The following is a 56,318-nucleotide window of genomic DNA, read 5'->3' on the forward strand; positions in this document are numbered from 1 at the left end:
TGGTCGTCTGCGCCGGCACCACGGGCTATAACGCGACGGTTGATCTGCGCTATCTGTGGATGCGGCAGAAGCGCCTGCAAGGCTCGCATTTTGCCAATACCGAGCAGGCCAACCAGATGAACGAGCTGGCGCTGCGCGGCCTGCTCGATCCCTGCATGTCGCGGGTCTTCACTTACGAGGAGTTACCGATTGCCCATCAGTTGATGCACGACAACAAACATCCACACGGCAACATGTCGGTGCTGATCGGCGCCACCGAGTTCGGTCAGGGCGCCAGTGGCAAGCCACCCGTTGCGATGGTGCACCCGACGCTACCCAAGGGCGACGTCCATACCACACCGGCGCCTTATCCGATGTCCGTACCGCTGCCGAGCATTGCCGAGGGCGAAGCGCTGACCATTGCAGACGATGGCACCAGGGTTCGCGATCTGATGCATCGGGGCATCATCTCCTGCACGCCGGACGATACCGTCGGCACCGTCGCCAAGATCATGGTGGACAAGGAAATTCATGCGGTGGTGGTGATGGATGAGCAGGGCATGGCCGTCGGCGTCGTATCGCAGACCGATATGGTGCTGGCGCGGCAGGGCCGGACACCGGATCAGGCGCGCGCGATGCTGGCCAGGGAAGTCATGACCCCAGGTTGCGCGACTTGCGATGCCGACATGCTGTTGAGTGATGCGGTCAGTCTGCTGACGGCCCGGCGCATGCATCGCCTGGTGGTGACCGAGAAGGATCAGCCGGTCGGCGTGCTTTCGATGACCGACGTGGTGCGCAAGATCATCGGCGAATAAGCAGCGCTCGGTCAAATCCTGGCGTTTCCCAACCCCCCTCCTTGTCCAATGAGGGGGAAATGCAAAACTCCCTTCTCATCCACATGGATTGAGAAGGGATTTTTTGACACGATGGAGATTATTCCGCCATGCAAGCCATCGTCTGCCATGAATTTACCGGTCCGGCCACGTTGCGGCTGGAGGAGGTTCCTGAACCACGCCCCGGACCCGGCCAGGTGCGAGTCCGTGTCCGTGCCTGTGGGGTCAACTTCGCTGATAGCCTGATCACCCGTGGCCAATATCAGAAGCAGCCAGCCCCCCCGTTTACTCCTGGCTTTGAAGTTTCCGGCGAGGTGATGGAATTGGGCGCCGGCGTTGGCGGATTCGCCATCGGGGATCGGGTGATCGCCATGACGCCGCATGGCGGCTATGCCGAGCAGGTCATTGCGGACTTCGAGCGCTGTGTGCCGATGCCGGCGGCGATGTCCTGGGAACACGGCGCGGCTTTTCCCGTCGTTTTCGGTACCTCGCATCTGGCCTTGTGGCATCGGGCACGCTTGCGTGCCGGGGAGACGCTGGTGGTGCATGGCGCATCCGGCGGTGTCGGATTGACCGCCGTTGCCATTGGAAAGCAATTGGGGGCGACGGTGATCGCCACGGCCAACGGCCCGGGAAAGCTGCAGGTGGCCAGCGCACACGGCGCGGATCATCTCATTGATTCCAGCCACGAGGACCTGCGGACGCGGATCAGGGAACTCACCGACGGCCGCGGTGCCGACGTGGTCTACGACCCGGTTGGCGGTGAGTTATTCAACGCTTCGCTACGCAGCATCGCCTTTGAAGGGCGCATCCTGATCATCGGTTTCGCGGGTGGCGCCGTACCGCAGATTCCCGCCAATCATCTGCTGGTCAAGAATGTGGACGTGATTGGCGTCAACTGGCCAGCTTATGCGGAATTGAATCCGCAGGTGATGACCGAGAGTTTCCAGACCCTGATGCAATGGTATCTGGACGGGGCGATCAAGCCGAATGTTTCGGCGACCTACCCACTGGCTCAAGCGGTTGAAGCGCTCAATCAAGTGGTGACGCGCAAATCTACGGGCAAAATCGTCATTATGATGGCTTAGGATATATACTTGTCGTCATCCGGAGGTAATGCCTGTCCGTGCGATGGACCAGCTTCAAGGCATCCGGAAACCCCAAGAATATCAACTGGCGCTGGCAAGGGCGAGCGCCGTATTTACTGGGCGCGGCCATACCCGCGCTGATAATCACGAGAAAGGACTTTGATGAATCCCCAGAACGGTTACGATATTGAAGATTTGTCCGTCGGCATGAGCGCAGAAATCGCCAAGACCATTACGGATGCCGACCTCGTTTTGTTTGCCGGGGTGTCGACGGACGTCAATGCGGTGCACATGGATGAAGATTTTGCGAAAACCACCATGTTTGGCGGCCGCATCGCACACGGGATGTTGTCCGCGAGCCTGATTTCAGCGGTGCTGGGCAATCGTTTACCTGGACCTGGCACGATTTACATGAGCCAGTCCCTGCGTTTCCGCGCGCCGGTTCGTCCGGGTGAAACGGTCCATGCCAAGGTGACGGTCAAGGAGGTCATCACCGAGAAGTCGCGGGTCGTCGTCGATACCGTATGCACCGTGGGTGACAAGGTGGTCATCGACGGCGAAGCGACGCTGATGGCGACCTCACGCCAGAAGCGCGAAGCCGCCGGCAAGTAATCCCTGTCCATAAGCGCCGCGCGCGCCTGCTCGTCCAGATGTCCTGGTTGGCGCCACCGACCGTAGATTCGAAGTGCACCGGTCAGGACATCTCCTGCCTTCATGACCAACCCGTGAGGAACCCGATGAAACCGACATTCTGTTACCGGCTACTCGCTGCCGCCATCGCCGCCGTGCTGGTCGGTTGTGTCGCACTGCCGCAGGGCGGTGCAGGCTATGCTCGTTCCCCGGCTTTGCCGACTCCCCCCGACCCGCCTGACAACCCGACGACGCCGGAAAAAGCGGCGCTCGGCAAGAAACTTTTCTTCGATCCGCGTCTCTCGGGTGACGGCAGCATGGCCTGCCAGGGCTGCCACTACCGCCATCTCGGCTGGACTGACGCGCTGCCGTTGTCACGCAAGGTCGGCGGCGGCATGAATACTCGCCATACGCCCAGTGTATACAACACCGGCTACTACACCAGCTGGTACTGGGATGGCCGTGCCAAGACCCTCGAAGGTCAGGTCACTGCCGCCTGGAAGGCACAAATCGGTGCCGAACCGGCCAAAGCCGCTGCGGTAATCGCTGCGATACCCGGCTATCAGGTCGAGTTCAGGAAAGTCTTCGGCAGTGCGCCGGACGCCGACAACATTGTCAAGGCGCTGGCCGCTTTCCTGCGTACGCTCAATAGCGGCGAGGCGCCCTGGGACCGTCATGCTGCCGGCGACCGGACGGCCGTCTCGGCCGATGCGCAGGCCGGTCATGACCTTTTCGTCGGCAAGGCGGGTTGTGCCATCTGCCACCAGCCGCCCCTCTACAGCGACAGCCGGTTCTACAACATCGGACTCGAGGCCGACAAGGCCAATCCCGACCCTGGCCGCTACGCGGTGACCAAGGACCTGCAAGACCGGTCGGCATTCAAGACGCCAACGCTGCGTTCGGTTGGAATTTCCGGCCCTTACTTCCACGACGGAAGCGTCGCCAGTCTGGAGCAGGCCGTGCGTTATATGGCCTCAGGCGGCAAGGCGGATGCCAACAAGAGTACGCTGCTGGTTGACCGCAAACTTTCCGACCAGGAGATCCGACAACTCGTCGCCTTCCTCCATACGCTGACCAGCGAGGAACACTTCGAACCACCGGCGCTGCCGTAAGGTGTCTGGTGCACTCCACCATCTGGCGATTGTCGACTGGCTGGCGCTTTTCGCTTTTTTCACCTGCTGGGCCGGTTACGGCTGGTTTTCCGAGCATAGCCGCTGGGCATCTGGGGGGCTGATCAACAGCACCCGCGAGTTCCGGCTGGAATGGGCTTACCGGATGCTGGCTCGCGAGGTGCGGGTCACCGACTCGACACTGATCGGCAATCTGGTGAACAGTGTCACTTTCTACGCCAATACCACCATCTATATCATCGCCGGCCTGGTCGCCGCACTTGGCGCTGCCGACAAGCTGCTGAACTTCACCAGCGACCTGGCCTTGTCCGGCGCGGGCAACCGGGAACTTCTGGAGATCAAGCTGATGCTGGTTCTGGCGAGTTTCGTCTACGCCTACTTCAAATTCACCTGGTCGCTGCGGCAGTTCAACCTGCTGTCGATCCTGGTTGGGGCGGCGCCGCTCGGTGAGCGCGGGGATGCCGGTATCGAAGGCTATGCGCGCCGCCTGGCTGGTGCCAACAATCTTGCCGGAGACGACTTCAATCGCGGTATCCGTGCCTATTATTTCGGCCTCGCGGCCTCGGGCTGGCTGCTCAGTCCACTGTTGCTCAGCATTCTCGCGGTGCTGATTTTGCTGGTGCTCTACCGGCGCGACTACCGCTCGGCAGCACTCGGCATTCTGCGTCGGCAACCCTGAACAGGTGTATCCCCAGCGCCACCTCCTGATCGGCATCGCCTGCGGCCTGCTCGCCTATGGCATCTGGGGATTCTTTCCGCTGTTCTTCCACCAGCTCGCGCATGTTCCTCCGATGGATGTGTTGAGCAACCGCGCCGTATGGGCCTGCGTATTTGTCGGCCTGCTGCTGACACTGCGCAGGCAATGGCACAAGGTCGCCGAGGTCTTCCGGAACTGGCGGCAGTTGTTGATGCTGATGGTCGCGGCGCTGCTGATCGGCAGCAACTGGCTGGTTTTCCTGTGGGCGGTCGCCAATCGGCAGGTTGTGGCTTCCAGCCTCGGGTACTTTCTGACGCCACTGGTCAATGTCCTGCTCGGCCTGGTCGTGCTCAAGGAACGGCTGAATCGGCTGGAGTGGCTGTCGGTACTCCTGGCTTTGGCGGCAATGACCAACGAGATCATCGCCATCGGTGGCCTGCCATGGGTATCGCTGTTCCTTGCCGGCACCTTCGGTACCTACGGACTGGTGCGCAAGCAACTCCCGGTCGATGCCGTCTCCGGCCTGTGGCTGGAGACTCTGGTGATGCTGCCGGTTTGTGCGCTCTACGCCTTCTGGCAGGCCGGCAACGGCCATGCGGTGTTCACCGGCCACGACCTTTCGACCTCCTGGCTGTTGATCGCTGCCGGTGCGCTGACCGCGCTGCCGCTGCTGGCCTTCGCCGCCGCTGCGCAACGACTCGACCTGGCGACCATCGGGATGCTGATGTACATCAATCCGACGCTGCAGTTCGTCACCGCGATCTGGCTTTTCGGCGAACCGATGCGGGCCGAACAGTTGCTCAGTTTCGGGTTGATCTGGCTGGGACTGTTGGTTTTCAGCTGGAGTGCCTGGGGCAAATACCGGAATCCGGACTGCATCGATTCCCGTTGACTTTCCACTCGCCTGAACTATGCTGGATATTGCGTTGCAGCATATTTTTCATTAAATGAGTGTCGACGAAAGGGGATGATGACCATGTCACGGCAACAGGGAAAGACGGTCAGAGCGTGGTTGGGGGAGGGGCTGGCAGTCTGCTCGCTGGCTTTTGCATGCTCCGCAAGCGGAGCACCAGCACTGGAAGAAGTTGCCGAAGGCGTCAAGATCGACCTTGGCCAGATCTCCGTGTCAGGGATCTCTTCAGGGGGTTTCATGGCTCACCAGTTCCATGTGGCACACTCAGAACACATCATGGGCGCGGGTATTGTCGCGGGTGGTCCGTACTACTGCGCGCGCGGGTCGATCATGGACGCCGTAACCAGGTGCAGCCAGTTTGTCATGCTCGAATGCACGGCCATCGGTCTGGATCCCAAGTGGTGTAAAAAAACCGACCTGGCGCCGAGAAACAAGACCGAGATCGAGCGGGTGGCGCATGCCTCTTTTGCTGAGGCAAAGAAACAGGAGGCAGCAGGGAGCATCAGCAAGCTTGCCAACCTGAAGAATGCCAAGGTTTATCTGTTCAGTGGCACCTATGACGCTATCGTTCCGCAAGGTGTGATGGACTCGCTTTTTCACTTCTATGCCGATGCCGACAAGGGGGGGATGGCAGAGGCCAACATGGCTTACAGCCGGACATTTCCTGCCCGCCATACGATGGTGAGGGACAGTTTCGACAAGCCAGCCGGCGATGTGGTGGGCAAGTGTACGTTGCCGCCCGCAGCCGCACCAGCGAACGACCAGAACGCTTTCATCGACGATTGCGAGGCGGTCGCCAGGCAGCGCGAGAAGCAGAATGGCTGCATTTGTCCGGTGACCGCAGGGGTCGGAATGAGCAGCGCCGCGACCTGTCCACCCAGCGACAAGCAGGCGCTTTGCAAGGATCTGAAGGACGTCGATCTGGCGGGAGCCATTCTGAAACGCATTTACGGCGAATCCGCGCTGAAAGCTGCCCGTGTGCCTGTAGCGGAGAGCGCAGTACAGGCATTCGACCAGCGGCGGGTGTTCAGCAAGTTCTCGGATACCCCTTACAACGCTCTGCAGAACGCCTCGATGGCCAGAGAAGGCTATGTGTTCATCCCGCAGGCCTGCAAGGATGGTCGGCAGTGCAAGCTGCATGTCGCGTTCCACGGATGCTTGCAGGGCGGTGAGACGGACCGGCGGCGTAGCCACTCTGGCAATCTGTTCGCCAAGTTTGCGGGTTACAACGAATGGGCGCAGGCCAATGACATCATCGTCCTTTATCCACAGATCCAGGCGCGAACCTTGCCACTCAATCCTCAGGGATGTTGGGACTGGTGGGGGCAGGATTACACCCACGAGGCTTATCACACGCAAGGAGGAAAACAGATCAGGGCGGTCGCACAAATGATCAACATTCTTGCTGGAGGACAGCAAGCGCTCAACGTACCAGCAGAGTAAAGTTGAGGACAAGGGTGTCGGCAAGAGGTGGATGACGAATCACCAACGGATATTGAATGCCGAACGAACATTGTTTGGGTAGATTGAATCGAATCTTAACGGAGGAATTGAAAAATGGCGGACCTTTCCAAGCTATTGAGTGATTGGACCAAGGCGATTACGAGCATGGACGTGACCAGGGGCAGCGAAGAGCTTCTGAACATCATGGCCGGGCTCAAGGTGCCGGGTGTCAACATGGACGCCGTGGTGGCCATTCAGCGTGAAAACCTCGAAGCCCTGAGTGCTTCCAACCGAGCAGCGCTTGCCGGGATGAAAGCCGTCGGGGAGTGGCAAGTGAAGATCCTGCAGGAGACGATGCAGGGATTGACGACTGCGATCAGCAACCTGACCAAGGGGGGCTCGCCGCAGGAGATCGCGGCAGCGGAAGCCGAGCTGGCCAGAAAAGCTTTTGAAACCGCAGTCGGCGAGATGCGAGAACTCGCGGAGATCGTGGGCAAGGCAAATCAGCAGGCCAGCGAAGCCATTGCCAAGCGAATTCCCGCGAGCCTGAACGAAATCAAGGATGTGCTGAAGCTTCCATAAACGATTGGAACGTCCAGGCCCCCCTGAACACTCTGCAGTGTCCGGGGCCGGGACGCCCTTCAAGAAGTCTTGGGGTATGCAGCCGGAAGCAGAGGCGGTCTTTTCCCTACGCCGCCACTTCTCCACCCAGTGCGGTGACCAGGTCATCGAGCAACCTCGCCACTTCTCCGGTCATCAGGGTGAAATCGATGTCGAAGCGTTCATCGGCATTCTCGCCCTGGCTTTCGGCCTGTTCCTTGAGGATGTCCAGGAAGGCGAGGCGTTTGATCTGTAACTGGTCGTTGAGCACAAAGGAAATACGGTCGTTCCAGGTCATCGCCAGGCGGGTGACGATCTTGCCGGTGGCGATATGCTGGCGGATCTCTTCGCCTTCGAGGGTGTGATTGACATAGCGCACGCTGGCCTTGTCGGTCGAGCGCAGCTCGAGGTCCTGGTCGAGGGTGAATCCGACGGGCGCTTCGCCATCGGCTACCCAGCCGGTCATCGCCGCCGACGGGGATTGCGTCACTTTGAGCACCTTAACCGGCAGGGCATCGAGCGATTTGTGAAGATGCTCGAGGAACTCTTCGGCTTTTGCCGGCGAGGCGGAGTCGATGACCAGCCAGCCGTTGATCGGATCGATCCAGCCAGAGGTGCTGCGGTTGCGGATGAAGGCGCGCGGCAGCAGTTCGAGAGTCATTTCTTGCTGGATCTCGCGCATCTCGCGACGGCCGATACGGCGGCCTTCGGCTTCCTCGATCTCCTTGGCCTTGTCGCTGGCAAAGCGTTTGACGATCGAAGCCGGCAGCAGTTTTTCCTCGACCCCGAGGGTGAGCAGCCACTGCTGGTTGACGGAATGGACGAGTGCGCCGCCGTCCCGTGGCGCGACCCAGCCGATGCTGCGCGGATCGGTGGCGTGGCATCCTTGCAGGGTCAGTTTGCCGAGTTGCGCCGCCAGTTGCTCGGCGTCAGCGGCCCAGTTTCTGGGCAGGCGGTAGAGGTGAAGATTTTTGAACCACATGAGCGGACCCGAAAAAATTGGCCATTATAGGCCTGAACGGCACATAATTTGCCACCGGGCGGCAGGGCAGGGGAGCCGGTGACACCGGCTTCTGTTAGCATTCGCGCTGCTTTTGACGATCCGTCCATGACCGCTTTGCTCTCCGATGTCTTTTCCGCTGCCGGGCCGCTGGCAAGCACGGTTCCCGGTTACCGCCTGCGTGTCCAACAACTCGAACTGGCCGAGCGCATCGCTGCCGCGATGGCCGGCAATCAGGTCCTGATTGCCGAAGCCGGGACCGGCACGGGCAAGACCTATGCCTATCTGGTACCCGCATTGCTTTCGGGGGGCAAGGTGATCGTTTCGACCGGTACCCGCAACCTGCAGGATCAGCTTTTTACGCGTGACATCCCGACCATCCGCAGCGCGCTCAAGTCACCGGTCAGGGTGGCGCTGCTCAAGGGGCGAGCCAATTACCTGTGTCACTACCACCTCGAACGTTCGCTTTCCGATGGTCGCTTTCTCTCGCGTGACGACGCCGTCTACGCGCAGCGTATCGCGCGCTTTGCCAGGAAGACCCGAAGTGGTGACAAGGCCGAGTGTACGGGTGTTCCCGAAAACGCGACGGTGTGGGCGATGGTCACCTCGACTCGTGACAACTGCCTCGGCCAGGATTGCCCGAAGCACAAGGAGTGTTTCGTCCTTGCTGCGCGCCGCGAGGCGATGGCGGCCGACCTGGTGGTGGTCAACCATCACCTGTTCTTCGCCGACGTGATGCTTCGTGACGAAGGAACCGCCGAACTGCTGCCCGCCTGCAATACGGTGATCTTTGACGAAGCACATCAATTGCCGGAAGTCGCCAGCCTGTTCTTTGGCGACAGCATCTCGACCGCGCAGCTCCTCGAACTGAGCCGCGATACACAGCTCGAAAGTCTGGCCTCGGCGCGTGACTGCCTGGATCTGCCGAAGTTCTGTACCCTGCTTGAAAAGGTCGCTCGCGACCTGCGGCTGGTCTTGCCGGTCGAACCGGCCCGCTACGCGCTACAGCAACTCGAAGCGCACGCCGGTTTCGCCGATCGATTGAACGATGTGCTCAAGGAACTGGCAGCGCTGGCCTCCTTGCTCGAGACGCAGGCGCAGCGTGCCGAAGGTCTGGAAAGCTGCTGGCGGCGCGCCACCGACTTGCAGGTGCGCCTGCAGGCCTGGCAGAGTGGGGCGAACCTGGATTTCGTTCGCTGGGCAGAGACCTATAGCCACTCGCTGCAGCTCAATGCGACGCCGCTGGCGATCGCCGAGATCATGCAGAAGCAGATGAGCGGCCATCCGCGCGCCTGGATCTTCACTTCGGCGACACTTGCCGTGCAGGACAGTTTTTCTCATTACTGTGCCGAGATGGGGCTTGGCGACGCCGATTCGGCGCGTTGGGAGAGTCCCTTCGACTACCCTCGACAGGCGCTGCTCTACGCGCCGCGCAACCTGCCCGATCCGAACCGCCCGGAGTATGCCGAAGCGGTCGTCGAGGCCGCGTTTCCGGTACTCCAGGCGAGCGCTGGCCGGGCATTCTTTCTGTGTACCTCGCTGCGCGCGATGCGCCGAACACACCAGTTGCTCAGCGAGTGGCTACAGCGCGACGGACTTGATCTGCCTTTGCTGTTGCAGGGCGAGCGCAGCAAGAACGAATTGCTCGAACGCTTTCGCAGCCTGGGCAATGCCATCCTGATCGGCAGCCAGAGTTTCTGGGAAGGGGTCGATGTGCGCGGCGAAGCGCTGTCGCTGGTGGTCATCGATAAGCTGCCGTTTGCGCCGCCGGACGACCCGGTGCTTTCGGCGCGTATCGAGAAGCTCCGGCGCGAAGGACGCAATCCTTTCATGGAGTACCAGTTGCCGCGCGCGGTGATCAACGTCAAACAGGGCGCGGGTCGCCTGATCCGCGATGAGAATGACCGCGGGGTGTTGATGATCTGCGACCCGCGCCTGCTCAGCAAACCCTACGGCAAGCGTATCTGGCGAAGTCTGCCGCCGATGAAGAGATCTCGCGAACTCGCCGACGCTCTGGCCTTCTTCGCCCCGGCAGCGGCCGCATGATCCGCATGCCTCCCCCTCTCCAGACTGCTGCCGATCTGCCACTGGACTGCGCGGCCGTGGCCGAGCTGCTCAATCGCGGCTGCGCCTGCATCTCGGTCGACCATCGATCCTTGCAGCGCGCGCTCGAAAACGGCAACGGAACGTTCTCGCACGCTGAACTGCTGGCGACGCGGCCGCATCTGTTCTCGGACAGCATGGTTTTCGTCAGCACCGCGCATCTCGCGCGCATGGCACGAATCATCGCCTTGCTCGAACGGGTGGTGGCCTTGCCGGCATATCGCGAACGGGTGCTCGCCTACGCGCCGCCACTGGCACGGCATTCGCCCGGCGCCGTGGGGGTCTATCTGGGTTATGACTTCCACCTCGGTGCAGATGGTCCGCAGCTCATCGAAATCAATTCGAACGCCGGTGGGGCGCTGCTCAACGCTCGCCTGTTGCGCGCGCAGCGCGCGTGCTGCGCTGCAGTGGCGAGGATGATGCCGACGCCGATACCGGTCGAGGAAACCTTTCTGGCGATGTTTCGCGAGGAGTGGCGACTGACCCGCGGCACTGGCGATGCTTCGCAGCGGCCGCTGGCGCGCATCGCGATTGTCGATACGCAGCCCGATGAGCAGTATCTGGCGCCTGAATTTGCACTCTTTCGGCAACTCTTCGAGGCGAATGGCATCGCTGCATTGGTGGCCGATGTTGCGGAACTGACCTTCGACGGCGAACGCTTGTACTGCCGCGGGCAGGTCGTTGACCTGGTCTACAACCGGCTGACCGACTTTGCACTGGCCGAACCGCAGAGTGCGGCGTTGCGTGCGGCGTATTTGAGCGATGCCGTGGTGGTCACGCCGCATCCGCAGGCGCATGCGCTGTTTGCCGACAAACGCAACCTGCAGGCTCTCGGCGACGACGACTGGCTGGCAGCGATCGGCTTGCGCGAAGACGAGCGCGAGTTGCTGGCCAGCAGCATTCCGCGTACCCTGCTGGTGCTCCCCGAACAGGCCGAGGCCTTCTGGGCCACTCGCAAGCAGTGGTTTTTCAAACCGACTGCCGGTTACGGCGGCAAGGCGGCCTATCGCGGCGACAAGCTGACCCGGCGCGTATTTGCCGAAATCGCCGGCGGTGGCTATGTCGCGCAGGCGGTGGTTGCTCCTTCCGAGCGACGCCTGCTGATCGATGGCGTACCGCACGATTTCAAGCTCGATCTTCGTAACTACGTTTATCGGGGTGCGGTTCAACTGGTATCGGCGCGACTGTACCGTGGCCAGACGACCAATTTCCGGACCCGTGGCGGCGGCTTTGCGGCGGTTTTCCCGGTACCCTGTGCAAGCGGAAGCAAAGCATGAGACTGTTTGGTATTGCCGGTTACTCCGGCGCCGGCAAGACGACCTTGCTGGAAAAACTGCTGCCGCGAATGACCCGGATCGGGCTGCGCGTCGCGGTGCTCAAGCACGCACACCACCATTTCGACATCGACCAGCCGGGGAAAGACTCGTTTCGCCACCGCGCGGCAGGGGCTGGCGAAGTGCTGCTGGCCAGCAGTGCGCGCTGGGTATTGATGAGCGAGTTACGCGGCGCTCCCGAGCCGACGCTCGAGGAATATGTCGCACACTTGTCGCCTTGCGATCTGGTCCTCGTCGAAGGTTTCAAGGACGAGGCGATTCCGAAGCTCGAAGTGTATCGGCCCGGCAACGGCAAGCCGCCGCTGTGGCCACAACTGCAGCACATCGTCGCTGTCGCCTCGGATGCCCCGCAATCACTGACCCTGCCGGCGCATCTGACGCGGCTGGACCTGAATGATCCGGACGCGATCGTCGGCTTCATCCTCGGCACTCTTCAACTGGGAGGGAAAACGCATGCTGTCCTTTGATGAAGCGCTGGCGCGCTTGCTGGCCAGTGCCCGGACCGTTTCAGAAATTCGCCGCCTGCCGACGCTGGCTGCCGCCGGGCGCGTGCTCGCACGGGCACAGCAGGCGACGGTCAATGCGCCGCTACTCGACAACTCGGCGATGGATGGTTATGCGCTGGCCGTCGCCGATGTGCCGCGCCTGGCGAGCCGACTGCCGGTCTCGCAGCGCATTCCGGCGGGCAGCGTCGGTACACCGCTGCAGCCAGGAACCGCTGCCCGGATCTTCACCGGCGCGCCGATACCGGCCGGTGCCGACGCAGTAGTGATGCAGGAGCTTTGCGAACACGCCGACGATGCGGTGCTGATCAACCATCTGCCGCAAGTGGGCGAACATATTCGCCGCGCCGGGAGCGACATTGCCGCCGGGAGCGAAATTCTCCCTGCCGGACTGCGCCTGCGACCCCAGGACACCGCCCTGGCGGCGTCGGTGGGGATCGCCGAACTGCCGGTTTTCCGCCGCTTGCGAGTGGCAGTACTGTTTACGGGTGACGAACTGCGCATGCCCGGTGAGCCGCTGCCGCCGGGCGCGATCTACAATGCCAACCGTTTTCTGCTCACCGCCCTGCTGCAGTCATTGGGTTGCGTCGTCCGTGATATTGGGCAGGTGCCCGACGATCTGCCGGCGACGCGCCAGGCGCTGCGCGCAGCCGCGCTCGACAATGACCTGGTGCTCAGCTCGGGCGGCGTTTCCGTCGGCGAAGAGGATCACATCAAAGCCGCCGTTGCGGCGGAGGGTCGGATCGAGATGTGGAAGATCGCCATCAAGCCCGGCAAACCCCTGGCCTTTGGACAGATCGGTTCGGCCGGGCGCGAGGTGGCGTGCATCGGTTTGCCGGGAAACCCGGTTTCCTGCCTGATCACCTTCCTCATGCTGGTACGGCCTTTTCTATTGAAAATGCAGGGCGTGCATCCAATTACCCCACCGAGCTACCGGCTGCGCGCCGATTTCGACTGGTTGCGGCCCGATGCCCGGCGCGAGTTTCTGCGTGCAAGAAGCCATGCCGATGGCGGCGTGGAGATCTTCGCCAACCAGGGCGCGTCAGTCCTGATTTCGGCGGTGTGGGGCGATGGCCTGATCGATAACCCACCGCAGCAGGTGATCCGACGCGGCGACAGGGTGCGCTTCCTGCCGTTTTCGGCCTTGCTGAACTGAGCCTGGAGGGCGAATGATGCTGAAGATTCTGTACTTCGCGAGCGTCCGCGAGCTGCTTGGACAAGGGAGCGAGGAGTTGCCGCTGCCGGCCGGGGTGCTGGATGTCGCCGGCCTGCTCGGGTTTCTCGCGCAACGGGGCGGCGCATGGGAGCACCTGGCGGAGATCAGGAACCTGCGTCAGGCGGTCAATCAGGAAATGGTCGGGCGCGATGCACCGATCGGGTCGGGGGACGAGGTCGCTTTCTTTCCGCCGGTGACCGGAGGTTGAAATGATGGTGCGCGTTCAGGAGGCTGATTTCGACGTCGGCGCAGAGCTGGCGGCGCTGCGCCAGGATCGACCACAGATCGGTGCGCTGGTGTCCTTTGTCGGTGTCGTGCGAGCGGCCAGCGATGGCGCCGGGGTCTCGGAGATGACCCTCGAACATTACCCAGGGATGACCGAGAAAGCGCTTGCGGCGATGGTCGGCGAGGCCGCACGCCGCTGGAAGCTCATCGACGCGATCGTCATCCACCGTGTCGGTCGCTTGCTGCCGGGCGACCAGATCGTCCTCGTCGCGGTGGCCGGCGCGCATCGTGGCGAAGCTTTTGCCGCCTGCGAGTTCCTCATAGACTACCTGAAAACGCGCGCGCCGTTCTGGAAGCGCGAAGTGACGCCGCAAGGCGCGCGCTGGGTCGCTGCGCGCGCGAGCGACGATCAGGCTGCCGAGCGCTGGCAGGAGGAGGATTGAGCTCGGCACGGCTCCGATCCAGCAAGGCGCACCAGGCCCGGCAAGCCTGCTACCGCGTCACCTGCAACACTGCTGGCGCGAAGTTCACCCGCCGCGTCTCGACAATGCGCCTGGCGTCCACCTTTCCCTCGACGATCTCGTAGCCCATCAGCGCAAATATCCGGCCGCGCACGAACAGTGGCCGCGAATTGCCGTACCAGTCGACGCACGAGGCGCGGCAGCCGTCATTGCGGTCGCTTGCCGAGGGTTGCGCGGTCAGCGTACCGAGTTCGCTCAGCGTCAGGGCATGATTGCGCAAAAAGAGCAGGGCTGCCGACGGCGTGCGCAGTTGTCGTGCGCCGGATTCGTCACCGCCGACGATCGGCAGGCCAAGCAGGCCGTCGAACTCGCTCTCGGATTTATAGAAGAAGCCATGACTGCGCGTTTCACCCTGCGCTGCGTCCTTGCGCGTGTAGCGGCCGGCGGTCACCGGTAGAGGAGTCAGACGTACACTGCTCAGATGCAGGTCCCTGCCGCTGCTGCCGACGACGAGGGCATTGCTGCCGAGTGCCTCGACACGGTCTACCGAGTGTGGCAAAGGTAATTCGTAGACCTCACCCTGCGCGTAGCGCACCGCGTACACCTGTGATTGCGTCGTCGTCTGCGGCGAATGCCAGCCGGTACCCGCGCCGTACAGCAGATACGGGCCGATGTAGCGACTCTGCAGCACGTAGCCGTTGGCTCTCGGCAGCCGGCGGTAAGCCTGGGCGGGTGCGCTGTCACGGCCGTCGGAAAAGCTGGCGAGCGGGATGCGCAGCAGCGCCAGGTCGCCGGCATTGACTTCGCCTGCCCACATGCCGTCGCCACGGCCGTTGGCACGCAGCAGCACGTTCAGCACGCCGCCGTCGTCTTCGTGGAAAGAGAACTGGTCGATCGGGCTGCCGGCTGTCTTCAGGGCACTCGGTGCCGATCCGTCGAGCGGGATGCGGAACACCGACGAAGCCGAAGCTCCCCCCCGTTCGGCCGTCGTCCAGACGAATACCGAATTCGGCGAGACGTAGAAGACGCGTCCAGGTGACCCGAGAACGGCGGTGCTTTGACAATCCATCTCCGGTCTGGCGAGATCGCAGATCGAGACACTGTGCAGGGCGACGCCGGCGAAGGGGTCGAGCGGCTCGTCGCTGCGGTAGATCCGCGTCGCCGGCGCAATGCGCCGGAAATCCGCCGGCAGCGCTCCAGGGCGCCAGCGGCGCATCGCCGGGAAGGCTGCCCAGGGGTCACCCCATGGGCTGAGAACGTGCGGCGAATAGACGATCAGTTTGCTGCCGATCAGCCGGCTCGCATAGTTGCGGGAAGAATAGTAGTCGTTGGAGCGCAGGTGATAGGTCGCCCGATAGGCGAGCTGTCCAGCGCGCGAAATGTCGAAGACGCCGACTTCGGTGCCACCACGCGCGTAACTGTAGCCGATGACGACGATCGTGTTGCCGGAAATCAGCATCTCGTCGTACCAGGCGCCACCTGGATCGACATCGCTGCCGAAAGCGTCGATGGCGGCGACGGGGCGCAGATCCTGCGCGCCGATGCGGACCGTGAACAGGCGGCCACGGCGCAGGATCACCAGGTGGTCACCGTGTACCTTGACGATGCCCCCTTCATCGACACCGGCGTGCTGGACGTTGGTGACGGATTCGTTCTTGCCGGTGGCGGCTTCCTTGGCCACTGCCACAGGGGCGGCGGCGGGTGCGGGAGATGGTTGAGCGAGTTGGCCCACGGACTTGTCGGCACGCGCTCGTTGCTGCTCGTCGCGGCGACGCTGCGCTTCGTCAGCCCAGCGTTTGAAGAGACCGGCGAGTTCCTGCTCATTGGCGAAGGCGCTGAGCGTCTTGCGTGGTACAGTTGGATTGGCCGTGGTGGCCGTTGCCGCAGGCAAGCAGAGAGCAGTCAGCACGGCAGTGGTCAGGTAAACGACAAGGGTTCGATACATGGCAGTCCTTTCGTGGAGGGTTCAGACGGGTAAACGGACGACGCACGAGAATGGGGTTAAAACTTCCCGCAGATTCTCACCCACGCCGAGCTGCCGTTCCGCGTACGTCGTCACGTCGCCGGTCAACGCTTATCATGAGAGAATCGTGAGTCGCTGGCGCGACTTTCACATTAAACTCCCCGCCTTGCTTGTTCCCTCCGCGGATATTTCATGGTTAAGTCCTTCGATTCACCCAATCCCGATAGCGGGCAACGCTTCGGCAGTCGCGGCGCACGGCGAGAACGGAGCCCGCAGACGGACCCGGTACTGTCTGAACTGCGCGTGCCGCCGCATTCACTGGAGGCCGAGCAATCAGTGCTCGGCGGCTTGATGCTCGATAACGCGGCCTTCGACAAGATCGCCGACGTGATCAGCGAAGGCGATTTTTATCGCGATGAACACCGGCGCATTTACCGCCAGATTTCCAAGCTCCTGGAACGTAGCAAGCCCGCCGACGCGGTGACGGTAGCTGAAAGCCTCGACCAGGCGGGGGAGGGCGACGCCACCGGCGGGCTGGTCTACCTTGGCGAACTGGCCGCGAACACGCCGTCGGCGGCGAACATCCGGCGCTATGCCGAGATCGTCCGTGAACGGGCGATTCTGCGGCAACTGGTGACTGCCGGCGACGAAATTGCCGGCAGTGCGCTCAATCCGCTCGGTCGCGACCCGAAAACCCTGCTCGACGAGGCCGAGGCAAGGGTCTTCGCGATTGCCGAAGGCGGTTTTCGCCACCAGACAGGGTTCGTGCATATCAACCCGCTGCTGACGCAGGTGGTCGAACGCATCCAGGAGCTGCACGACCGCGACAATCCTTCGGACATCACCGGCGTGCCGACCGGCTATCACGATCTGGACTCGAAGACTTCGGGCCTGCAGGGCGGCGATCTGCTGATCGTTGCCGGCCGTCCGTCGATGGGAAAAACCTCGTTTGCGCTCAATATTGCCGAGCATGTGGCGATTGAAGTGGGTCTGCCGGTCGCCGTTTTCTCGATGGAAATGGGCGGTACGCAACTCGCCATGCGCATGCTCTCATCGGTCGGTCGGCTCGATGCCCATCGCGTCCGTACCGGTCGCCTCAATGACGACGAGTGGTCGAGGCTGTCCTTTGCGCTGGGCAAGATGCACGAGGCGCCGATCTATATCGACGAGACGCCGGCGCTCAATCCGATCGACCTGCGCGCGCGCGCGCGTCGTCTGCATCGCCAGTGTGGCAAGCTCGGACTGATCGTCATCGACTACCTGCAATTGATGTCCGCCACTTCGCATGGCGAGAACCGGGCGACCGAAATCTCGGAGATTTCGCGATCGCTGAAAGGATTGGCCAAGGAGTTGGGCGTTCCCCTGATGGCGCTCTCGCAACTCAACCGCTCGCTCGAACAACGGCCGAACAAGCGCCCGGTGATGTCCGACCTGCGCGAATCGGGCGCCATCGAACAGGACGCCGACATCATCATGTTCATCTACCGCGACGAGGTGTATAACCCGGACACACCCGACAAGGGGGTTGCCGAGATCATCATCGGCAAGCAGCGTAACGGCCCGATCGGCACCACCCGCCTGACTTTCCTGGGCGAGTACACGCGCTTCGAGAGTTTCGCCAAGCCGGGATCGTATTGAGCACGGGCAGACGTCAGCCTTCGACGCGGCTGGCGTTGACCGTGTAGCCAAAGCGCTGGATGTCGGTGCTGTCGAAACGGACACCGGCGGCCTCCGCCTGTGGCAGGACCAGGAAGGGCAGGAGCCCGCCGCCGCTGGCGCCCCGGAGACTGACATCCTGGGCAGCGTTGTAGGCAATCCAGTTCATCTCCCAGAAACCGAACAGCAGCTTCCTGAGGACCACCAGTTTCGCATCGCCGTTGCCCAGATGTTCGTCGTGAATGGCCTTGCGCACATCACCAGGGTCGACCGGAATCCAGCCATAGCCCGGCGTGTAGAATTCGGCACGACAATGCTGCACGGCGCGCAGGTTACCGGTTGCGCCGAGGCCGGAAAACAGACGCGAACTGTCGACGCGCAGCCCGAAGACCGGGCGCGCGGGAATTCCGATCGATCGGCACAGGCCGACGAAGAGGAGGGCGATGTCGGCACTCTTGCCGCTCAACTGGCCACTATCGAGCATGGCCTCGACATCACCCCTGCCGATGCCGCTCTGGGCTGGATCAAATGATGTGTTTTCGACCACCCAGTCGTAAATCGCCTTGCCCTGGGCGACCGGATCCTTGATACGGCCAATGGCACGTTCGGCGGTGCGGCGCACGAGTCCATCGATCGGAACCAGATTGCTCGATTGCAGACAGCGCCGAAGCACTTCGCTGCGTTCGGCGGCGCTGCCGCGGCGGGTGATGTCGAAGTGACGGTCCAGCTTGGCCACCTGACTATTGATCTGTAATTGCGGTGTCGGACTGCCCTCTTTCCAGTCAGCGTAGAACACCTCCATATCGGCTACCGGATCACGGTAGATTCCGGCACTGTCGAAGTTGCCTCGCCAGAAGTGACCCAGCGAGCGTTGCCAGGGAGTGTCCTTGTATTGAGCCAGTGGGAGCCACAACCGCAGTTTCCCTTTGACCTGGTTGATCGTGATCTGTGAAGTAATGTCGTAGGTCCGCCAGTTGGGCTGCGGCTCATCGGGCAGACTGATGGCATTGCGCTGTTCGACTGCGGCTATCGGTGATGGGCTGGGTGCCGGAGCCGGGGTGGCTGATGGTTTTTCAACGACCGGCCGGTAGCTGTGCCGGGCTCTTGTGCTGGCTCTGCTGCCGCTGCTCCTGGTGGTCTCTCTACTGCTGGTTTTGCCGGCAGGCTTGGCTGTCGACTTGGCTGCCGGTTTGGCGGCATCCTGAGCAGCAGCCTTCTTTTTGTTGACGGCAAGCACCGACGAAGGGGCCAATAGCGAAAGAAGCGCAGAAGCAGCAAGGAAATCGCGTCGTTTCAATCGACTCTCCGGTAAGCACAGGATCCTGATCGCTCGGAGCCGGCAGCATGGATCGATGGCCAAAAACGACCGGGCCGTGTCACCAGACACGGCCCCATTGATGTGCAAAAAAATTATAACACTTCAGCAGCGTAGTCAGCGAGGCGGGAACGCTCGCCTCGTTGCAGGGTGATATGGCCGGCGTGCTGCCAGCCCTTGAAGCGGTCGACAACGTAGGTCAATCCGGAACTGCCTTCGGTCAGATAGGGCGTATCGATCTGCGCAATGTTGCCGAGGCAGATCACCTTGGTGCCTGGTCCGGCACGAGTGATCAGGGTCCTCATCTGTTTCGGAGTCAGGTTTTGCGCCTCGTCGATGATCAGGAACTTGTTGAGGAAAGTGCGTCCACGCATGAAATTGAGCGATTTGATCTTGATCCGGTTGCGAATCAGGTCACGGGTCGCCGCGCGGCCCCAGTCGCCGGCATCGTCATCGCTCTTGTTGAGAACTTCGAGGTTGTCCTCGACAGCGCCCATCCACGGCCCCATCTTTTCTTCCTCGGTACCGGGCAGAAAACCGATGTCTTCGCCGACGGGGACGGTGACACGGGTCATGATGATTTCGCTGTAGCGCCTTCCTTCGAGCACCTGCGTGAGACCGGCAGCCAGAGTGAGCAGCGTCTTGCCGGTGCCGGCCTGGCCGAGCAGGGTGACGAAATCGACTTCCGGATTCATCAGCAGATTGAGCGCAAAATTCTGTTCGCGGTTGCGCGCCGTGATGCCCCAGACGTTGTTCTTGGTGTGCGTATAGTCGGTCAGCGTCTGGATCTCGGCGGTCGAGCCGGAGATTTCGCGGACGATGGCATAGAGCGGTTTTTCCCCTTCCTGGAAGAGGAACTGGTTGACCAGCAGTTGCGCGCAGAATGACCCCTTGAGGCGGTACAGCGTACGCCCGTCCTTCTTCCGGGACTCGATGTCCTGGCCGTATACCTCCCAGAAATCAGGGGGCAGCTCGCGCATTCCCGTGTATAGCAGGTCGTTGTCCTCGAGCACCTTGTCGTTGAAGTAGTCCTGCGCCGAGAGCCCGAGGACGCGGGCCTTGATGCGCATATTGATGTCCTTGGAGACGAGGATCACCGGGCGCTCGGGATGCCGGCGTTGCAGATCGATGACGACTGCCAGAATCTGGTTGTCGACCTTGGCCGTTGGCAATCCCGCCGGCAACCCGTCGGCGATTGCCTCTGTCTGCAGGAAAAGGCGGCCGCTGGCCAGTTTGCGGGAAGGTCCCTGGAGCGGGATGCCTTGGTCGATGGCCCCATCTACGCTGTTAACGATCTCGTCAAGAGTGCGCGTCACCTGGCGAGCGTTGCGGGCGATTTCCGACAAGCCTTTCTTATGGTTGTCGAGTTCTTCCAGGGTCATCATCGGCAGAAAGACGTCGTGTTCCTCGAAGCGGTAGACGCAGGTCGGATCGTGCATCAGGACATTGGTGTCGAGGACGAAGAGCTTGCCTGGTGTGGTGGCAGCTTGTTGCTCGGCATTGACTGCAGTTTTGCGGGCCATGTGAGCGCTTTCCGGATCAGGCCGGTGAGGGTTTCATGTCAGAGCTGGGCGATGAAATCCAGGACTTCCTGCGCGTGGCCGGCCACCTTGACGCCGCGCCATTCGCGCCGCAGCACACCCTGGCCGTCAATGACAAAGGTGCTGCGTTGGATGCCGCGAACCTGTTTGCCGTACATCGACTTCATCTTGATGACCGAGAAGCGGGAGCACAGCAATTCTTCGGTGTCGCAAAGCAGATCGAAGGGCAAGTCCTGCTTCGCCTTGAAATTCTCGTGTGACTTGACGCTGTCACGAGACACACCGACCACGAGAGCACCGGCCTTCACGAACTGCGGATGCAGGTCACGGAATTGCTGGGCCTCGATGGTACATCCCGGTGTGCTGTCCTTTGGATAGAAATACAGGACGACCGGGCTGCCTCGGCAAGCCGAGAGAGTGAAGGTCCGGCCACCCGTTGCAGGCAGGCTGAAGTCGTCAACGGTCTGATCGATCATGGCTAGCTTTTCAGGGACGAAGAAGCTGGATTGTGGTAAGAAAGCGGATCGTCGGTCAAGCCTTGAATCGCTGTTTGCCGTCAGCTTCGGATTATCATATCAGATCAGATATTTCGTATAATTTGTATTATGTAAAATTAAATGGGGGTGTCGATGGCTGACCCTGATGACTCACCGATGCGGGTGATAGGACGCGCTTGGAATGAGACATTGCCGCGCAATCTTTGAGACATTGGCGAATGGTTTGAGAATGCAACAGATCAGCGCCGGCGGCAATGTCGCGCAGGATCTGGCAGTGTAGGCTCTTGCCCTATTCTTTGAGGGAGTCCAAAGAAGACTGCTCGATACAGGAGCCTACTCGCCAGCAAACACGCCAGGCTCAGCCCGCTATCCCTACACTCAACAGCTGGCTGGCCAGCTCATCGCGGCGCGTCAGCAAGGTGTCCAGTTCATGATCGATCTCGGCAATGCGCTTGCGCAGATCGGCAACCGGAATCGCACCTGGCGGCCAATCATGCACCACGTCAAGGGCGGCCATGAAGCGCTCGGCGATCAGATCGCCGAAGTAGAAAAAGAAGGCATCGGCAGACGGGGCGAACCCATCGAAACAGTCTTCCCCGTTCATGAACGGGAAATTCTGCAATCGACCGCCTTGGAAAACCCGATCCAGGGCAACGAAGCTTGAATTCAGCTTGGCGTTTCCCCGTCCCGAGTGGTCGGCAAACTGCTTGATCCTGTACTGGAAAAGTTCGCCTCGCTTGGCAAGGTCGGCTCTGACGTAAGCGGCGAAATCCTCTCGACTCACCGGCGAATTCATCAAGCTTTCCCGTTCCCCATTCAGCGCGTGGATTTGCTCATCAAGCGTCTTGATGTCCGTCTTGACGGAATCGGCCGCCTTCTTCAGATCGTTCAGGAGGGTGGATAAATCAGACATTGGCTTCCTCTTCGCTGGTAGGCTTTTCCGATGCCTTGAAGAACGGCTTGTGCAGCGGCTCAATGGCCTTGCATTCCAGCAGCGGCGCGGCTTCGTCGTTGGACAGTTCGATTTCAGCGCCAACGGTGTAGAGATCTTGGTTGTGGTTCACATTGGTACGGGCCAGATACTTCATGAAGCTTCCTTTCCGGTCATTTGATGGACGGTTGAACATGGTGGACGGCTTGCAGCGTGGTGACGTGGACGCCTATATCGGCCCTATCTTTCTGATAGCTCAGAGCAGCTGCAGCGATCCTCTGAGCGAGTGATTCCCCCAGGCCGTCTTGCACCACAAGACGCGCGCTCGCTTGGTGGCTCGAAGTGGGCGCAACGCGATTCACGGCTTGAACGGTCGTCAGAAAGACACCGTTTCGGGCCATGGCTTCCTGATAGGCAAGCGCTGCACTCGCAATTTCCGAATGGCCCGCACCTTGGCCCAAGATCCGGCTGGCGGCGGCCAACTCGGTCAGGCCATCCAAGGCCGGGGTATTGGTCAGTGCGGCACTCACGACGCCCAGCACCTCGCCTTTGTGGTCGTAATAAAAGACGGGCGAAATAAAGCGGTATTCCTTGGCCCTGATCATCGCGGCGGCACGCTCGGTCCAGCGGGCGTCCGTGACGTATAGCCCGTCCCCTTCTCGCCATTCCAGGCGCTTGAACCAACCAGCGGCGGGATTCGGCTTGCCGTTGCTGGGCGAGTTCAAAGACTGGTGCTCGTAGTCGATGACAAAATCACTGACGCGAGCGGCCGCCAGGTGGATGATTTCCAGAGCACTGGCACGGCTCATCCGCCAGCCCGGCAAGCCGTTCGGGCGTCCATCGGTCGCGGAAAACAAGCCTGCGGGTATCAAGCGAAACTCATGGACAGGATCGCCCAGGGCCAGCGTTGAACAGTGGGAAACCAGCGGTTTTTCTAGCATGTGCGGTGTCTAATCCATGAAAATGAGGGGGTTACTCGGTGGGTCACCCAGGCTTGGATCTGGATTCGGGCAGGGGCTTCGTCCACTGAGTCTTGGCCTAGACAGAGTTTGCGGAATCTGCCCCAGGAGCCCGCTGGCGCTGGGTCGATCTGGCCGGCGCCGGCGACGAAATACGCCAAATCGAACGAACTGCAGAAAAGCTGTCCAGGACAGTGGCGGACAAAACCAGCCTGTGATTTGCCCAAGTCATGCCCTTTTGCCCTTGCCGTTGAGGATGCCTTGAATCGTCCTTGTCGAGGTTCCGTATTGTCTCGCTAGGTCGATATAAACCTTCCACCTGCTTTTTTCCCGAATCATCTTGTCGGCCAACGCCATGATTTCCCGATTGCGTAGGGCGTTCATCGCTTTCAGGCAGCGCGGCACATACATTCTGTCCGCCTCCGGATATTCGCGCGCCAGAATGGCGGCTTTCTCTGTGCCGATCACCTTGGCAAGAGCCAAGAAATCTCGTGGGAAACAGGTTTCTTTCTCCCTGATGAAGTGAACTTCGGTCCCGCCGAAGTGCTCAATGAGCAGGAGGGCGGCTTGTAGCCCGATGAGGCGAACCATTTCAAGCGCAGAGGCAGGCAGGAACGATTCGACCAGGTTAGAGGTTTCCGGGTCCAAATCCTCAAAACGTGGCAGCATTCATGACCTCCTTGGCGATGCGCTCATTCTCCCGGTGAAGCACTTCTACGGTAAGGTGGAAGCGCTTCACTACTCCCTCCGATTCCCCTGCGCCACCACAAAACCACGGCACAGTGCCAGACGGGTGAAATCGTGCCTTGGCGGTCGGGTGGTGCGCGAAACGGCGCTTGCCGGGAGATGGTTTCGGGAGGCGTGCCCGGAACCCGCGTGAAAAACGCGCCAGTGGCGTTAAACCATTCTCGGTAATACCCTTGGTGCCACCAGCAAGAAAAACGCCCTACGGGCTTCGCAGGGCGCTTTGAGTATGCGGCGCGGATTTCGTCAAACCGCGTTATCCGTGCCTGCCCCCCTCGCAGCTCTCCAGGGCAAGCCCCAGCCGATCGGTGAAGATCTCCAGCAAGTCCACCAGGTCGTTTCTGTCCAGGCATCCCAGGTCGTCATTGCCACGGTGGTAGCTGCTCGGAATGGCCAGACTGCGGACGGCCTCCAGGCCACGGCGCACCCTGTCCACGTGATCCTCCAGGCCCAAATCCGCCATTTTGCGGTGCACCGGGCCGGGTTGGGCGGGGGTCGAGCTGGCGCAGGCCTCCTTCATGATGGCGGTCAGTTTGGCGATCTTGGCTTCTTCATCGGGCGTGTGGTTCATGTGCGGTGGGTTCGCTTTCTGGGTTCTCGTTGATGTGGGAGTGATCAGGTGCAGGCGGGCGGGGTCGGTTGCGGCGGTCACGAGGATTTACCTTCGCTATCAGAGGTGGATTGGGTTTTTTTCGCTTTCAGGTTGTTTTTCCAGGCGATCAGCGCGGCGATCAGAAGCCGCATGCTTTCCTTGGTCAGAAAACGCGGGTGGTCGACCTTGGCGTTGCGCTTGGCAAAGGCCGCAAAGCGGGCGTCGTCACAGCCGGTCATATCGAGTTGCCGGCAAAGCTCGTTGGCCAATCGCCATTGCGGCTCGGTCGGGCGATCGCCCTGCCCTATCCCGCCTTTCACGCCTTTCAAGCGCGGGTTCTCCAGAGCGTTGCAGGCGCGTAGCGTCGTCACCAGGCTGGCTAACTCGGCTTCGCTGCACTCCTTGCAGCTTCGCTTCCCGGTCAGGCTTTCCAGCCAGGCGCGGTAATCGGCGTCTTCCTTGTGGCCCAACCGGGCGGCACCCAGGTGGATCAAGGCGTAATACTGCTCACGGGTAGCCATGGTCAAAACCTCCTGATCTTGTTCATAGCGCTGATGTCGATGTGGCCGTAGCGCTCCAGGGACAGACGGAAGATATTGCTGAGATTGCGCAAGGCGCCCGGCTGGGCCGCTGCCTTCAGGCAGTACGCCCTTTCTTCGACGCCAGTTACTCCCCAGGCAGCGGCAACGGTCAGAACATCTTCTCTCGTCAGTGCAGGAAGGGTGCCGTCACTTTTTCCAAAGCTGAGAATCTCGACTCTGAAATCCTGCATCCGGCTCAAAAGCTGGGTGTACGCGTCTTTGTTCTTGCCCGTGCCGGAAGTCAAACGCCGGTAGATCTCGCCGTTTCCGAAATAGGCAATCCCGAATAATCGCCGATCCACAAAGCGACGCAAAAGATTTACGGTCGGAATCCCCATGATTTTCTGCACGTCGGCCAAGTGCTGACCCTCATCAATCAGAACTACCCCGCCAAGCCCTTCGGCTGCCGCGCATATGGCTTGCATCATGGAAAACTCGCTCTTGGGTTCATAGTGACCCTCGGGAACGATTTCCCGCGCTATCAGTTGAAGAATGGTTTTTGGAGAAATGCACGTCTCATCCAGCTCGACCAGCCAGACCGGGCAATTGAAGCCTTCCACTTTACGGGTGCTGGCGATGTACTCTTGAATGCTTTCCGTCTTTCCAAGCCCAGGCGCGGCGCAGATTTCCACAAATTCGCACATTGAACGCGCTGTTTCTATACCTTCGATCATGGCCATAATCACGCTCGTCTTGACACGTGTTTTGCAGCGCATGGCTGTATTCGGGGATGACGAATCCAAATCCAAAAAATACTTCTCTAGGCCGTCAGCGATCTTCTCTGAAACGCTCTTTTCGCCCACTCTTCGGCCAAAGGTCAAAAAGGAAGCCATGGATGTCAACCAGAGGCTCAATTTTTCCACTTCAATATTGATCGCTCTGGCGATGTCTTTCAGCGTCACCGCTCCGCTGATTTCATCTATCGTGCGGTCGACAAGGGCTTTCCAGCGCTCTGTGTCAACAGGCTGCTGATACAGTAGATCTCGGTCAAACAGGTAGCCATCCGGCTGTTCTTCGCTGCTGTCTTCGTGTAACATTGCCGCTCCTTGGTTAGTCGCCATAGAGGATGCTGTACCTTCTCGGGTCAGTGATTCGGATTTGCTCCTTCCTTCGCCGGGCAAGCTCGGCTAGCCGCTCCTCTTCTTTCTCCATGCCGGGAGTTTGCAGAGGGGCGGTTTTGTTTTCCGCTGGAAGAGTACGCCGGCCTTCGATGGTCACTGCAGGCATGGGCGGTAACTCGGTCAACTGAGTCACGCCGGGCAGTGCCGGAAGATCCGATTGCGCCCCGTTCTTGATGGCTTTCAGAGCGGCCTTCTGTGGCTTCATCGCGGCATTCTTGGCTCTGACGTGCGCCCCTGCCCGCTCCCCGCCTTCGTCATTGAACGGCACTGTATCCAAGCTCGCCGCATCGCCCAGCCAGTTATGGCCGTCATAGATGGATACCGGCTTTTCCGGGGCTTCCAGGTCGTAATAGACGGTGTGCTTTCGGGAAAGGCACTCTCGCGTCAAACCGGCGATTTTTTCACTCCAGTAGCGGCAGACCCCATAGCCAGGAATCGTCAACGAGTAAGTGCTGTCAGTGGCGCTTGGCTTGATGTAGGCGACCCCCATTTTGCACAGGCGCACGTGGGCAGGATCGACCGCAGGGCGCACCGTCTGGGCTGACAGTTCCTGGTAGACTTCCATCGGCGTGCGGCCATTCATGCCGCTTCCGGTGTGCCGATGCTGGTTGTTGAAATACTCCAGGACGGCGGCCAGTTTCTCCGCATAGACGGCAATGGGGATGGCCTTGCTGCGGTCGAACCCTTCCGGCTTGGCCACCGTGTTGCGTCCGCAGTAAGCGCCCTCGAACTCTGGCGCCTTGTCGCAACGGTCCGCCACAAAATTCCACCCGGATTCAAGCGTCTTGTCCTGCCCTCGCCCAGGTGGAGACCAGTCCGCCTTGGTGCCCACTCTCGTCATGATTCCGGGCTGTTCTCCGGGCACAATCTTGAAGCGGTAACGGTTGTCCTGCCCGCCGGTGACTGACTTGGCGGCATACTCGCGGCCGTTGTCGATCTTGACGTAATCGGGGGCAACGCCAGTGCGCTCCATCGCTTGACCGAAGACAGCCAGAACGCCGGCGGCCGAAGGATTCAGGTAGCCCTTTACCCCCAGCACCAGGCGCGAACGCACTTCCCGGAAAATGATGATGAACGGTCGTGCCAGCGTGCCATCCGGCCAGATACACAGCACATCCGCCCTGCGGCCGTCCGATTCCCAATACTCATGCAGCCTCAAGTTGCTGTAATCTCGTTCGATGGCGGGATAGCTCCGCTCCAGGGCTTTCGGACCCTTGCGCCCCACGGTATCCAGCCACTTGGGTTCTTGCCTCAGACGATCGCGAACCGCGTCATAACTCGGGATCTCCCATCCCATCGAGGGCGCCAGCGCGCGCGCCGCTTCCAGGACAACGGTCAACTTGGTTTCTGACGTGTTCAGATACTTCCCGAGGATGTAAGCGTAAGCCTCTTTGGTGAATGGGGCGCAGGGGCGTCCACCTTTGTATCGGGGGGACAGAAACGGTAGCCAGTGCATTCTCGGGTGCCCCTTGATGGCGTCCCGGTAGCGGTACAGGGTTGCCCGGCTGACGCCAAACGAAGACGCCACGGCCTTTTCTGCCTCGCCCATGCTGCGCCCGCTGTCCACCAGATCGTTGAACGCGACCATGACCTTGAAAGCGCGTTCTGCATGGCGCTTGTGGGTGGCTCCGCTGCGCTCGTAAGCTTCCCATACGACCGTGTATTCCGCTGGCTGCAAGTGGCGGGATTCTGGCGGCGGAATCACGATGCCGACAGCGGCCAACCGCGCGGCGCGGGCGGCGTCGAGCTCCGCCTTCAACTTCCGTTGGGCGGCAAGCGGCAGGCTGGAAATGGGGATCTGCCAGACTTTAATCCCGTTGACCAGGGTCTTGGTGGCGCCGGTGAACGTGCCTGAGTCACACTGACGGGTGACAGTCGAAGGGTCTCGTTCAAGTAGCTTCGCCGCCTCTGGGGCTCCAACAAATGTAGGAGTCTTGCACGACCCTCGTGGCAATCGGTCGTGCGTATCTCGCGCGTCGTCTTCGTCGGTTTTCCCGGAAAGCCCAGTAATCGCAAGGCTTTGACCATGGTCGTGCATGTCGCCTTCTGGCGCATCTGGAATGCACGACCGATTGCCGCCATGGTCGTGCATTTCTGAGGGGATTTTGCCTCTCATTGCACGACCTCGACCGCCTCTTCCGTCCAAACCGTGCCGGCAAACTTCTTAGCTAGGCGAGAGGCCACACCGGTGGCGGCGGTCTTGGATTCGTAGCGGGCGGCCCGTTCCCGTTTCCAGGTAGCGACCATGCCGGTAGCGGTCAGGCTGGCCGCGTAAATGCCGGTCATGGCTTGGCCCGTAGCGGCGGTGCAGCGCACCAGGTAGCGCTCATTCATCGTCGTTGCCCTCCACGATTTCGCCGTCTTTGATACCGAGCAGAACGGCTGCTTTGTGGCTCTTACCGATACGACCGGTCAACCGACCAGAAAGGAGTCCTCTTACGACGGCGTGAGATACACCATTCTTCTTCGCCCATCCACGGATGCTGATACCCTTGCGGGCGAAGTCCTCAAGAACCTCTTCCCTTGTCCGCAACTTTTGTGCTTTCATGACTGATCCTTTGTTTAAGTGCAACAATGAGCGTTCATTGTGCACAAAAAACAGTGCATAGTCAACTCGGAGAAGTGCAATGAGCTTAGGAGATCGAATAAGAAGTGAGCGTGAGCGGTTAGGCCATACTCAGGAAGATTGGGCGCGCCATGTTGGCGTTCACAGAAACACACAGGCTAAGTATGAAAAAGGTGATGCTGTGCCTGACGTTGAGTACCTTTCCAAGATCGAAGAGTTTGGGGCTGACGTTGACTTTATCCGGACAGGAGAGAGGGGAATATGGGGCTCTCTAGAAGAGCGTATCGAGAGTCAATGCGCACTGGTTTACGGCATTGTAGAAGGCGTCGAGAATTGTTCAGAAAGGCTGAGGATATTGCTATCCGCATCACGTAAGGCAAGCGTTGTAGCTATGCTTTACCGTTCCTTCGAGGCTAGCGGCAAGGTGGACCCCGCCATGATCGAGGAAGCCGTCAAGCTGGCGTCGGGCTGATCCTGTTGCAGAGTCGCGCGATTGCCAAGAACAGGCCGACAGATTTAACGCGTCGTGGCGTCTGTGCCAAATATCGCCACAAATCGGCCGGCCAGAAATGAAAAAGCGCCCTCCAGGTTTCCCCGGCTGGCACCCCGATTCGTTAAAGGTGTGAGACTGTCTAAACGGCGGTCATTCCTGTACCGGATATTTCAAGAAAACGGGTGTTTTCGTCCGAAAGTCTCAAACCTGCCGGAACCTGCCGATCAAGCTACAAGCCCCATCCCACAAGGCCCCGCCTCATCCCGCCTCATCCCTCCGTGTTGTCTCAAATGCTCCCCTCCCCCTCAGGCTTCCCATTTTCATTCCAAAAATATCTCTTATGTCTTATATAAGAGTGTTGCAGGGGGGCAAAAAGCCCTTTATACTGTACGTCATTGGTCGCCCCGAGTTGGTGCTTCAATAATGTTTTCTGGCCCCCTCCTGGTGCGTCACCATGGTCCCAACTGCACTTCATCATTTTCGTGAGGAATACATGAGCACTAGAGAGCAACAGATTGCCGATCTGGAAAAAGACTGGGCGGAAAACCCCCGCTGGAAGGGAATCAAGCGCGGCTACTCGGCCGCTGATGTCGTCCGCCTGCGCGGTTCCTTCCCGATTGAATACACCGTCGCTCGGCGTGGCGCCGAGAAGCTCTGGAATCTCGTCAATAATGAGCCCTACGTCAACTGCCTCGGCGCATTGACTGGCGGTCAGGCAATGCAGCAGGTCAAAGCCGGTGTCAAGGCGATCTATCTGTCGGGCTGGCAGGTCGCCGCCGACAACAACTCCTACGCCGCGATGTACCCCGATCAGTCGCTGTATCCGGTCGACTCGGTCCCGAAGGTCGTCGAGCGCATCAACAATTCGTTCCGCCGTGCCGACGAAATCCAGCACTCCAAGGAGATCAACCCCGGTGACAAAGGCTATATCGACTACTTTGCACCGATCGTCGCGGACGCCGAAGCTGGCTTCGGTGGTGTGCTCAACGCTTTCGAACTGATGAAGGCGATGATCCGCGCCGGTGCGGCCGGTGTGCACTGGGAAGACCAACTCGCTTCGGTCAAGAAATGCGGCCATATGGGTGGCAAGGTGCTGGTGCCAACGCAGGAAGCCGTCCAGAAGCTGATCGCTGCTCGTTTTGCTGCCGACGTCTGTGGTGTTCCGACGCTGGTCATTGCCCGGACCGATGCGGAAGCCGCCGACCTGCTGACCTCCGATTGCGACGCCAATGACACCCCCTTCGTTACTGGCGAACGCACCTCGGAAGGTTTCTACAAAACGCGGAAAGGTCTTGATCAGGCAATTTCGCGCGCCGTTGCCTACGCCGAATACGCCGACCTGGTGTGGTGCGAAACCGGCACGCCGGATCTCGAATTCGCCCGCAAGTTCGCTGAAGCCGTGCGCGCCAAGCACCCCGGCAAGCTGCTGGCCTACAATTGCTCGCCGTCGTTCAACTGGAAGAAAAACCTTGACGACGCGACCATCGCCAGGTTCCAGAAGGAACTCGGCGCGATGGGTTACAAGTACCAGTTCATCACCCTCGCCGGCATCCACAACATGTGGTATCACATGTTCGACCTGGCGCAGGACTACGTCGCCCGCGGCATGACTGCCTACGTCGAAAAAGTCCAGGAACCGGAATTCGCAGCGCGCGACCGCGGCTACAGCTTCGTCTCGCACCAGCAGGAAGTCGGCACCGGCTACTTCGACGAGGTCACCACCGTTATCCAGGGCGGTACCTCGTCGGTGACCGCGCTGACCGGCTCGACCGAAGAAGAACAATTCCACTAAGGGTCGTTCCCGAAAGCCGCGCCCTGGCGCGGCTTTTTTGTGCCCGGTTGAACAGGTTGACGTGAATCCGCCTGGCCCGTCAGCGATGCCCGCGCACCTGCTTGTCAATGCCCACGACGAGATAGGCGAGCAAGCCGACGGAAAGAATCTCCAGCCACTCCAGCCAGCCGATCGCTGCGGTGGCGAACAGGCGATTCATCAGCGGCAGGTAAGTCAATGAGATCTGCAGGAGGACCATGATCAGCACGCCATACCACAGCGCACGATTCGAGAACAGGCCGACACGCCGTGCAGAGCGCGTCAGCGAACGACAGTTGAAGAGGTACATCGTCTCGACGACGACGAAGACGTTGACCGCGACGGTACGTGCCTCGGCAAGCGAATGCCCCTGTGCCAGTTCGCGCAAGAACAGTCCAAAGGAACCCGCCAGCAGCAGCACACTCACCAGGACAATCCGCCAGACCAGCGCCGCATCGAGAATCGGGGTTTCCGGCGGCCGCGGTGGGCGGTGCATAACGGCGTGTTCGATCGGCTCGAAGGCCAGCATCAGGCCGAGAAAGACCGCCGTCGTCATGTTGATCCAGAGAATCTGCAAAGGCGTGATCGGCAAGGTCGCGCCGGCGACGATCGCGGCCATGATCACCAGGCCTTCGCCGAAATTGGTGGGTAGCGTCCAGGTGATGAACTTCACCAGATTGTCGTAGACCCCGCGACCTTCCTCGACCGCCGCTTCGATGGCAGCAAAATCGTCGTCGGTGAGCACCATATCGGCTGCATCCTTGGCGACCTCGGTACCTGCCAATCCCATGGCAATGCCGATGTTGGCCTGCTTGAGGGCCGGCGCGTCGTTGACCCCGTCACCGGTCATCGCCACGATTTCGCCGTTGGCCTGCAGCGCACGTACCAGGCGCAGCTTCTGCTCGGGTTCGACGCGCGCATAAACGTTCACCGTCCGCAGTACGCCGCGCAGTGCTTCGTCGTCGAGCGCCGCCAACTCGCGACCCGTGAGGGCACGCTCGCCGGCCTTGGCAATCCCCACTTGCCGGGCAATCGAGAGTGCCGTGCCGGCATGGTCGCCGGTGATCATCTTGACCACAATACCGGCTCGGTGACAGGCTTTGACAGCGGTGATCGCCTTCGGGCGGGGTGGATCGACCATTCCCAGAAGGCCGATGAATTGCAGCCCGGTACCGGCACTGGCGGCATCGAGCGAGCACGCCGCGCCAATGACGAGGCGCGCCACGGCGAGTACCCGCAAGCCCTCCGCGGCCATGCTGCTGGCCGCCAGTTCGATCTCGTCGTTGCGCAGTGGTATCGTCAGGCCCTCGCAATCGAGCATACTGACCGAGCGTGGCAGCAAGCGTTCGAGCGCACCCTTGAAATAAGCAAAGTGCACGCCCTGGATCTCATGACGGGTCGCCATGTATTGGCGTGCAGAATCGAACGGGATTTCATCGATGCGTGGAAACAGCTTCTGCAAGGTCCGCTCGTCGAGCCCGGCCTTGCGGGCAACCACCAACAGGGCACCTTCGGTAGGGTCGCCGACCACTTCCCAGTGCCGGTTGTTCTTGCAGAGTTCGGCGTCGTTGCAGAGCACGCCGGCCAGCAAGCATTCCCGCAAGGCGCCGTCGATCTGTTGGCCCTCCCCGATCTTGCCGTTTGGCGCATAGCCACTACCGCTGACGGTCGTTCGCACGCCACCGGCATAGATTTCGCGCACCGTCATTTGGTTCTCGGTCAGCGTGCCGGTCTTGTCCGAACAAATGACGGTTGCGCTGCCCAGGGTTTCAACCGCCGGCAGCTTGCGGATGATGGCCCGTCGTTTGGCCATGCGCGAAACGCCGATGGCCAGTGTGATGGTCATCGCTGCCGGCAGTCCCTCGGGAATCGCGCCGACAGCCAGCGCGACTGCTGCCATGAACATGGAGAACGCCGATTCGCCACGCCCCATGCCGACGGCGAAGGTCAGCATCGCCAGCAAGCCGATGGCGATCAGCAGCCAGTTGCTGAAGACCGTCATCTTGCGCGTCAGTGGCGTGGTCAAGTCCGGCGCCTCGGCAATCAGCCGCGAAATGCGTCCGGTCTCGGTGTGATCACCGGTGGCCACCACGACCCCGGCTCCTTGTCCGCTGATCATCACGGTGCCCGCGTAAGCCATGTTGCAGCGCTCGGCGAGCAGCGTATCTTCCGGAAGTGTCTCTTCGTGTTTGGCAACCGCGGCCGATTCGCCGGTCAGTGCTGATTCGATGGCCTGCAGGTCCTTCGCGCGGAACAGACGCAGGTCGGCCGGAACCTTGTCTCCGGCCGCCAGGAGAACGATGTCGCCGGGTACCAGCATCGTCGAGGCGAGACGTTGTTTACAACCGCCACGTAGGACAGTCACCTCGCTGGCTAGCGAACGCGCCAGTGCCGCCAGGGCATTCTCGGCATGGCCTTCCTGAACGAAGCCGATCACCGCGTTGATCAGCGTGACGCCAAAGATCACTCCGGAATCGACCCATTCGCCGAGAATGGCGGTCACCACGCCCGCCAGCAGCAGCACCAGGACCAGCGGCTGCACGAACTGCAGGGCAAAGCGCAGCAATGGCCCCCTGCCCGGCTTCGCCGTAATCCGGTTTTCACCATGTGCCGCACGTCGGCTGGCGACTTCGGTTTCAGCAAGCCCTTCCGCGAAACTGGCAGCCAAGCGGGTCGCCGCTTCGTCGGCAGGAAGGCCATGCCAGGAAATCGTTTCGCCGGGTCGATCGCTCAGCTTGCTACCCGAACCATCCAGAACCCGAAGACAAGGACCGCTGACCTGCATGCATTGGCAAACTCGGTCGAATACCGACTGCCTCGAGTCACTGCCTGGCTGCAATTTCTTGTTCGTCATCGTGCCTTTCCAGTTCCCTCGAGTTCTCGTGATTATCCTGAAAACTGGCGTTGAAAGTACGCCCTATTTGGATGCGGACGATTACCCGCGTCAGAGAGACGGCTTGTCGGAAGTACGGGTCAAGCAGATCCACGGTGTCGAAATATTTTACATTTACCATCTTGCTGGGCATCATTCACCCAATAGTCAATTGATATAAAACTCTCATCAAACCCGGATCGATTCTTGCTTATATTACCCAATGAGCCAGATCTGTGAAATGATTTCGCGTCGGACAGGATGCAGCTTGCTTCAGGTGATGGTGCTGTCGTTCTGGACCGCGGCTGGCGCGCTGGCACACCCCATGGGAAACGATACGGGTGGCCTGTCGGTTGCCACCAGCAGCAGTCACCAAGGTTTGCTTCCCCCTGCGGTGCTGATGGGCATGGGTGTCCCTGCCGGGCATAATACGCCCGCTCCCCTGCCCTCTTCTTTGCCGGCGATCGAAAAACACATTCTCACACCGGCTTCCTGGTCAGCAAGCGGGACGAAATCGCCAGAAGCGCCGTTCGAACCGTTGCGGCACGGTGCCGATACCGCTTCAGACCCAGCCGGCCAGATGGAAACAGTTCCCTTATTGGCGGTGCCGCGGACCGTGCTCAGCGGCAGTTCTCATCCACCGTTGGCCGCCGCGCCTCCTGGGGGCGCGGCATCCCTTGCCCATCCCGCGGTCGTTCAATCTGAAGAAGAAACCATACGGGTATTCAACGAGTTGCAGGAATCGGCCAGGGAAGTGATTGCGACCGCAATCGATCTCAACAAAGGCCCGCAAGGGCGGATGACCTTCTCGCTGGCCGGTGTCGAGGGGTTTCACTATTCCTTGCAGGGCGGTGAACTGACTTTTGGATACGGCGAGACTTCGCTGTCCATCATCGAGCGCAATGTCGGCCAATCTGACCACCAGCGTGCGTCCACTCATAGTGCTCACCCGGCGTCGAAGGACCTTGAAGGCGTCCATGAACTGATCGAGTTGGTCAAGGAAATCCTCAGTTACCCTTTGCTCTGGGTGATTCTCTTTTTCATGGTGGCCGGCAAGGTCGCACTGGAGATTGCCCGCCGACGAGGCAGAAAGCGAACATACCGGAGACGCTCTAAAGCTAGCCCGCAGGTGAAGGAGCAGCGCATCCGCAAGCGCATCCGACTCAGGAGTTCGCCATCGAGCGCCAGCATCCCGCAGAATTAACCACCGTTGCAAGAAGGCCACCAGGCGCCTTGGCGTCCCCGCAGATGCTTTGCAAGCATCCGTTTCGAATGGGATTGTTTGTCAATTCGGGGAGCATGGCTTGCAGTATACTGGGGTCGTTGTCGCGGCTTTCCGATCCGCGGCCTGTGCTCACACCCCCTTACTTTCCCAGGACTCCATCATGTTGCAGAAGTCTGCCTTTTTCCCTGGTATTCAGGGCCCGATCGTGACGATCGTCATGGATGGCTACGGCATTGCCAAATCCGATGTCGGCAGCGCGATTGCGGCTGCCAGAAAGCCGACCCTCGATCATCTTTTCGCCAACCACCCGAACATCACCTTGCGCGCCCATGGCACCGCTGTCGGCATGCCTTCCGACGAAGACATGGGCAATTCCGAGGTCGGTCACAATGCCATCGGTGCAGGCCAGGTTTACAGCCAGGGCGCTTCGCTGGTCGCTGAGGCCATTGCCTCCGGCTCGATATGGCAAGGCGCTGCCTGGCAGCAGATCATTGCCGGGGCCAAGGCCGGACGTGGGGTAATCCACTTCATCGGCCTGTTTTCCGACGGCAATGTGCACAGCCACATCGATCACTTACGAGCGATGATCCTGCGCGCCAACGAGGAAGGCGTGCCGGTCGTGCGGATTCACATTCTGATCGATGGGCGTGACGTTCCCGAGACCAGCGCGCTCGAATATGTGTTGCCTTTCGAGGCCTTCCTCGCCGAAGTCAGCCGCGATGGCTTCGATGCCCGCATTGCCTCGGGCGGTGGCCGCATGAACATCACCATGGACCGCTACGAAGCGAACTGGAGCATGGTCGACAAAGGTTGGCAGACGCACGTTCTTGGCAAAGGCGAGCAGTACGAGAGCGCGTCGGCAGCAGTGCAGGCACTGCGCGTCAAGTTCCCGGGAACGATTGACCAGGATCTGCCGGCATTCGTCATCGCCAGTGATGGCCGACCCGTAGGGACCATCGAGGATGGCGATTCAGTAGTCTTTTTCAACTTCCGTGGCGATCGCTCGATCGAGATCACGCGTGCTTTCGAAGAAGCGGGTTTCGACAAGTTCGATCGTGTCCGCATGCCCCGTGTGACCTATGCCGGAATGCTGCAATACGATGGCGACCTCAAGCTTCCCAAGCGCTTCCTGGTCGATCCGCCGGCCATCCTCGATACCATGGGCGAGTGGTTTGCCAAATCCGGCATTACCCAGTTTGCCTGTTCCGAAACACAAAAATTCGGGCACGTGACCTATTTCTGGAATGGCAACCGCTCAAATAAATTTGACGGCGAGACCTACCAGGAAGTGTCCAGCGACGTGGTGCCCTTCGAACAGAGACCGTGGATGAAGGCTGCGGAGATTGCCGACGCAATGATCGAAGCCCTGCAGAGCGGCCAGTACCGGACCTTGCGCTGCAATTTTGCGAATGGCGACATGGTCGGCCACACGGGCAGTTTCCGTGCAGCAACCATGGCCATCGAGGCCGTGGATCTGCAACTGGCGCGCATCCTGCCGGTCGTCAAGGCGCTCGGTGGTGTGGCGCTGATTACCGCTGACCACGGAAACGCCGACGAAATGTACGAAATCGACAAGAAGACCAGACAACCGGCTCAGAACCCGGACGGATCCTTCAAGGCCAAGACCTCACACACCCTCAATCCGGTGCCGTTGATCCTCTATGACGCAGTCACTGGCGGCAAACTGGGTCTCAGGCCGTTGCCCGGCGCTGGTCTGTCGAACATCGCCGCGACGATCACCCACCTGCTCGGCTTCGAGAAGCACGCCAAGTGGGATGAAAGCCTGCTGGAGGTCAGACAGGGATAAAGGTCAGGAAGCACCAGACGGCGCCGGGGAAACCCACGGCGCCCAAGGGCGCGAGCGGACCGGTACCCGGTCTCCAGGGGTGCCCGCACCCTTGGGCGCAACGCGATGGCTATTGGGCCATACCTTCGTCATCCATGGAGAATTCGATGTCAGTTCCAGTTTGTCTCGTGCCGGGCCACGGCAGTCAGCGCGCCGGTTTCGCCTCGCTTCTTGCCGCGCTCATCGCCGCCCTGCTGCTCTTCAGCTCCAACCTTGCAGGCGCGGCGTCAGCGCTGCAGAAGACCCAGGTGCCTGGCTACTACCGGGCGATGGTCGGCGCTTTCGAGATCACCGCGCTGTATGATGGATACATAGATCTCGACAGCAAGCTGCTGAAGAACGCCAGCGAACAGGAGATCCGGAGCCTGTTGGCACGCCTCTTCGTCAAGGGCCCGCAGATGCAGACCGCGGTCAACGCCTACCTGATCAACACCGGCCAGCAGCTCGTGCTCGTCGATACCGGTGCTGCCAAGAAGTTTGGCCCCTCACTCGGCTACCTTATCGATAACCTCAAGGCCGCCGGCTACGATCCGGCACAGGTCGATGCGGTGCTGATCACCCACCTGCACGGCGACCACGTCAATGGACTCGTCACTCCCGAGGGCAAACCGGCCTTCGCCAACGCCGAGATCTGGTCGGCCAAGGCCGACAATGACTTCTGGTTGAGCAGCGAGGTTGCCGCCAAGGCACCACAGGATGCACAGCCCTTCTTCAAGATGGCACAGGACGTCGCCGCTCCCGGCCATACTCCCGGGCACAGCGCCTACCTGGTTGCCTCGAACGGTCAGCAACTGCTGATCTGGGGCGACCTTGTACATAGTCACTCGGTACAGTTCTCGCGTCCCGAAGTCGTCATCGAGTTCGATGTCAACAAGAAACAGGCAATCGCCACGCGCAAGGCAATGTTCGCTCGAACGGCCAAGGAAAAGGTGCTGGTCGCCGGCATGCACCTGCCCTTCCCCGGCATTGGCCACGTCCGCAGCGAAAGGAAAGGCTACGCCTGGGTGCCGATCGAGTTCGGGCCGATCCGCGAGTAGACCACCCGGCTCCTGAGGCGATATCGCGCCAGGCATCGCTCACCCTGCCCGCGAATGCTAGAATTACAGAATTTTGGTCGCTTGGCCGGTTTGCGACAACCATCCCGACGTGTGCGCCAGATGAACCAGAAGACACAAGGAGCAGCGACCGATGGCTGAAGAAGGTCAGTATTTTCGCCCGGTAAAGGATTTCTGCCAGCGCATCGTGGTCACCTGCGAACCGGATGATGCACTGGTCGATGTGGTCGGAACCATGCGGGAGAAGAACATCTCCAGCGTCGTGGTCTGTGAAAACCATCTGCCAAGCGGCATCATGACCGACCGTGACCTGCGCAACAAGGTTGTCGCTGCGGGCACCGATCCGTCTACGCTCGCTGTCCGGGCGATCATGAACCGCCCATTGTCGGTGATTGGCGAGAACGATCTGCTCTACGAAGCCCTGTATCGGATGTCACGCGAGCGGATCCATCGTCTGGTGGTCGTCGACGGCCAGGGCAAGCTCTCGGGGATCATCACCGACAGTGACATCATCCGCCTGCAATCGCACTCCCCGCATCAACTGGTACTCGACATCGAGAATGCCCGAGACCTCGAAGAACTGAAAACGGTTTACACGAGAATCCAGGACCTGGTCCTTCATCTCAGCGGCAGCGGCACCAAGACGCGCGACGTGGTGCGCATGATTGCCCATCTTAACGACCAGATTCTCCTGCGCCTGATTGCCCTCATTCGCCAGGATCGCTTCTCCGACCTGCCGGAACGTTTTGCCTTTGTCGTGCTCGGTAGTGAGGGGCGCGGTGAACAGACCTTACTCACCGATCAGGACAATGCCATCATCTATGGTGATGAACTCGGGCCTGGCGAGATCCGGAAGATTGAAGATTTCTCGCAGGTACTGATCGATTCGCTGATTGCTATCGGCATTCCCCCCTGCACGGGCGGGATCATGGCCAACAACAAGGAGTGGCGACGCAGCCTCGGCAAGTGGAGCGATCAACTCGACCGCTGGTTACAGGCGCCCACTCCGAACCACGTCCTCAGTTGTGGCACTTTTGTCGACATTCGCACCATCTACGGCGACCCCTCCTTTGAGGAGCAACTCAAGGCGCAGGTCTACAAGCACGTGCAGCGAAACGAATTGTTCCTGATGCGCATGGTCGAGAACACACTGCGCTTTGCCCCCCCGATCGGCTGGTTTGGCAAGATCAAGGGTGAGAAGGACGGGGAGCACTCGGGCATGCTGGAGATCAAGAAAGCCGGCATCTTTGCGCTGTCCGAGGGCGTCAAGGCGCTCGCGATTCAGGCCGGCAAGCTGGAGGGCAGCACCCATCAACGCCTGGAAGCACTGCTCAGGGACAAGGTGGTCAACAAGAAAATGGTGGCCACCATTGCCGAGAGCTTCGACTTTCTGGTCTTGATGCGCCTGCGCGGGCAGGTGGAAGCTCTGAGCGAAGGGCGCACGCCCGACAACTACATTCAGCTCGAGCGGTTGAACATGATGGAGTTCGGCAGGCTGCAAATCGCCTTGAAAGGCGTCGTAAAATTCCAGGAGTTCATAAAGGGCCATTTCAAGCTGCATCTGCTCAGATGACCCGGCGGCAGCGTCATGCCGGGTACGGGCGTCGCGTGAACTCTCGCCTGACCGAAGGTGGTGGATATAGCATGGCACAACAGCACGTGGACGGCCGCGTGCGCCCGCTTAAAACAGGTTTACCTCCGAATCGTCGTCCTTTTTTACGCCCGGTTTGCGCCCGCGCGCCGGCGTCGGCGGATCGCACGAGAGGCGACAACTGATACCCTCGATCTTCCGGCCATCGATGAAGCGAGTTACCCTGCAACAGATTACGTCTCCCGATGCAGCGAGCCGGGCAATCTGCTCGCGTAACTCGACGATCGGGATATTGAGCGCCTCGGCCATATCCACATCAAGTTGCTCCGCATTGGCTCTCAGGTAAGCAACAATCGTTTCGGTCATCTGACTATCCCCAAAAAATGCCTTCGCGAACTGGAAAGGTATGGCAGTTTGCGCCGCAGATTCAGTTCTGGCAATTCCTTCCAGTGTTCTGCCCGTTTTTACAGCATAGCAATCTTGCTGACAAGCGCTTCGCTGTCGTCTTGTGCCCGCCCACGGACTCGACGATCCCTGAGAAAGTCGTCGTGCTGCGAAAAAAACCCGGTGCCCTGCACCGGGTTTTACGGAAGCGGCACACGTGGAATGATGCTGATGACTGGATCAGCAGGATTTGATCAGTTTGACTGCTGCCGCCTGACCAATAGCTGCCGAGTCCTGCGTCAGCAATTTGACGTATCTGCCATCGTTCTGGCCTGCCTTCGAGAGCAGCGATTTCGCAGTCCCGACCGCGAAGTCGACAACCGGTGAAAGATTCTGGCGACTCTTGGCGAGCGTCTCCACCAGACCGCGGCCGAGGCCACCGACCTGGCCTTCGTAGACATTGGCAAAGACATTCGACGACTCGTTGCAGATTTCGTATACACGCCGCGAGTAGGCTATCGACTGCTCGACGGCGGCCATGGCCATTGGTTGCCGCAGGGCCAGCAGGCCCGACAGATCCCTGACCGAGCTGAGGGTGTTGAGGTTTTCGTGACCGCGCTCGGCGACAGCCCGTGCCGTCTGCAGATTCAATGCGGCCAACTGGCCGACGCAGTCCAGTGCGGTATTGACCACTGTCATGAGCGCATCAAAAGTGGTGGCGCTGGTGAATTTCTCTATCGGATTGTACATACCATGCTCCTTGAGGTTGCGAAATATTGCCCCGGCGGGTTCGCATCACCTGAGGTCAATTGCTGCAGCGCAGCGAAGACTGGATTCTAACTGTTAATGAGCACTTGTCAAGCTATTTGTTGCGTCGCAGCATGACTGCTCAGGCCGCCAAGCCACCAGTGCCTCATCAAGCGATTTCGGCTGCAAGGGAAGGCAACGGTCATGACCTTGATGATCGGGGGTTCCTGGAAAAGTCATGACCGTTAGCACCACCGATTGCATGCGCATGCAAATCGGCCCAGGCGGCAAGCTGATGGCGCTGCTGCCGCCGTTTCCAGCAATTCTCATTCTGACTCAAGCAATGGAGCGAGTTCGCCGGTAAGTGCCTTTCTGCCGGCCATGAGTGGAGTCCAATACCTGAATCTGGCTCTATTGCAGGTGCTCGGTAGGAGAACAGAAGGCCACCATTGCCAAAATGAGAATTGCTGGCTGTTCCGCTGTTCCCGCGGCGCAACAGGCAGCGCCCGCCCGTGCTAGAATAGCGCCCCTTCTTCAAAGGCTTAACCTCATGTCCCGCGCCGTCCGCAATATCGCCATCATCGCCCACGTAGACCATGGCAAGACCACCCTGGTGGACAAGCTGCTGGTTCAGGCCGGCAGCTTCTCGGCCCATCAGCAGATCACCGAGAGGATGATGGACTCGAACGACCTCGAAAAGGAACGGGGCATTACTATCCTGGCCAAGAATCTGGCGGTCGACTATGCGGGCGTACATATCAACATTATCGATACGCCGGGACACGCCGACTTTGGCGGCGAGGTTGAACGGGTCCTGTCGATGGTCGATGGTGTCCTGCTGCTGGTCGATGCCGTCGAAGGACCAATGCCGCAGACCCGATTCGTCACCAAAAAAGCATTGGCCCTCGGTTTGAAACCGATCGTGGTGGTCAACAAGATCGACCGCGATGGTGCGCGGCCTGACTGGGTGATTGACCACACCTTCGACCTTTTCGACAAACTCGGCGCCAACGACGATCAGCTCGATTTCCCGGTGATCTACGCGTCCGCCCTCAATGGCTACGCGACACTGGATCTGTCGAAGCCATCGCCCGACATGCGGCCGATGTTCGAAACCATTCTCAAGCATGTTTCGCCGCCTCATGCCGACGAGATCGACGGGCCACTGCAACTTCAGATTTCCGCCCTCGATTACTCGAGCTATGTAGGACGCATCGGGATTGGCCGCCTGCAACGTGGGCGTCTGAAACCGGCGCAGCAGGTCATCGTGATGTATGGACAGCCTGACGACCAGGGCAGGTTCGAACATGGCCCGCCAAAGACTGCCAAGGTCGGCCAGGTATTCGGTTTCCGCGGTCTCGAACGGGTGCCGCTCGATGAAGCGATTGCTGGCGACATCGTATTGGTGACGGGAATCGACGATCTCTCGATCGGCTGCACGATCACTGATACCGAGAAGCCCGAAGCACTGCCCATGCTGCGCATCGACGAGCCGACGCTGAACATGACCTTCATGGTCAACAACTCGCCTTACGCCGGCACCGAGGGCAAATTCGTCACCAGTCGCCAGATCGGCGAACGCCTGCGCAAGGAACTGCTGACCAACATGGCGCTACGCGTCGAGGAAACCGCCGACACCGACAGCTTCCTGGTCTCTGGCCGGGGCGAGTTGCATCTGACGATCCTCCTTGAAACCATGCGTCGCGAGGGTTACGAACTCGCGGTCGGGCGTCCTAAAGTAATCATCAAGGAGATCGGTGGAGAGGCTTGCGAACCCTACGAACTGCTCACCCTCGACGTCGAGGAAGTGCACCAGGGAGGCGTCATGGAGGCGCTTGGCTATCGCCGTGGCGAACTGCAGGACATGTCTTCGGATGGACGGGGCCGTGTCCGTCTCGAATATCGCATCCCGGCGCGCGGACTGATCGGTTTCCAGGGTGAGTTCCTCAACCTGACCCGCGGTACCGGCCTGATGAGCCATGTCTTCGACGAATATGCGGTAGTCAAGGGAGAAATTCCGGGCCGCCGCAATGGCGTTCTGATCTCCGCCGAGAAAGGCGAAGCCGTCGCCTATGCGCTTTGGAAACTTCAGGAGCGCGGACGAATGTTCACCATTCCCGGTGACAAGCTCTATGAAGGCATGGTGATCGGCATCCACAGCCGTGAAAACGACCTGGTCGTCAACCCGATCAAGGGTAAGCAACTGACCAACATACGTGCTTCGGGAAACGACGAGGCGGTTCGCCTGGTGCCGCCGGTCGCACTGACCCTGGAGTCGGCGGTCGAGTTCATCGACGACGATGAACTGGTCGAAATCACGCCGAAGAGCATCCGCATCCGCAAGCGCTTGCTCACCGATAACGAGCGCCGCCGGGCTGCACGCGAATAGGGATTATTTGGCCTCACCGGGTTACCATCGCGACTGACCTCAGATCCGGAACTGCTTCACAGCATTCTGCAAGCGTCCGGCGAGATCCTCGAGTTGGCTGGCGGATTCCTTGACGCTCTGCAGGGACACGCCGTTCCTTTCGGTCATTCCCACTATCTGCTGCACGCCAGCAGCCATTTGTTCGCTGGCCGTGGCTTGCTTGCCCAGGAGGTCGGAAATTCCGGCAATGGCATTGGCAACGCGCGCCGTACCGGCTTCAATCTGCCGGATCGAGGCGCTTGCTTCATTCGCCAGTTCAACCCCCTGCGCAACCTGCTTCACTTCGCTGTGCATCGTTTCTAGCGCCGCGTGCGTACTTTGCTGGACGAGCATGATGATGCTAGTGATCTCTTGCGTCGACTTGCCGGTACGCTCGGCGAGCTTGCGCACCTCGTCAGCAACCACTGCGAATCCGCGTCCCGCTTCGCCTGCACGCGCCGCCTCGATGGCTGCATTGAGGGCCAGCAGATTGGTCTGATCAGCAATCTCCTTGATCACTGCGGTCACCGCCGAGATGCGATCGGACTGGCGCACCAGTTCTTCAATCATCACCGACGAGCGCTGGACGGTTACCGCAATTCGTGACACCTCGGCCACCGAGCGGTTGATCACCTGAGTACCCTCCCGTGACAGTTGACCGGACTGCAAAGCCGTCGCCAGCGCTTCGCCAGCACTGGCATTGACCCTGCTGATGCTGTTTGTCACTTCATCGACCGCCACCGCGATCGATCTTGCCGATCCGGCTTCACTGGCCAGTGCTCTCGAGGTGTCGCGAACCAGGTCCGCGAGTATCACTGCATCCCTTGCGAGAGCGGTTGCGCTGTGCTGAATCTCGCCCACTATTTCGCGCAGACTGGTCTGCATGGCGTTTACAGCGGCTAGCAGGGTGTCCTGGCGCTGGTCGTCGGTGTGTACCTCAACACACAAATTACCCGCTGCAATTTCCTGAGTTACCGCCACGGCGTAGGCCGGATCGCCTCCCAACTGGGCCACGGCGTGCCGGACGATGAGTACAACCATCGCACCTCCAAGCAGCAGAATGGCCGTGATGAACAGAAGATTGCGCAGTATTGCCGTCTGTACTTGGCTACGCACCGCCTGAATATCGCGAATGAAAACCAGGATGCCGGCGGTTTCACCGGCGCCATCCTTGAATGGGAAGCCCATCAAGGCATGGCTGGCGTTCAGGTGCAGGGTCCCCTCTGCGGCCTCGGATGACAGAGAGAACTGGCGAGCGACGTCAAGCAGCAGCGCCTTATTGGTCGCCTCGAGAAGGGTCAGACCTGGGAGCCGTTCCCCATTGATTGCGGTGCCTTTTTTCTGGATATAGTCATCCGCAAGCAGTACGGCGACGTCGTCGCCAGTGATCGTTCTGGTAGCCGGAAGAACGTGGTCGATTTCCTGCGCGAGTTCCCAGTAACCGATTTTTCTGCCGTCGCGGACGACCGGACGGACCGCTCGAAGAGAAAAGAAATTCTTGCCCATATCCAGGCTTGTCGCCGACTTGTCCGTAGCTACTGCCATCCTGAAACTGTTGCGGCTATTCTTGTCGTCGTGCTGTTCGGGTTTGTGGACGCGCAGGAAGGTGGTGCCGTCGGGCTCGAAGAAATAGAAGTGGGTAATCCTGAATTGCGCCTTTAGTTCCTCGAACAGTGGCTTTGCCCTTTGCAGGAGTTGCTCGCGATTGCGCGCTTCAAAGGTATCCAGAAGGGTGTCTATGCGGGTGGTGGCGGTCAAGGCGCGCTCCAACCCCTCGGCATCGCTGGCAATCTGGGTCAGGAAGACCCGTTCATCGCCACGCATCTGGGCATCCAGTGAGGTTCTCAGCTGTCCGATCTGCGTAACATAGATCAGCGCTGCTGCCGTGCTCAGCATGGCAACGAAGCTCCCCACCAAGGTAAACAATATTCTTCTTCTAAACGACACCTTCATTTCCTATGCCTCTTTCTATGGTCGTCGACATACAAATCCAGTATCCTTCTCTTCAATTTTACTATTCCTGTGGAGGGCAAATTGTCAACAGAAATGTGCGCTTCCTGGTATTTCTGGTAGCGGATTCTGGCGCATGATCTGGCGGGACAGCAGCCTTCCCCGAACTTAGGGAGAAATGACAATGACTAGAGATCGCATGCTGCTCACATCCAGCCGACTGATCAGCGGCGCCGAGTACCGCGACTCGCTGCGCCGCTACACACCGAAGGTCTACGTCGATGGCGAACCGATCGCTTCGGTTGCCGACGCACCGACACTGCAGCCGGGAATCAACGCGCTTGCCGTCAGCTACGATTTCGCGCTCGATCCGGAGAAAATCCCACTGATGACCGCCGTACAGACCGGCAGCGGCGCGACCGTCAATCGCATGCTGCATATCAACGAATCCGCGGGCGACCTGTTGAACAAGCTCGAAGCGGTGCGCCTCCTCTGTCAGGAGACCGGTTGCGCACAACGCTATCTGGCCCACGATGCACTCAACGCGATCCATCAGGTCAGCGCCAGAATCGATGACGCACGCGGCGGCAGCGAGCATCGGGCGCGCTTCGAGGCCTATCTCGAAGAGGTGCAGGCGAGCGACTGGTCACTGGGAATCGCCATGACCGACGCCAAGGGCGACCGCTCGAAGCGGCCGCACCAACAGGCAAACCCGGACACCTACGTACACATCGTCGAGCGCAACCCGCGGGGGATCGTCATCTCCGGCACCAAGGCAATCGTCACCGGCGCACCGTACATGCACCAGTTCCTGGTCATGCCCAGCCGCAACATGGGTCCGGCCGATGCCGATTTCGCTGTTTGCTGCGCGCTGCCGGTCGATGCACCGGGGCTGACCATCGTCGCCCGACCGGCCGGACGACCCGGCGAGAAGCTGGAACACGGCGCGGCACTGTTTTCACGGCGCTATGGGCAATCGACCGCGGTGCTCGTTTTCGATCGCGTCTTCGTCCCCTGGGAGCGGGTCTTCTTTGCCGGCGAGTGGGAGCATTCCGGGTCGCTGACCTACCACTACGCGACCCACCACCGCCATAGCTGCATCGCCGCGCGTGCCGGTTTCGGCGACCTCCTGATCGGCGCCGGCGCCCTGATGTGCGAAGCCAACGGCTTCGATCCGGGTCGCCAGGCGAGCTTGCGCGAACCGATGGTCGAACTGATCAAGATCACCGAGGGCTTTTTCGCCTGCGGCGTCGCCGCCAGCGTCTACGGGACACCAGACCCCTACAGCGGCAGCTTCATGCCCGAAGCGGTGTTTGCCAACATCGGCAAGCTGCTGCTGGCCACCCAGATCTACGACATGCATCGCCTGGCGCACGAGGTGTCGGGCGGCCTGATCGTCGCGCTGCCCGGTCCCGACGAAGACCACAACCCGGCAACCGCTGCGACCCTCGCCGAGGTGCTGCGCGCCCATCCCGACGTGCCCTACGACAAGCGCATCGCAGTCGCCCGCTTCATCGAGGATCTGACCGCATCGTATCAGGGCGGCTGGTATTCGGTGATCAGCCTGCACGGGGGAGGCTCGCCAGCCGCCATGAAACAGGAGATCTGGCGCAACTACCCGCTTGGCAGCAAGGTTGAGCTGGTCGAAAGGCTACTGGACCGTGGCGTATTGCATGATCCAGAGCGTGCGATCACGCGTAACCGTCAACCCGGACGCTGTTGCGACGCCGGCTGTTCGCCACCGGGGCAGGCGATCATGGTGCCGCTGCCGCGCTCCGGCAAGGCTTGAGAGCCCGGCATTGCCGGAATGGATGATTGCATTTCGCTTCGCCAGACCCGTCACTGGTCGCCACACTCCAGCGCGGAGCACAACCATAAGGGGGGAACACCAGAGATGAATACCGCGAAAAGACTTCTGCTCCTGGCCCTGCCGGCCCTGCTGGCCAGCCCGTTGAGTCTGGCCAAGGAGGGTCCCGACCAATACCCGAACGGCTCCGAGAACTTCATGGTCGGCGCCCTGCCGCCAGCAGGCAATTATTTCATCAACTATCTCGGTTACTACCAGGGCGACTATCGCGCCAACAACGGTCAAAAGGTGCCGGGGCTCAAGGTCAGCGCCACTTTCGACGCCCTGCGTTTCATCCATGTCACCCAGCAGAAGATTCTCGGGGGCGACTGGGCGGTGCATGCGATCGTGCCGCTGGTTGACCAGCGACTGCACACCCCGATTCCGGGCATCGGCAACGGCAGTGCCTTCGGCCTTGGCGACATCGTCATCGACCCCCTGATCATCGGCTGGCATTTCCCGCCGGACTGGCATCTGACCGTCGGCGTCGACATCTATCTGCCCACCGGCAAGTACAGCAAGAACAACCCCACCGATAGCATCGGCGCCAACTACTACAGCTTCGAGCCCATCCTCGCCTTTACCTACCTCAATCAGGGCGGTTTCGAAGCCTCTGCCAAGCTGATGTACAACCTCAAGACCAGGAACCTCGATACCCACTACCAGTCAGGTAACGATTTTCACATGGACTACCTGCTTGCTCAGCACTTCGGGCCGTGGGCCGTCGGCCTGGCCGGCTACTATCTGACGCAGACCAGCGACGACGAGCGGAATGGCCGGACTGTCCAACCGGACGGCAACCGCGGCAAGGTCTTCGCCTACGGCCCGGCAGTCAAGTACGACTACAAGGGGATGAGCTTCGTCGCTAGCTGGAATCACGAAACCCGTGTCGAAAACCGCTTTCAGGGCAACAAGTTCTTCTTCAAATGGGTCACCGCCTTCTAGTCAGATGTGCTACCCGCTTTCCCAATAGGGTCGGACACCGATCCGCTCGGCCAGGTAGTCAATCAGCACCCGTACCCGCTGTGGCACGTACCGATTGCCAGCGAGCAAGGCGTAGATGCCAAGCTCGGGCATCGGGTAGTCTCGCAGAATCGGTTGTACCCACCCGGTCTCGATGACTGCGGCGGTCAGGAAGCTGGGCTGCGCGGTGATGCCAAGACCACGGATCGCGGCGTCGAGCAGGGCATCGCCGTTGTTGGCGCGCATGCGGCCGCGTACCGGAAAGACTTCCGTCACCCCGTCCACCAGGAAGGGCCAGCCCTCCTGCTGGGCAGGCAGATAGATCAGGCATTCGTGCTTCACCAGCTCGCGAGGATGTCCGGGTTCACCGTGGCGACGCAGATACTCCGGCGAGGCAACCACCACCAGGTGGCTGCTGCCGATCCGCCGGGCGACATCGAGCGGTTCGAGGCGCTGGGTGATGCGGATCGCGAGATCCAGCCCTTCCTCGACGAGCTTGACGCGACGGTCGGTGAAGTCGATTTCGGTGATCACCTCGGGGTAGGTGACGCTGAAATCCATCAACAGCGGTGACAGGTGACGCAGACCGAAACTCAGCGGCACGCTGAGGCGAATCAGGCCGCGCGGTTCCTGGCGTTCTCCGGCCAGACCGCTCTCGGCGGCTTCGACGAGGTCGAGGATTTCCCGGCAAGACTCCAGATAAGCGCTGCCAGCCGAGGTCAGGGTCAGGCTGCGAGTGCTGCGGGCGATCAGTTTCACCCCGAGGTGGGCTTCCAATGCCGCCACCTGGCGCGTGACCACCGAGCGGGCGACGTCCATCTGCCGCGCCACTGCGGCAAAACTGCCGATCTCTGCGACCCGCAGGAAAATTCGCATGCTGTCGAATCGGTCCATGGTCTCTCCAGACGGTGTCATGTTGTTGCGATCATCGCAACAAACAATTGCAGATTGTCCCCTATTTCATCCTCAATGACTGTTCTACAGTTCGGCCATCGCAACCGTTCTGGAGAAACACATGCTCCTCGTCACCGGTGCCACCGGCCAACTCGGTCGTCGCATTGTCGATCAACTGCTCGCCCGGCACGGCAGCGCCACCGGCATCGCCATCAGTGTGCGCGATCCGGCAAGGGCGGCAGACCTCGGCCAACGGGGCATCGAGATCCGTCACGGCGACTTCGATCAGCCGGCAACGCTGGTCAGCGCATTCGCCGGCGTCGACAAATTGATCCTGGTTTCCACCGATGGCCCCAGTGATCTCCGCATCCGCCGGCACCGCAATGCCATCGATGCAGCCCGCGCCGCCGGCGTCAGGCACATCCTCTATACCAGTTTCATTGATGTGGCCGCCGACTCGCCGGCCGAGTTCGCCGTGGTCCATCGGACGACCGAGGCCGAGCTTGCCGCCAGTGGTGTTCAATTCACTGCGCTGCGCAACCCGCTGTATGCCGATTTTCTGCCAATGAACGTAGCCGCCGCGTTCATCAACGGTGTCTTCGAGCTACCGGCAGGAAGCGGCCGCGCCAGTTTCGTCAGCCGTACCGAACTCGCGGAAGCTACGGCCGCCGCTGCGCTGGCACCGGCATTGGCGAGAAGCGTGTATGAATTGACCGGCCAGGCAACACACGACTACCATGAGCTGGCCGCGGCGGTCGCCAGGGCTACCGGCAAACCCGTACGCTACCAGCCGGTCGACACGGACACCTACGCGCAGGCACTCGTAGCGCAGGGATTGCCGCCCTGGTTTGCCGACGCACTGACGAGGATGTACGCTGCAGTGGCGGCGGGCAAGTTCGACCGCATCAGCAATGACTTTGCCCTGCTCGTGGGGCATCCGCCGCGTCCCCTCGCCTGCCTGGCGCAGGAACTCTTCAGCCATCACTGATCAGCACACAATACGATGCCCATGCGCACCCCTGTGAGCCCCCAATAAGGAGAATGCCATGCCCGAGACCCGCTACACCCACACCGCCATCGCCCTGCACTGGCTGATGGCCCTGCTGCTGATCGTTCTGTTCAGCCTCGGCCTCTACATGAGCGACCTGCCGGTGTCGCCGCAGAAGCTGAAGCTCTACTCCTGGCACAAATGGGCCGGCGTCAGCGCTTTCCTGCTGGTCCTGCTGCGACTTGCCTGGCGTATCGGCCACCGGCCCCCAGACTTGCCGGCAGCCATGCCGGGCTGGCAGAAAACCGCCGCCCAAGGACTGCACCACCTGCTCTACCTGCTGATGATCGCCATTCCACTTTCCGGCTGGCTGATGAGTTCGGCCAAGGGCTTCCAGACGGTCTATTTCGGGATCATTCCCCTGCCCGACCTGCTGCAGAAAAACAAGGAACTCGGCGAACTGCTGGAGCTGGTACACAGCAGCCTCAACTTCACCCTTGCCGGACTGGTCGTCGCGCACATTGCTGCTGCTCTCAAACATCATCTGCTCGACCGCGACGATGTACTCGCGCGGATGCTGCCCTTGCTCACCAGAAATCGTTGAAAATCTTGAATGGACAACTCATGACTTCCTTTCGCATCCTCCTCGGCACGCTGGCCGTGGCCCTCGCCGGTAATGCCGGCGCGGCCGAATATGGCCAGTTTCAGGCCGACAAAAGTTCGCTGACCTTCGTGTCGAAACAGATGGGCGTTCCCATCGACGGCCGCTTCAGGAAGTTCGCCGTCAGCGTCGCTTTCGACCCGGCCCGGCCGACTGCCGCCAGCGCCCGACTGGATCTCGACCTGGCGAGCATCGACGCTGCTTCGCAAGACGCCAATGACGAGGTCGTCGGCAAATCCTGGTTTCATGTGAAAGTGTTTCCCACCGCCACTTTCGTTTCCTCTGCGGTCCGCCCGCTCGGCGGCGACAAATATGAACTCGCCGGCAAGCTGACCATCAAGGGCAAGAGCCAGGACCTCACCGCACCCTTCACTTTTCGCCAGGACGGCGTCAACGGCGTCTTCGACGGTGCCTTTGTCCTCAAACGCCTCGACTTTGCGGTGGGCGATGGCGTCTGGTCAGATGTCAGTACCGTCGCCAACGAAGTCCAGATCAAGTTTCACATCGTCGCTGCCCCGTCAGCGGTTCGCAAGTAAGTCCACCCCCTGAAGGAGTCATCCCATGAAAAAACAGATCAGCCTCGTCGCCCTCGCCAGCTTCTTTGCCGCACCGACCTTCGCCGCCCCGGAGACCTATCTGGTCGACCCGAATCACACCTACCCGCGATTCGAATACAACCATTTCGGCTACTCGAACCAGATCCAGCGCTTCAACAAGACTTCCGGGACCATCGTCTTCGACCGCGTTGCCAGGACCGGTTCGGTAAACGTCGCCATCGATGCCCGGTCGGTCGACACCGGTTATGCGCTGTTCAACGAGCATCTCCAGGGTGAAGACTTCTTCGACACCGCCAGATACCCGACCATCACCTACCAGTCCACCGCCGTCAGATTCGACGGCGACAAGCCCGTGGCCGTCGAAGGGAACCTCACCATCAAGGGGATCACCAGGCCGGTGACGCTGACCCTGAGTTCCTTCCAGACGATGCCCCACCCGATCCTCAAGAAGGACGCGCTCGGCGCCAACGCCAGCGCCAGGATCAAGCGCTCCGAGTTCAACGCCGGCAAGTACGCACCCAACGTCAGCGACGAGGTCACCCTAAGCATCGCTGTCGAAGCGCTGAAGCAGTAGGTTGATCCAGAGTGGAACCCAACCCCGCACAAGGGTAGCCTCTCGACACAATGAGCAGCTCTCTATCCCCGGAGGAAACGCAATGCCAGCCCTAACCGCCGAAGCCCTAGCCCAACTATTCGTCCACGCACGCACGCACAATGCGTTCGCGCCCGATCCGATCCCGGAAGCGACCCTGCGCCGCCTATACGACCTGATGAAGTGGGGACCGACCTCGATGAACTGCCAGCCGGCGCGGCTGGTTTTCGTCACCAGCCCGGAAGGCAAGGCCAGGCTCGCGCCGGCACTTTCTCCCGGTAACCTAGACAAGACCCTGGCGGCGCCGGCGACGGTGATCATCGCCACCGACAGCCGTTTTTACGAACATCTGCCGACGATGTTCCCGGCATACGACGCCAAGCCGATGTTCGAGCGCAATGCCGAACTCGCCGCCAGCACCGCTTTCCGCAACGGTACGCTGCAGGGCGCCTACCTGATGATCGCCGCGCGTGCACTGGGTCTGGATTGCGGCCCGATGTCCGGCTTCGACGCCGGCAAGCTCAATGCCGCGTTCTTTCCTGACGGACGCTGCCAGGCCAATTTCCTTTGCAACCTCGGCATCGGCGATCCCGCCGCCGTGCATCCGCGCGGCCCTCGTCTGAGTTTCGAGGAAGCCTGCCGGATCGACTGATCTCCCGGAGGGCAGGCTTCGAACGAGGCACAGAAAGGAGCCGGCTCTTCCGGACAAGTCAGTCCGTCGGCTCGCCGCCCTCCTCCTTGCCCGTCCGTTCCTGCTTCTCCCGCAAACGCCGGTTCTTGTCGTCGCTGCTCAGAAAGAAGTAGCGTCCGGCGAGTACACAGCCTTTCATTCCAGGGTTGCAGACCAGCTCATTGAGCCTGGCGCACTTGCCATCGATTTCGTGGGGGCAGCCCCAGGAGGCCATGGTGGTTTCTGAAAATCGCCCGGATCGAATCAGAGCGGTATGCGCGCAGCGCCTACCGGCAGGGCCGCCAGGCGCTGCATCTCGGCGGTGCTCAGGATGCCGGGGTCGGCAAGAAAGGCCTTCACGAAATCGGTGGCGTCAGCACCCCAAAACAGCTCGCCACCGACATCCAGCGTGGGCACGCCAAAGACGCCGCGGCCAATGGCATGTTCGGTTGCCATCTTCAGGGCATCCTTGATTTCCTGCCGCGACAGTTCCTCCGGATCGACTGCCAGCGAACGCGCCAGTGCAGCGACCTGCTCTGCGTCTGAAGGATCGGCGCCGGTGGTCCACAAGGCCTCGAAGATCTTGCGCACGGCGTGTGCGGTGCCTCCGGCAGCAATCGCCAGGCGAAGGTAGGGAAGCGAATTGAAGGGATGCGCGGCCGGAAAGCAAAACGGAATGCCAAGCCTGGCCGCCCACCAGTTACAGGAGCGATAGGTCCACGAGCGTTTGGGCGGGATCTCGGCGGGTCCCTTCTGCTCCCAGTGATTCAGCAAACCGGCGAAGAGCACCGGCCGGTAGGCAATCTCGAGATCCGGCGGCAGTTCACCGAGACGGATCAGCCCGAGATAGGCGTAGGGCGAGATGAAATCGAAATACCAGTCAGCCTGCTGCATAGGTCTCTCGCCTCCAAAAATTGATTCCGGGACGGGTCGCGACAAGTGCCTCTCAGCCCTTGTTTTTACTACCGCCAATCCTCGTCAGGTCAGGTCAGCGCTGCGTAACCCGGCATTCTTTGCCTCGGGCTGTCGGGTTGCGCCCTGTTGGCCAAACCAGCCTACGGACTATACTTCACGAAGACGGCGACTGCCAGCGATTATGCAGCAGTCCGCGCCAGTGGCCACATCTCTTGGGGGCCGAAAGGAATAGAATTAGCCGGCAAATCTTGCCTGTCTGCCGCAGCGAGCCCGGAATGAGCGACAATGACCAACCTGCATCCAGGTTGCTCGCGACCACCATGAAAATACTCTCGACCTTGATCCTCTGCATCACCCTGCTGTTTTCCGGCTGCTCGCAACCGCCGAACTTCAAATCGACCGACATTTCCGGCGCCGACTGGGGCAAGGGCTTCACCTTGACCGACCCGCAGGGTCAGACACGTCGTCTGGCCGATTTCGAGGGCAAGGTGGTCATCGTCTTCTTTGGTTACACGCAGTGCCCTGATGTCTGTCCGACGACGCTTTCATCGATGCGCGAGGTGCTGGGCCGTCTCGGCGACAATGCCGGCCGCGTCCAGGTGATCTTCGTCACCCTCGACCCGGCACGTGACACGGCGCAGGTATTGGCCGAATACGCCCGCGCGTTTCATCCGAGTTTCATTGGCCTGCGTGGCGACGAGACGGCCATCGCGGCAGTCGCCAGGGATTTCAAGGTTTTCTACGCCAGGCATGCAGGCAGTTCACCCGGCAGCTACAGCATCGACCACTCCACGGGCAGCTATGTCTTTGATCCCCAGGGGCGGCTGCGGCTTCTCGTCAGCCACGGCGAAACGTCCGCCAACGTTGCTGCCGATCTGAAGCTGTTGCTGGCCGGCAAATGATCTTCCAGGAAACATGACATGCCACGCTTTCTCCTGCTCCTCGCACTGTTTTCCTTTCAGGCTGCTGCCGCCACTCCCGGCGAAGCGATCAACCTCGACATCGGCACCCCGCCGGTGGTCATCGTCAAGCACAGCCTCGCACAGCGGGCATCGCGGCTGGTCCGCTTCTACGATGCAGGAATCATCGGGCTGGCTAACGATGGCATGGTCAAGATGCGTGATGGCAGCCGTCTGACGCTGGCGCAACGGCAGATCGCCGAGAAACTCATCGACAACGAGAACCCGGACCGCAATTCGCTGATCTACGCCATCGCCGAAGGGCACGGTGGCCAGGCCTACGAGCCCGCCGTCCGCGCGGCGCAGGTCAGGCGCTGGAAGGAGCAGTTCCACTCCGGCTGGTGGATCGAGGATGCGCAAGGACGGTGGAGCATCAAACCTTGACGTCGCCTCTCGCCAAGCGACCCGGTCAACTGCGGCATCTTGTCGCAGCGAGATGCACAGGTACGAATTTATAATCGTCCTCCCTCAACGATCAAGGAATCCGGCATGAAAACTACACCTACTGTCGTGACGCTGGCGATGCTGCTCAACTGCTCGTCGCTGGCCGCGCTCGCCGCTGATGTCGATATCAAGGATCCATGGGTTCGCGGAACGGTCAGCGGCCAGCAGGCGACCGGCGCCTTCATGGCCATCACCAGCAAGTCAGGAGCCGTGCTGGTCGGTGCTGCCAGCCCGGCGGCCGGCAGCACCGAAATCCATGAAATGAAGATGGATGGCGGCGTCATGAAAATGCGTGCCATCCCGCGCCTTGAGCTACCGGCTGGCAAACCAGTGCAGCTCGGACCCGGCGGCTACCACGTCATGCTCATCGACCTGAAACAGCCTCTCAAGAAGGGCGATATGGTGCCGCTGACACTGCAGGTCGAAAGCCGGGACAAGAAAGTCGAGGCCGTCGACGTCAGGGCCGAAGTGCGCGACCTGACTGCAAGCACGCCGCCAGCCAGCGAACGCAATCACTGAAACTGAGCGCCCCTGATCATTCAACACTGACGGGGGCTCTCAATGCGCTGTCCAAGAAGAGCCGCCATCAGCCCCTGCGCTGGTTGAGTTTGCAGGACGCCGACCTTGAACGCCTGTGCTCCCTGTTCCGCTAGTCGATCGGAACGCTTTTCCCTTTGGCTCCAGCGGTCTTCGGAAGCGTGACTTCGAGGACGCCGTCCTTGAACGCCGCTTTGGCCGCATCCGAGTCGACTTCGGCGGGTAACCATATCGAGCGGGAGAAAGCGCTCGAACTGATCTCGCGTCGCTTGTAATCGCCTTTTTCTTCCTCTGCTTCCTTATTGCTCTGGGCCTGAATGGTGATCGAATCCGCGGTGAGCGAGATCGAAATGTCCTCCTTCTTGACGCCCGGCAATTCCGCACGCACCAGAATTTCATTGGCGCGATCAATCAGATCGACCGCTGGTGCCCGCAGCTCGGCAAATTCAGGCCATTCGCGTTCGAAGGATCGCATCCAGCGGCCTGGGAAAAGACCTCCCATCATGCGATCCATGAAACGTTCCATCTGCTCAAAGCGATCTTCGAAACTCTTGAAAGGAGCGAGAGCGCCCCGCTGAACTGCCACAGCCTTTCCGCCCTTCTCTTCTTTCACTTCCGATTTGTTTTCCTTCTCGGTCATGACAATCTCCTTTGTGCACACTGCCCCATCGCTCGCCGACGGGAACAAACCGCACGCTTATCGGCTGGTCTACCCGGCAAGCTGTGAGTCAAACGACGAAAAACGACCTTCAACATCGCAAGAACTGTGCAACTCACGGGTTGCCCCCCTGGAAACGCGGCATTCTTGCAGCGAGCAAGCATCCTGCTTCGCTTTTTGATGTCTCCATAACAGAATAGTGGTGGAAACTCAGAAATCAAGTCTCGCAATTGTTGCCGATTTCCATGCGCTCGCTGGGGAAGCAGAAGGTCTGGTTGGCCAATATGAGAATGGCTGCTGACGAATTCTTACCGACAGGGAAGCGGATTATTTCATGTAGAATCTAAGTTTGATTTATTGCGGGTAAGTCTCTCGATCATGTCGCGCAAGCATCGACCAGCGCTGTCGCGTCCTGCGCCAGCGGGCACTCCCGTATCCCCCGAAGCACATGCCAGACAGGTTCTCGACGCGGGCCGCTATCGTGAGGCGATCGAACTCTACAAGAACCTGCTCAAGCAAGAACGTCGATCCGAATGGCTTGACGGCTTGGCGGCGAGCTACGCCGGTCGGGCCAAGGAGCTGGCAAGCAAGAGCATGCTGCAGGAGGCGCTGGTGATCTGGCGCAACCGCTCC

57 protein-coding genes and 1 pseudogene (2 of these 58 cut by a window edge) are annotated in these 56,318 nt (G+C 60.5%); 35 read left to right on the forward strand and 23 right to left on the reverse strand.

Translation table 11 applies throughout. The annotated features are described in order from the left end of the window. The 9 genes and pseudogenes from ccrA to phaP all read left to right on the forward strand — a co-directional run. Positions 1-272: pseudogene (ccrA, locus tag AW06_RS12595) on the forward strand (crotonyl-CoA carboxylase/reductase); its annotated part reaches 961 nt to the left of the window's first position; the annotation flags it as partial. 159 nt (positions 273-431) lie between these two features. Next, positions 432-794 carry a CBS domain-containing protein gene (locus tag AW06_RS20560; protein WP_246148582.1) on the forward strand — a complete coding sequence of 121 codons (363 nt, stop codon included), beginning with the start codon at positions 432-434 and terminating at the stop codon, positions 792-794. Positions 795-922: 128 nt separating this feature from the next. After that, complete coding sequence (locus AW06_RS12600; protein WP_034950565.1) at positions 923-1,900, forward strand: NADPH:quinone oxidoreductase family protein; 978 nt, start codon at positions 923-925, stop codon at positions 1,898-1,900. Positions 1,901-2,062: 162 nt separating this feature from the next. Beyond that, complete coding sequence (locus tag AW06_RS12605) at positions 2,063-2,512, forward strand: MaoC family dehydratase (protein WP_034912642.1); 450 nt, start codon at positions 2,063-2,065, stop codon at positions 2,510-2,512. 125 nt (positions 2,513-2,637) lie between these two features. Further along, positions 2,638-3,642: a cytochrome c peroxidase gene (locus AW06_RS12610; RefSeq protein ID WP_034950567.1), complete on the forward strand. Its 1,005-nt coding sequence runs from the start codon at positions 2,638-2,640 to the stop codon at positions 3,640-3,642. A gap of 1 nt (position 3,643) precedes the next feature. After that, entirely contained in the window at positions 3,644-4,339 is a 696-nt protein-coding gene (locus tag AW06_RS12615) for a DUF599 domain-containing protein (RefSeq protein WP_034950569.1), read from the forward strand. 4 nt (positions 4,340-4,343) lie between these two features. Continuing rightward, entirely contained in the window at positions 4,344-5,249 is a 906-nt protein-coding gene (gene rarD / locus AW06_RS12620; protein ID WP_034950571.1) for an EamA family transporter RarD, read from the forward strand. Positions 5,250-5,324: 75 nt separating this feature from the next. After that, positions 5,325-6,713 carry a hypothetical protein gene (locus tag AW06_RS12625; RefSeq protein WP_034950573.1) on the forward strand — a complete coding sequence of 463 codons (1,389 nt, stop codon included), beginning with the start codon at positions 5,325-5,327 and terminating at the stop codon, positions 6,711-6,713. A 114-nt stretch (positions 6,714-6,827) separates the two neighbouring features. Then, positions 6,828-7,295: a TIGR01841 family phasin gene (gene phaP / locus AW06_RS12630; protein ID WP_273704648.1), complete on the forward strand. Its 468-nt coding sequence runs from the start codon at positions 6,828-6,830 to the stop codon at positions 7,293-7,295. Between the two features lie 106 nt (positions 7,296-7,401). On the opposite strand, the gene AW06_RS12635 is transcribed toward phaP, so the two are convergent. Continuing rightward, a complete protein-coding gene (locus AW06_RS12635; protein WP_034950574.1) occupies positions 7,402-8,295 on the reverse strand; it encodes a recombination-associated protein RdgC in 894 nt (297 codons plus the stop codon). A 126-nt stretch (positions 8,296-8,421) separates the two neighbouring features. Between AW06_RS12635 and AW06_RS12640 the strand changes: the two genes are divergently transcribed. The 6 genes from AW06_RS12640 to moaE are packed head-to-tail and all read left to right on the forward strand — an operon-like array spanning position 8,422 to position 14,137. Then, entirely contained in the window at positions 8,422-10,359 is a 1,938-nt protein-coding gene (locus AW06_RS12640) for an ATP-dependent DNA helicase (RefSeq protein WP_034950577.1), read from the forward strand. Positions 10,360-10,364: 5 nt separating this feature from the next. Further along, the gene (locus AW06_RS12645) at positions 10,365-11,693 is read left to right on the forward strand and encodes a hypothetical protein (RefSeq protein ID WP_273704649.1); all 1,329 of its coding nucleotides are present in this window, start codon (positions 10,365-10,367) and stop codon (positions 11,691-11,693) included. Next, positions 11,690-12,217 (forward strand): molybdopterin-guanine dinucleotide biosynthesis protein B, encoded by a 528-nt coding sequence (mobB, locus tag AW06_RS12650; RefSeq protein WP_034950582.1) that lies wholly within the window; start codon positions 11,690-11,692, stop codon positions 12,215-12,217. Before AW06_RS12645 ends, mobB begins: the two co-directional genes overlap by 4 nt. Next, positions 12,204-13,409, forward strand: a complete 1,206-nt coding sequence (glp, locus tag AW06_RS12655; protein WP_034950585.1) for a gephyrin-like molybdotransferase Glp — start codon at positions 12,204-12,206, stop codon at positions 13,407-13,409. Before mobB ends, glp begins: the two co-directional genes overlap by 14 nt. Positions 13,410-13,422: 13 nt before the next feature. Then, a complete protein-coding gene (gene moaD, locus AW06_RS12660) occupies positions 13,423-13,677 on the forward strand; it encodes a molybdopterin converting factor subunit 1 (RefSeq protein ID WP_034950587.1) in 255 nt (84 codons plus the stop codon). A gap of 1 nt (position 13,678) precedes the next feature. Continuing rightward, positions 13,679-14,137, forward strand: coding sequence for a molybdopterin synthase catalytic subunit MoaE (gene moaE, locus AW06_RS12665; RefSeq protein WP_034950590.1), 459 nt, complete (start codon positions 13,679-13,681; stop codon positions 14,135-14,137). A gap of 49 nt (positions 14,138-14,186) precedes the next feature. Here the strand turns inward: moaE and AW06_RS12670 are convergent, their stop codons facing one another. Then, the gene (locus tag AW06_RS12670) at positions 14,187-16,100 is read right to left on the reverse strand and encodes a beta-propeller domain-containing protein (RefSeq protein WP_034950591.1); all 1,914 of its coding nucleotides are present in this window, start codon (positions 16,098-16,100) and stop codon (positions 14,187-14,189) included. A gap of 210 nt (positions 16,101-16,310) precedes the next feature. On the opposite strand from AW06_RS12670, the gene dnaB reads away from it, so the two are divergent. Beyond that, complete coding sequence (gene dnaB / locus AW06_RS12675) at positions 16,311-17,756, forward strand: replicative DNA helicase (protein WP_034950592.1); 1,446 nt, start codon at positions 16,311-16,313, stop codon at positions 17,754-17,756. Between the two features lie 13 nt (positions 17,757-17,769). Here the strand turns inward: dnaB and AW06_RS12680 are convergent, their stop codons facing one another. From AW06_RS12680 to AW06_RS12745, 13 genes are all read right to left on the reverse strand, one after another. Then, positions 17,770-19,071 (reverse strand): transglutaminase-like domain-containing protein, encoded by a 1,302-nt coding sequence (locus AW06_RS12680; protein ID WP_138678326.1) that lies wholly within the window; start codon positions 19,069-19,071, stop codon positions 17,770-17,772. A 113-nt stretch (positions 19,072-19,184) separates the two neighbouring features. After that, the gene (locus tag AW06_RS12685) at positions 19,185-20,612 is read right to left on the reverse strand and encodes a PhoH family protein (RefSeq protein ID WP_034950595.1); all 1,428 of its coding nucleotides are present in this window, start codon (positions 20,610-20,612) and stop codon (positions 19,185-19,187) included. Positions 20,613-20,650: 38 nt separating this feature from the next. After that, entirely contained in the window at positions 20,651-21,106 is a 456-nt protein-coding gene (locus tag AW06_RS12690) for a peroxiredoxin (protein ID WP_034910888.1), read from the reverse strand. A gap of 379 nt (positions 21,107-21,485) precedes the next feature. Next, complete coding sequence (locus AW06_RS12695) at positions 21,486-22,040, reverse strand: hypothetical protein (RefSeq protein ID WP_034950598.1); 555 nt, start codon at positions 22,038-22,040, stop codon at positions 21,486-21,488. Then, positions 22,033-22,215: a hypothetical protein gene (locus tag AW06_RS12700; protein ID WP_034950600.1), complete on the reverse strand. Its 183-nt coding sequence runs from the start codon at positions 22,213-22,215 to the stop codon at positions 22,033-22,035. Before AW06_RS12700 ends, AW06_RS12695 begins: the two co-directional genes overlap by 8 nt. Before the next feature lie 16 nt (positions 22,216-22,231). Next, positions 22,232-22,999: a phage protease gene (locus AW06_RS20565; RefSeq protein WP_273704650.1), complete on the reverse strand. Its 768-nt coding sequence runs from the start codon at positions 22,997-22,999 to the stop codon at positions 22,232-22,234. A gap of 246 nt (positions 23,000-23,245) precedes the next feature. Next, positions 23,246-23,686: a hypothetical protein gene (locus tag AW06_RS20570; protein ID WP_273704651.1), complete on the reverse strand. Its 441-nt coding sequence runs from the start codon at positions 23,684-23,686 to the stop codon at positions 23,246-23,248. A 331-nt stretch (positions 23,687-24,017) separates the two neighbouring features. Continuing rightward, on the reverse strand, positions 24,018-24,413 hold the full coding sequence (locus tag AW06_RS12720; RefSeq protein ID WP_273704652.1) for a hypothetical protein: 396 nt from the start codon (positions 24,411-24,413) through the stop codon (positions 24,018-24,020). Beyond that, entirely contained in the window at positions 24,410-24,823 is a 414-nt protein-coding gene (locus tag AW06_RS12725) for a regulatory protein GemA (protein ID WP_273704653.1), read from the reverse strand. The genes AW06_RS12720 and AW06_RS12725 overlap by 4 nt, the downstream gene beginning before the upstream one ends. A 53-nt stretch (positions 24,824-24,876) precedes the next feature. Then, positions 24,877-25,971: an AAA family ATPase gene (locus tag AW06_RS12730; RefSeq protein ID WP_034950606.1), complete on the reverse strand. Its 1,095-nt coding sequence runs from the start codon at positions 25,969-25,971 to the stop codon at positions 24,877-24,879. A gap of 13 nt (positions 25,972-25,984) precedes the next feature. Beyond that, complete coding sequence (locus AW06_RS12735) at positions 25,985-28,171, reverse strand: transposase domain-containing protein (protein ID WP_273704654.1); 2,187 nt, start codon at positions 28,169-28,171, stop codon at positions 25,985-25,987. Beyond that, the gene (locus AW06_RS12740) at positions 28,168-28,389 is read right to left on the reverse strand and encodes a hypothetical protein (RefSeq protein ID WP_034950611.1); all 222 of its coding nucleotides are present in this window, start codon (positions 28,387-28,389) and stop codon (positions 28,168-28,170) included. Before AW06_RS12740 ends, AW06_RS12735 begins: the two co-directional genes overlap by 4 nt. Beyond that, complete coding sequence (locus AW06_RS12745; protein WP_034950613.1) at positions 28,382-28,603, reverse strand: hypothetical protein; 222 nt, start codon at positions 28,601-28,603, stop codon at positions 28,382-28,384. The genes AW06_RS12740 and AW06_RS12745 overlap by 8 nt, the downstream gene beginning before the upstream one ends. 79 nt (positions 28,604-28,682) lie before the next feature. On the opposite strand from AW06_RS12745, the gene AW06_RS20575 reads away from it, so the two are divergent. Together AW06_RS20575 and aceA are read left to right on the forward strand one after the other, a co-directional pair. Continuing rightward, entirely contained in the window at positions 28,683-29,093 is a 411-nt protein-coding gene (locus AW06_RS20575; protein WP_273704655.1) for a helix-turn-helix transcriptional regulator, read from the forward strand. Positions 29,094-29,607: 514 nt separating this feature from the next. Next, complete coding sequence (gene aceA, locus AW06_RS12755; protein WP_034950617.1) at positions 29,608-30,906, forward strand: isocitrate lyase; 1,299 nt, start codon at positions 29,608-29,610, stop codon at positions 30,904-30,906. 79 nt (positions 30,907-30,985) lie between these two features. Here the strand turns inward: aceA and AW06_RS12760 are convergent, their stop codons facing one another. Further along, positions 30,986-33,778 (reverse strand): cation-transporting P-type ATPase, encoded by a 2,793-nt coding sequence (locus AW06_RS12760; RefSeq protein WP_273704656.1) that lies wholly within the window; start codon positions 33,776-33,778, stop codon positions 30,986-30,988. Positions 33,779-34,064: 286 nt separating this feature from the next. On the opposite strand from AW06_RS12760, the gene AW06_RS12770 reads away from it, so the two are divergent. From AW06_RS12770 to AW06_RS12785, 4 genes are all read left to right on the forward strand, one after another. Continuing rightward, positions 34,065-35,000 carry a hypothetical protein gene (locus AW06_RS12770; RefSeq protein WP_273704657.1) on the forward strand — a complete coding sequence of 312 codons (936 nt, stop codon included), beginning with the start codon at positions 34,065-34,067 and terminating at the stop codon, positions 34,998-35,000. Between the two features lie 181 nt (positions 35,001-35,181). Further along, positions 35,182-36,828, forward strand: a complete 1,647-nt coding sequence (gene gpmI, locus AW06_RS12775) for a 2,3-bisphosphoglycerate-independent phosphoglycerate mutase (RefSeq protein ID WP_034950624.1) — start codon at positions 35,182-35,184, stop codon at positions 36,826-36,828. A 146-nt stretch (positions 36,829-36,974) separates the two neighbouring features. After that, complete coding sequence (locus AW06_RS12780) at positions 36,975-37,904, forward strand: MBL fold metallo-hydrolase (protein ID WP_273704658.1); 930 nt, start codon at positions 36,975-36,977, stop codon at positions 37,902-37,904. A 151-nt stretch (positions 37,905-38,055) separates the two neighbouring features. Continuing rightward, positions 38,056-39,495, forward strand: a complete 1,440-nt coding sequence (locus tag AW06_RS12785; protein ID WP_034950627.1) for a DUF294 nucleotidyltransferase-like domain-containing protein — start codon at positions 38,056-38,058, stop codon at positions 39,493-39,495. Positions 39,496-39,603: 108 nt separating this feature from the next. Here the strand turns inward: AW06_RS12785 and AW06_RS12790 are convergent, their stop codons facing one another. Together AW06_RS12790 and AW06_RS12795 are read right to left on the reverse strand one after the other, a co-directional pair. After that, complete coding sequence (locus AW06_RS12790; protein WP_034925084.1) at positions 39,604-39,879, reverse strand: hypothetical protein; 276 nt, start codon at positions 39,877-39,879, stop codon at positions 39,604-39,606. Between the two features lie 258 nt (positions 39,880-40,137). Next, positions 40,138-40,647 carry a phasin family protein gene (locus AW06_RS12795; protein WP_034950630.1) on the reverse strand — a complete coding sequence of 170 codons (510 nt, stop codon included), beginning with the start codon at positions 40,645-40,647 and terminating at the stop codon, positions 40,138-40,140. A gap of 235 nt (positions 40,648-40,882) precedes the next feature. Between AW06_RS12795 and AW06_RS20580 the strand changes: the two genes are divergently transcribed. Both AW06_RS20580 and typA read left to right on the forward strand, forming a co-directional pair. Continuing rightward, positions 40,883-41,008, forward strand: coding sequence for a hypothetical protein (locus AW06_RS20580; RefSeq protein WP_273704659.1), 126 nt, complete (start codon positions 40,883-40,885; stop codon positions 41,006-41,008). 186 nt (positions 41,009-41,194) lie between these two features. Further along, positions 41,195-43,033, forward strand: coding sequence for a translational GTPase TypA (gene typA, locus AW06_RS12800; protein ID WP_034950633.1), 1,839 nt, complete (start codon positions 41,195-41,197; stop codon positions 43,031-43,033). 39 nt (positions 43,034-43,072) lie between these two features. Here typA and AW06_RS20585 read toward each other — a convergent pair whose 3' ends face one another. Then, positions 43,073-44,947, reverse strand: a complete 1,875-nt coding sequence (locus AW06_RS20585; RefSeq protein WP_273704660.1) for a methyl-accepting chemotaxis protein — start codon at positions 44,945-44,947, stop codon at positions 43,073-43,075. Between the two features lie 238 nt (positions 44,948-45,185). Here AW06_RS20585 and AW06_RS12810 point away from each other — a divergent pair, with 238 nt between their 5' ends. Continuing rightward, a complete protein-coding gene (locus AW06_RS12810; protein WP_246149027.1) occupies positions 45,186-46,790 on the forward strand; it encodes a 4-hydroxyphenylacetate 3-hydroxylase N-terminal domain-containing protein in 1,605 nt (534 codons plus the stop codon). A gap of 105 nt (positions 46,791-46,895) precedes the next feature. Further along, entirely contained in the window at positions 46,896-47,792 is an 897-nt protein-coding gene (locus AW06_RS12815; protein ID WP_034950637.1) for a transporter, read from the forward strand. Between the two features lie 9 nt (positions 47,793-47,801). Here the strand turns inward: AW06_RS12815 and AW06_RS12820 are convergent, their stop codons facing one another. Continuing rightward, a complete protein-coding gene (locus tag AW06_RS12820) occupies positions 47,802-48,704 on the reverse strand; it encodes a LysR family transcriptional regulator (protein ID WP_034950639.1) in 903 nt (300 codons plus the stop codon). Between the two features lie 121 nt (positions 48,705-48,825). Between AW06_RS12820 and AW06_RS12825 the strand changes: the two genes are divergently transcribed. The 5 genes from AW06_RS12825 to AW06_RS12845 all read left to right on the forward strand — a co-directional run bounded on the left by AW06_RS12825 (position 48,826) and on the right by AW06_RS12845 (position 52,154). Next, complete coding sequence (locus tag AW06_RS12825; protein WP_034950641.1) at positions 48,826-49,692, forward strand: SDR family oxidoreductase; 867 nt, start codon at positions 48,826-48,828, stop codon at positions 49,690-49,692. Between the two features lie 58 nt (positions 49,693-49,750). Continuing rightward, positions 49,751-50,296, forward strand: a complete 546-nt coding sequence (locus AW06_RS12830; RefSeq protein ID WP_034950643.1) for a cytochrome b — start codon at positions 49,751-49,753, stop codon at positions 50,294-50,296. A gap of 20 nt (positions 50,297-50,316) precedes the next feature. Further along, complete coding sequence (locus AW06_RS12835; RefSeq protein WP_034950645.1) at positions 50,317-50,889, forward strand: YceI family protein; 573 nt, start codon at positions 50,317-50,319, stop codon at positions 50,887-50,889. A 25-nt stretch (positions 50,890-50,914) separates the two neighbouring features. Next, a complete protein-coding gene (locus AW06_RS12840) occupies positions 50,915-51,484 on the forward strand; it encodes a YceI family protein (RefSeq protein WP_034950647.1) in 570 nt (189 codons plus the stop codon). Positions 51,485-51,566: 82 nt separating this feature from the next. Further along, entirely contained in the window at positions 51,567-52,154 is a 588-nt protein-coding gene (locus AW06_RS12845) for a malonic semialdehyde reductase (protein ID WP_034950649.1), read from the forward strand. Between the two features lie 58 nt (positions 52,155-52,212). Here AW06_RS12845 and AW06_RS12850 read toward each other — a convergent pair whose 3' ends face one another. Then, positions 52,213-52,407 (reverse strand): hypothetical protein, encoded by a 195-nt coding sequence (locus AW06_RS12850; RefSeq protein ID WP_034950650.1) that lies wholly within the window; start codon positions 52,405-52,407, stop codon positions 52,213-52,215. Positions 52,408-52,436: 29 nt separating this feature from the next. Then, on the reverse strand, positions 52,437-53,066 hold the full coding sequence (locus AW06_RS12855) for a 2-hydroxychromene-2-carboxylate isomerase (protein WP_034950653.1): 630 nt from the start codon (positions 53,064-53,066) through the stop codon (positions 52,437-52,439). 341 nt (positions 53,067-53,407) lie between these two features. On the opposite strand from AW06_RS12855, the gene AW06_RS12860 reads away from it, so the two are divergent. The 3 genes from AW06_RS12860 to AW06_RS12870 all read left to right on the forward strand — a co-directional run bounded on the left by AW06_RS12860 (position 53,408) and on the right by AW06_RS12870 (position 55,009). Next, positions 53,408-53,989 (forward strand): SCO family protein, encoded by a 582-nt coding sequence (locus AW06_RS12860; protein WP_034950732.1) that lies wholly within the window; start codon positions 53,408-53,410, stop codon positions 53,987-53,989. Between the two features lie 18 nt (positions 53,990-54,007). Beyond that, a complete protein-coding gene (locus tag AW06_RS12865) occupies positions 54,008-54,430 on the forward strand; it encodes a DUF1318 domain-containing protein (RefSeq protein WP_138678839.1) in 423 nt (140 codons plus the stop codon). A 105-nt stretch (positions 54,431-54,535) separates the two neighbouring features. Then, a complete protein-coding gene (locus AW06_RS12870; RefSeq protein ID WP_034950656.1) occupies positions 54,536-55,009 on the forward strand; it encodes a copper chaperone PCu(A)C in 474 nt (157 codons plus the stop codon). A 130-nt stretch (positions 55,010-55,139) separates the two neighbouring features. Here the strand turns inward: AW06_RS12870 and AW06_RS12875 are convergent, their stop codons facing one another. Beyond that, positions 55,140-55,667, reverse strand: a complete 528-nt coding sequence (locus AW06_RS12875; protein ID WP_034950658.1) for an Hsp20/alpha crystallin family protein — start codon at positions 55,665-55,667, stop codon at positions 55,140-55,142. Positions 55,668-56,063: 396 nt separating this feature from the next. Between AW06_RS12875 and AW06_RS12880 the strand changes: the two genes are divergently transcribed. Beyond that, on the forward strand, positions 56,064-56,318 hold the 5' portion of the coding sequence (locus AW06_RS12880) for a hypothetical protein (RefSeq protein WP_034950660.1). It continues 156 nt past the right edge of the window; 255 of the gene's 411 nt are visible here — the first part of the coding sequence; its start codon is at positions 56,064-56,066; its stop codon lies beyond the right edge, outside the window.

The sequence above is a fragment of the Candidatus Accumulibacter cognatus genome (assembly GCF_000584975.1).
Classification (GTDB): Bacteria; Pseudomonadota; Gammaproteobacteria; order Burkholderiales; family Rhodocyclaceae; genus Accumulibacter; species Accumulibacter cognatus.

Bases quoted from the DNA above. Each gene is read 5' to 3' on its own strand.
- AW06_RS12820 (WP_034950639.1), bottom strand. From the start codon at position 48,704: ATGGACCGATTCGACAGCATGCGAATTTTCCTGCGGGTCGCAGAGATC.
- gpmI (WP_034950624.1), top strand. From the start codon at position 35,182: ATGTTGCAGAAGTCTGCCTTTTTCCCTGGTATTCAGGGCCCGATCGTG.
- AW06_RS20565 (WP_273704650.1), bottom strand. From the start codon at position 22,999: ATGCTAGAAAAACCGCTGGTTTCCCACTGTTCAACGCTGGCCCTGGGC.
- AW06_RS12830 (WP_034950643.1), top strand. From the start codon at position 49,751: ATGCCCGAGACCCGCTACACCCACACCGCCATCGCCCTGCACTGGCTG.
- glp (WP_034950585.1), top strand. From the start codon at position 12,204: ATGCTGTCCTTTGATGAAGCGCTGGCGCGCTTGCTGGCCAGTGCCCGG.
- AW06_RS12670 (WP_034950591.1), bottom strand. From the start codon at position 16,100: ATGTATCGAACCCTTGTCGTTTACCTGACCACTGCCGTGCTGACTGCT.
- AW06_RS12745 (WP_034950613.1), bottom strand. From the start codon at position 28,603: ATGAAAGCACAAAAGTTGCGGACAAGGGAAGAGGTTCTTGAGGACTTC.
- AW06_RS12840 (WP_034950647.1), top strand. From the start codon at position 50,915: ATGAAAAAACAGATCAGCCTCGTCGCCCTCGCCAGCTTCTTTGCCGCA.
- phaP (WP_273704648.1), top strand. From the start codon at position 6,828: ATGGCGGACCTTTCCAAGCTATTGAGTGATTGGACCAAGGCGATTACG.
- AW06_RS12785 (WP_034950627.1), top strand. From the start codon at position 38,056: ATGGCTGAAGAAGGTCAGTATTTTCGCCCGGTAAAGGATTTCTGCCAG.
- AW06_RS12875 (WP_034950658.1), bottom strand. From the start codon at position 55,667: ATGACCGAGAAGGAAAACAAATCGGAAGTGAAAGAAGAGAAGGGCGGA.
- moaE (WP_034950590.1), top strand. From the start codon at position 13,679: ATGATGGTGCGCGTTCAGGAGGCTGATTTCGACGTCGGCGCAGAGCTG.
- AW06_RS12865 (WP_138678839.1), top strand. From the start codon at position 54,008: ATGCCACGCTTTCTCCTGCTCCTCGCACTGTTTTCCTTTCAGGCTGCT.
- AW06_RS12850 (WP_034950650.1), bottom strand. From the start codon at position 52,407: ATGGCCTCCTGGGGCTGCCCCCACGAAATCGATGGCAAGTGCGCCAGG.
- AW06_RS12845 (WP_034950649.1), top strand. From the start codon at position 51,567: ATGCCAGCCCTAACCGCCGAAGCCCTAGCCCAACTATTCGTCCACGCA.
- AW06_RS12700 (WP_034950600.1), bottom strand. From the start codon at position 22,215: ATGAAGTATCTGGCCCGTACCAATGTGAACCACAACCAAGATCTCTAC.
- AW06_RS12730 (WP_034950606.1), bottom strand. From the start codon at position 25,971: ATGTTACACGAAGACAGCAGCGAAGAACAGCCGGATGGCTACCTGTTT.
- AW06_RS12825 (WP_034950641.1), top strand. From the start codon at position 48,826: ATGCTCCTCGTCACCGGTGCCACCGGCCAACTCGGTCGTCGCATTGTC.
- AW06_RS12735 (WP_273704654.1), bottom strand. From the start codon at position 28,171: ATGAGAGGCAAAATCCCCTCAGAAATGCACGACCATGGCGGCAATCGG.
- mobB (WP_034950582.1), top strand. From the start codon at position 11,690: ATGAGACTGTTTGGTATTGCCGGTTACTCCGGCGCCGGCAAGACGACC.
- AW06_RS12855 (WP_034950653.1), bottom strand. From the start codon at position 53,066: ATGCAGCAGGCTGACTGGTATTTCGATTTCATCTCGCCCTACGCCTAT.
- AW06_RS12600 (WP_034950565.1), top strand. From the start codon at position 923: ATGCAAGCCATCGTCTGCCATGAATTTACCGGTCCGGCCACGTTGCGG.
- typA (WP_034950633.1), top strand. From the start codon at position 41,195: ATGTCCCGCGCCGTCCGCAATATCGCCATCATCGCCCACGTAGACCAT.
- AW06_RS20575 (WP_273704655.1), top strand. From the start codon at position 28,683: ATGAGCTTAGGAGATCGAATAAGAAGTGAGCGTGAGCGGTTAGGCCAT.
- AW06_RS12685 (WP_034950595.1), bottom strand. From the start codon at position 20,612: ATGGCCCGCAAAACTGCAGTCAATGCCGAGCAACAAGCTGCCACCACA.
- AW06_RS12610 (WP_034950567.1), top strand. From the start codon at position 2,638: ATGAAACCGACATTCTGTTACCGGCTACTCGCTGCCGCCATCGCCGCC.
- AW06_RS20580 (WP_273704659.1), top strand. From the start codon at position 40,883: ATGACCGTTAGCACCACCGATTGCATGCGCATGCAAATCGGCCCAGGC.
- moaD (WP_034950587.1), top strand. From the start codon at position 13,423: ATGATGCTGAAGATTCTGTACTTCGCGAGCGTCCGCGAGCTGCTTGGA.
- AW06_RS12815 (WP_034950637.1), top strand. From the start codon at position 46,896: ATGAATACCGCGAAAAGACTTCTGCTCCTGGCCCTGCCGGCCCTGCTG.
- AW06_RS12635 (WP_034950574.1), bottom strand. From the start codon at position 8,295: ATGTGGTTCAAAAATCTTCACCTCTACCGCCTGCCCAGAAACTGGGCC.
- AW06_RS12605 (WP_034912642.1), top strand. From the start codon at position 2,063: ATGAATCCCCAGAACGGTTACGATATTGAAGATTTGTCCGTCGGCATG.
- AW06_RS12625 (WP_034950573.1), top strand. From the start codon at position 5,325: ATGATGACCATGTCACGGCAACAGGGAAAGACGGTCAGAGCGTGGTTG.
- AW06_RS20560 (WP_246148582.1), top strand. From the start codon at position 432: ATGCATCGGGGCATCATCTCCTGCACGCCGGACGATACCGTCGGCACC.
- AW06_RS12795 (WP_034950630.1), bottom strand. From the start codon at position 40,647: ATGTACAATCCGATAGAGAAATTCACCAGCGCCACCACTTTTGATGCG.
- AW06_RS12790 (WP_034925084.1), bottom strand. From the start codon at position 39,879: ATGACCGAAACGATTGTTGCTTACCTGAGAGCCAATGCGGAGCAACTT.
- AW06_RS12645 (WP_273704649.1), top strand. From the start codon at position 10,365: ATGCCTCCCCCTCTCCAGACTGCTGCCGATCTGCCACTGGACTGCGCG.
- aceA (WP_034950617.1), top strand. From the start codon at position 29,608: ATGAGCACTAGAGAGCAACAGATTGCCGATCTGGAAAAAGACTGGGCG.
- AW06_RS12690 (WP_034910888.1), bottom strand. From the start codon at position 21,106: ATGATCGATCAGACCGTTGACGACTTCAGCCTGCCTGCAACGGGTGGC.
- AW06_RS12860 (WP_034950732.1), top strand. From the start codon at position 53,408: ATGAAAATACTCTCGACCTTGATCCTCTGCATCACCCTGCTGTTTTCC.
- AW06_RS12640 (WP_034950577.1), top strand. From the start codon at position 8,422: ATGACCGCTTTGCTCTCCGATGTCTTTTCCGCTGCCGGGCCGCTGGCA.
- dnaB (WP_034950592.1), top strand. From the start codon at position 16,311: ATGGTTAAGTCCTTCGATTCACCCAATCCCGATAGCGGGCAACGCTTC.
- AW06_RS20585 (WP_273704660.1), bottom strand. From the start codon at position 44,947: ATGCTGAGCACGGCAGCAGCGCTGATCTATGTTACGCAGATCGGACAG.
- AW06_RS12870 (WP_034950656.1), top strand. From the start codon at position 54,536: ATGAAAACTACACCTACTGTCGTGACGCTGGCGATGCTGCTCAACTGC.
- AW06_RS12835 (WP_034950645.1), top strand. From the start codon at position 50,317: ATGACTTCCTTTCGCATCCTCCTCGGCACGCTGGCCGTGGCCCTCGCC.
- AW06_RS20570 (WP_273704651.1), bottom strand. From the start codon at position 23,686: ATGCTGCCACGTTTTGAGGATTTGGACCCGGAAACCTCTAACCTGGTC.
- AW06_RS12780 (WP_273704658.1), top strand. From the start codon at position 36,975: ATGTCAGTTCCAGTTTGTCTCGTGCCGGGCCACGGCAGTCAGCGCGCC.
- AW06_RS12695 (WP_034950598.1), bottom strand. From the start codon at position 22,040: ATGTCTGATTTATCCACCCTCCTGAACGATCTGAAGAAGGCGGCCGAT.
- AW06_RS12810 (WP_246149027.1), top strand. From the start codon at position 45,186: ATGACTAGAGATCGCATGCTGCTCACATCCAGCCGACTGATCAGCGGC.
- AW06_RS12740 (WP_034950611.1), bottom strand. From the start codon at position 28,389: ATGAATGAGCGCTACCTGGTGCGCTGCACCGCCGCTACGGGCCAAGCC.
- AW06_RS12760 (WP_273704656.1), bottom strand. From the start codon at position 33,778: ATGACGAACAAGAAATTGCAGCCAGGCAGTGACTCGAGGCAGTCGGTA.